Annotated in this window: 57 protein-coding genes and 2 pseudogenes (1 of these 59 running past the window's edge); 29 read left to right on the top strand and 30 right to left on the bottom strand. The window is 56.8% G+C overall.

The genetic code is table 11. The features are described 5' to 3' along the window. The 8 genes from KGB27_RS00290 to KGB27_RS00255 all read left to right on the top strand — a co-directional run. Positions 1–1463, top strand: the 3' portion of a protein-coding gene (locus tag KGB27_RS00290; protein WP_223552769.1) for an efflux RND transporter permease subunit. Its footprint begins 952 nt before the window's first position; the window shows 1463 of its 2415 coding nt (coding positions 953–2415); the start codon falls outside the window, past its left edge; the stop codon is at positions 1461–1463. Positions 1464–1603: 140 nt separating this feature from the next. Then, positions 1604–2785, top strand: coding sequence for an acetyl-CoA C-acyltransferase family protein (locus KGB27_RS00285; protein ID WP_223552388.1), 1182 nt, complete (start codon positions 1604–1606; stop codon positions 2783–2785). 161 nt (positions 2786–2946) lie between these two features. After that, positions 2947–4068 (top strand): Re/Si-specific NAD(P)(+) transhydrogenase subunit alpha, encoded by a 1122-nt coding sequence (locus KGB27_RS00280; protein WP_223552386.1) that lies wholly within the window; start codon positions 2947–2949, stop codon positions 4066–4068. A 15-nt stretch (positions 4069–4083) separates the two neighbouring features. Further along, positions 4084–4437 (top strand): NAD(P) transhydrogenase subunit alpha, encoded by a 354-nt coding sequence (locus tag KGB27_RS00275; RefSeq protein ID WP_223552381.1) that lies wholly within the window; start codon positions 4084–4086, stop codon positions 4435–4437. Then, the gene (locus KGB27_RS00270; protein ID WP_223552376.1) at positions 4434–5885 is read left to right on the top strand and encodes an NAD(P)(+) transhydrogenase (Re/Si-specific) subunit beta; all 1452 of its coding nucleotides are present in this window, start codon (positions 4434–4436) and stop codon (positions 5883–5885) included. Before KGB27_RS00275 ends, KGB27_RS00270 begins: the two co-directional genes overlap by 4 nt. Before the next feature lie 209 nt (positions 5886–6094). Continuing rightward, positions 6095–6631: a MarR family winged helix-turn-helix transcriptional regulator gene (locus tag KGB27_RS00265; protein WP_223552375.1), complete on the top strand. Its 537-nt coding sequence runs from the start codon at positions 6095–6097 to the stop codon at positions 6629–6631. Between the two features lie 1117 nt (positions 6632–7748). After that, entirely contained in the window at positions 7749–8624 is an 876-nt protein-coding gene (locus KGB27_RS00260) for an SDR family NAD(P)-dependent oxidoreductase (protein WP_223552374.1), read from the top strand. 302 nt (positions 8625–8926) lie between these two features. Next, positions 8927–10093: an acyl-CoA dehydrogenase family protein gene (locus KGB27_RS00255; RefSeq protein ID WP_223552373.1), complete on the top strand. Its 1167-nt coding sequence runs from the start codon at positions 8927–8929 to the stop codon at positions 10091–10093. Between the two features lie 152 nt (positions 10094–10245). On the opposite strand, the gene KGB27_RS00250 is transcribed toward KGB27_RS00255, so the two are convergent. Both KGB27_RS00250 and KGB27_RS00245 read right to left on the bottom strand, forming a co-directional pair. Further along, on the bottom strand, positions 10246–10962 hold the full coding sequence (locus tag KGB27_RS00250) for a nitroreductase (RefSeq protein ID WP_223552372.1): 717 nt from the start codon (positions 10960–10962) through the stop codon (positions 10246–10248). Positions 10963–11162: 200 nt separating this feature from the next. Then, positions 11163–11668: pseudogene (locus KGB27_RS00245) on the bottom strand (aldehyde dehydrogenase family protein). Positions 11669–11675: 7 nt separating this feature from the next. On the opposite strand from KGB27_RS00245, the gene KGB27_RS31465 reads away from it, so the two are divergent. Beyond that, complete coding sequence (locus KGB27_RS31465; RefSeq protein ID WP_411736685.1) at positions 11676–12089, top strand: hypothetical protein; 414 nt, start codon at positions 11676–11678, stop codon at positions 12087–12089. Positions 12090–12116: 27 nt separating this feature from the next. On the opposite strand, the gene KGB27_RS00240 is transcribed toward KGB27_RS31465, so the two are convergent. Continuing rightward, positions 12117–12992 carry a LysR family transcriptional regulator gene (locus KGB27_RS00240; protein WP_223552371.1) on the bottom strand — a complete coding sequence of 292 codons (876 nt, stop codon included), beginning with the start codon at positions 12990–12992 and terminating at the stop codon, positions 12117–12119. A 99-nt stretch (positions 12993–13091) separates the two neighbouring features. Here KGB27_RS00240 and KGB27_RS00235 point away from each other — a divergent pair, with 99 nt between their 5' ends. From KGB27_RS00235 to KGB27_RS00220, 4 genes are all read left to right on the top strand, one after another. Next, entirely contained in the window at positions 13092–14261 is a 1170-nt protein-coding gene (locus KGB27_RS00235; protein ID WP_223552370.1) for a mandelate racemase/muconate lactonizing enzyme family protein, read from the top strand. A gap of 103 nt (positions 14262–14364) precedes the next feature. Then, positions 14365–15672, top strand: a complete 1308-nt coding sequence (dctA, locus tag KGB27_RS00230; RefSeq protein WP_223552369.1) for a C4-dicarboxylate transporter DctA — start codon at positions 14365–14367, stop codon at positions 15670–15672. 124 nt (positions 15673–15796) lie between these two features. Then, positions 15797–16669 (top strand): oxaloacetate decarboxylase, encoded by an 873-nt coding sequence (locus KGB27_RS00225; RefSeq protein WP_223552368.1) that lies wholly within the window; start codon positions 15797–15799, stop codon positions 16667–16669. A 26-nt stretch (positions 16670–16695) separates the two neighbouring features. Continuing rightward, a complete protein-coding gene (locus KGB27_RS00220; RefSeq protein WP_223552367.1) occupies positions 16696–17682 on the top strand; it encodes a 2-hydroxyacid dehydrogenase in 987 nt (328 codons plus the stop codon). 155 nt (positions 17683–17837) lie between these two features. On the opposite strand, the gene KGB27_RS00215 is transcribed toward KGB27_RS00220, so the two are convergent. Beyond that, positions 17838–18425, bottom strand: coding sequence for a TetR/AcrR family transcriptional regulator (locus tag KGB27_RS00215; protein ID WP_223552366.1), 588 nt, complete (start codon positions 18423–18425; stop codon positions 17838–17840). A gap of 100 nt (positions 18426–18525) precedes the next feature. Between KGB27_RS00215 and KGB27_RS00210 the strand changes: the two genes are divergently transcribed. Then, positions 18526–19284 carry an SDR family oxidoreductase gene (locus KGB27_RS00210; protein ID WP_223552365.1) on the top strand — a complete coding sequence of 253 codons (759 nt, stop codon included), beginning with the start codon at positions 18526–18528 and terminating at the stop codon, positions 19282–19284. Positions 19285–20585: 1301 nt separating this feature from the next. Here KGB27_RS00210 and KGB27_RS00205 read toward each other — a convergent pair. Then, complete coding sequence (locus tag KGB27_RS00205; RefSeq protein ID WP_223552364.1) at positions 20586–21275, bottom strand: haloacid dehalogenase type II; 690 nt, start codon at positions 21273–21275, stop codon at positions 20586–20588. 303 nt (positions 21276–21578) lie between these two features. On the opposite strand from KGB27_RS00205, the pseudogene KGB27_RS00200 reads away from it, so the two are divergent. Both KGB27_RS00200 and KGB27_RS00195 read left to right on the top strand, forming a co-directional pair. Further along, a pseudogene (locus KGB27_RS00200) lies at positions 21579–22085 on the top strand (methyl-accepting chemotaxis protein); the annotation flags it as partial. A 362-nt stretch (positions 22086–22447) separates the two neighbouring features. Next, positions 22448–22798: a hypothetical protein gene (locus KGB27_RS00195; RefSeq protein ID WP_223552363.1), complete on the top strand. Its 351-nt coding sequence runs from the start codon at positions 22448–22450 to the stop codon at positions 22796–22798. 85 nt (positions 22799–22883) lie between these two features. Here the strand turns inward: KGB27_RS00195 and KGB27_RS00190 are convergent, their stop codons facing one another. Both KGB27_RS00190 and KGB27_RS00185 read right to left on the bottom strand, forming a co-directional pair. Then, entirely contained in the window at positions 22884–23093 is a 210-nt protein-coding gene (locus KGB27_RS00190; RefSeq protein WP_008031035.1) for a hypothetical protein, read from the bottom strand. Positions 23094–23240: 147 nt separating this feature from the next. Then, on the bottom strand, positions 23241–24068 hold the full coding sequence (locus KGB27_RS00185; RefSeq protein ID WP_223552763.1) for an NAD(P)H-binding protein: 828 nt from the start codon (positions 24066–24068) through the stop codon (positions 23241–23243). Between the two features lie 156 nt (positions 24069–24224). Here KGB27_RS00185 and KGB27_RS00180 point away from each other — a divergent pair, with 156 nt between their 5' ends. Beyond that, positions 24225–24911 carry a TetR family transcriptional regulator gene (locus tag KGB27_RS00180; protein WP_223435756.1) on the top strand — a complete coding sequence of 229 codons (687 nt, stop codon included), beginning with the start codon at positions 24225–24227 and terminating at the stop codon, positions 24909–24911. Here KGB27_RS00180 and KGB27_RS00175 read toward each other — a convergent pair. The 8 genes from KGB27_RS00175 to KGB27_RS00140 all read right to left on the bottom strand — a co-directional run bounded on the left by KGB27_RS00175 (position 24908) and on the right by KGB27_RS00140 (position 30981). Further along, positions 24908–25192 carry a hypothetical protein gene (locus tag KGB27_RS00175; protein WP_008036910.1) on the bottom strand — a complete coding sequence of 95 codons (285 nt, stop codon included), beginning with the start codon at positions 25190–25192 and terminating at the stop codon, positions 24908–24910. The two genes, KGB27_RS00180 and KGB27_RS00175, sit on opposite strands and share 4 nt — an antisense overlap. A 301-nt stretch (positions 25193–25493) precedes the next feature. Next, entirely contained in the window at positions 25494–25724 is a 231-nt protein-coding gene (locus KGB27_RS00170; RefSeq protein ID WP_008031039.1) for a hypothetical protein, read from the bottom strand. A 115-nt stretch (positions 25725–25839) separates the two neighbouring features. Next, positions 25840–26061: a hypothetical protein gene (locus tag KGB27_RS00165; protein WP_008036909.1), complete on the bottom strand. Its 222-nt coding sequence runs from the start codon at positions 26059–26061 to the stop codon at positions 25840–25842. A 72-nt stretch (positions 26062–26133) separates the two neighbouring features. Beyond that, complete coding sequence (locus KGB27_RS00160) at positions 26134–27174, bottom strand: DNA topoisomerase IB (protein WP_192227045.1); 1041 nt, start codon at positions 27172–27174, stop codon at positions 26134–26136. A gap of 75 nt (positions 27175–27249) precedes the next feature. Further along, the gene (modC, locus tag KGB27_RS00155; RefSeq protein WP_223552362.1) at positions 27250–28329 is read right to left on the bottom strand and encodes a molybdenum ABC transporter ATP-binding protein; all 1080 of its coding nucleotides are present in this window, start codon (positions 28327–28329) and stop codon (positions 27250–27252) included. 3 nt (positions 28330–28332) lie between these two features. Next, a complete protein-coding gene (modB, locus tag KGB27_RS00150; RefSeq protein WP_192227047.1) occupies positions 28333–29013 on the bottom strand; it encodes a molybdate ABC transporter permease subunit in 681 nt (226 codons plus the stop codon). Beyond that, the gene (gene modA, locus KGB27_RS00145; RefSeq protein WP_008031048.1) at positions 29014–29781 is read right to left on the bottom strand and encodes a molybdate ABC transporter substrate-binding protein; all 768 of its coding nucleotides are present in this window, start codon (positions 29779–29781) and stop codon (positions 29014–29016) included. It abuts the gene before it with no gap. A gap of 135 nt (positions 29782–29916) precedes the next feature. Next, on the bottom strand, positions 29917–30981 hold the full coding sequence (locus tag KGB27_RS00140; protein ID WP_223449922.1) for an NAD(P)H-dependent flavin oxidoreductase: 1065 nt from the start codon (positions 30979–30981) through the stop codon (positions 29917–29919). 187 nt (positions 30982–31168) lie between these two features. On the opposite strand from KGB27_RS00140, the gene KGB27_RS00135 reads away from it, so the two are divergent. Beyond that, positions 31169–32152, top strand: coding sequence for an MDR family oxidoreductase (locus tag KGB27_RS00135; protein WP_223552361.1), 984 nt, complete (start codon positions 31169–31171; stop codon positions 32150–32152). Between the two features lie 47 nt (positions 32153–32199). On the opposite strand, the gene ada is transcribed toward KGB27_RS00135, so the two are convergent. The 5 genes from ada to KGB27_RS00110 form a co-directional block, all read right to left on the bottom strand. Then, positions 32200–33264, bottom strand: a complete 1065-nt coding sequence (ada, locus tag KGB27_RS00130) for a bifunctional DNA-binding transcriptional regulator/O6-methylguanine-DNA methyltransferase Ada (RefSeq protein ID WP_008031054.1) — start codon at positions 33262–33264, stop codon at positions 32200–32202. Positions 33265–33350: 86 nt separating this feature from the next. Further along, positions 33351–34031, bottom strand: coding sequence for a DNA oxidative demethylase AlkB (gene alkB, locus KGB27_RS00125; protein ID WP_223552360.1), 681 nt, complete (start codon positions 34029–34031; stop codon positions 33351–33353). Continuing rightward, a complete protein-coding gene (locus KGB27_RS00120) occupies positions 34021–34728 on the bottom strand; it encodes a 2OG-Fe(II) oxygenase (protein ID WP_223552359.1) in 708 nt (235 codons plus the stop codon). The genes alkB and KGB27_RS00120 overlap by 11 nt, the downstream gene beginning before the upstream one ends. 125 nt (positions 34729–34853) lie before the next feature. Continuing rightward, positions 34854–35024, bottom strand: a complete 171-nt coding sequence (locus KGB27_RS00115) for a hypothetical protein (RefSeq protein WP_162130704.1) — start codon at positions 35022–35024, stop codon at positions 34854–34856. Between the two features lie 34 nt (positions 35025–35058). Further along, the gene (locus tag KGB27_RS00110) at positions 35059–35361 is read right to left on the bottom strand and encodes a DUF1883 domain-containing protein (protein ID WP_008031060.1); all 303 of its coding nucleotides are present in this window, start codon (positions 35359–35361) and stop codon (positions 35059–35061) included. A 212-nt stretch (positions 35362–35573) separates the two neighbouring features. On the opposite strand from KGB27_RS00110, the gene KGB27_RS00105 reads away from it, so the two are divergent. Both KGB27_RS00105 and KGB27_RS00100 read left to right on the top strand, forming a co-directional pair. Further along, positions 35574–35933, top strand: coding sequence for a hypothetical protein (locus tag KGB27_RS00105; protein WP_192227053.1), 360 nt, complete (start codon positions 35574–35576; stop codon positions 35931–35933). 72 nt (positions 35934–36005) lie between these two features. Then, on the top strand, positions 36006–36236 hold the full coding sequence (locus KGB27_RS00100; RefSeq protein ID WP_008031064.1) for a hypothetical protein: 231 nt from the start codon (positions 36006–36008) through the stop codon (positions 36234–36236). 11 nt (positions 36237–36247) lie between these two features. Here the strand turns inward: KGB27_RS00100 and KGB27_RS00095 are convergent, their stop codons facing one another. Together KGB27_RS00095 and KGB27_RS00090 are read right to left on the bottom strand one after the other, a co-directional pair. Next, a complete protein-coding gene (locus KGB27_RS00095; protein WP_008036896.1) occupies positions 36248–36529 on the bottom strand; it encodes a hypothetical protein in 282 nt (93 codons plus the stop codon). Between the two features lie 141 nt (positions 36530–36670). After that, on the bottom strand, positions 36671–36859 hold the full coding sequence (locus KGB27_RS00090) for a hypothetical protein (protein ID WP_223435790.1): 189 nt from the start codon (positions 36857–36859) through the stop codon (positions 36671–36673). Positions 36860–37138: 279 nt separating this feature from the next. On the opposite strand from KGB27_RS00090, the gene galU reads away from it, so the two are divergent. Together galU and gorA are read left to right on the top strand one after the other, a co-directional pair. Beyond that, on the top strand, positions 37139–37978 hold the full coding sequence (gene galU, locus KGB27_RS00085; RefSeq protein WP_008036893.1) for a UTP--glucose-1-phosphate uridylyltransferase GalU: 840 nt from the start codon (positions 37139–37141) through the stop codon (positions 37976–37978). Between the two features lie 131 nt (positions 37979–38109). Beyond that, positions 38110–39468: a glutathione-disulfide reductase gene (gene gorA, locus KGB27_RS00080; RefSeq protein WP_223552358.1), complete on the top strand. Its 1359-nt coding sequence runs from the start codon at positions 38110–38112 to the stop codon at positions 39466–39468. On the opposite strand, the gene KGB27_RS00075 is transcribed toward gorA, so the two are convergent. Next, on the bottom strand, positions 39465–40475 hold the full coding sequence (locus tag KGB27_RS00075; protein WP_223552357.1) for a DNA-binding protein: 1011 nt from the start codon (positions 40473–40475) through the stop codon (positions 39465–39467). The two genes, gorA and KGB27_RS00075, sit on opposite strands and share 4 nt — an antisense overlap. A gap of 178 nt (positions 40476–40653) precedes the next feature. Here KGB27_RS00075 and KGB27_RS00070 point away from each other — a divergent pair, with 178 nt between their 5' ends. The 3 genes from KGB27_RS00070 (at position 40654) to ahpF (ending at position 43988) form a co-directional block, all read left to right on the top strand. Further along, positions 40654–41592: a site-specific integrase gene (locus KGB27_RS00070; protein WP_192416223.1), complete on the top strand. Its 939-nt coding sequence runs from the start codon at positions 40654–40656 to the stop codon at positions 41590–41592. Between the two features lie 138 nt (positions 41593–41730). Beyond that, positions 41731–42294, top strand: a complete 564-nt coding sequence (gene ahpC, locus KGB27_RS00065; protein ID WP_007975937.1) for an alkyl hydroperoxide reductase subunit C — start codon at positions 41731–41733, stop codon at positions 42292–42294. 128 nt (positions 42295–42422) lie between these two features. Then, positions 42423–43988, top strand: a complete 1566-nt coding sequence (gene ahpF, locus KGB27_RS00060) for an alkyl hydroperoxide reductase subunit F (RefSeq protein WP_207284414.1) — start codon at positions 42423–42425, stop codon at positions 43986–43988. Positions 43989–44163: 175 nt separating this feature from the next. Here ahpF and gloA read toward each other — a convergent pair whose 3' ends face one another. Beyond that, complete coding sequence (gloA, locus tag KGB27_RS00055) at positions 44164–44685, bottom strand: lactoylglutathione lyase (RefSeq protein WP_008031081.1); 522 nt, start codon at positions 44683–44685, stop codon at positions 44164–44166. 145 nt (positions 44686–44830) lie between these two features. On the opposite strand from gloA, the gene KGB27_RS00050 reads away from it, so the two are divergent. Beyond that, a complete protein-coding gene (locus tag KGB27_RS00050) occupies positions 44831–45355 on the top strand; it encodes a DUF4946 domain-containing protein (protein ID WP_223552356.1) in 525 nt (174 codons plus the stop codon). Positions 45356–45521: 166 nt separating this feature from the next. On the opposite strand, the gene KGB27_RS00045 is transcribed toward KGB27_RS00050, so the two are convergent. The 3 genes from KGB27_RS00045 to KGB27_RS00035 all read right to left on the bottom strand — a co-directional run bounded on the left by KGB27_RS00045 (position 45522) and on the right by KGB27_RS00035 (position 48644). Then, positions 45522–45887 carry a histone-like nucleoid-structuring protein, MvaT/MvaU family gene (locus tag KGB27_RS00045; protein WP_008031084.1) on the bottom strand — a complete coding sequence of 122 codons (366 nt, stop codon included), beginning with the start codon at positions 45885–45887 and terminating at the stop codon, positions 45522–45524. 233 nt (positions 45888–46120) lie between these two features. Beyond that, positions 46121–47656, bottom strand: a complete 1536-nt coding sequence (locus KGB27_RS00040) for an EAL domain-containing protein (RefSeq protein ID WP_008036877.1) — start codon at positions 47654–47656, stop codon at positions 46121–46123. A gap of 115 nt (positions 47657–47771) precedes the next feature. Then, positions 47772–48644 carry a LysR family transcriptional regulator gene (locus KGB27_RS00035; protein ID WP_223552355.1) on the bottom strand — a complete coding sequence of 291 codons (873 nt, stop codon included), beginning with the start codon at positions 48642–48644 and terminating at the stop codon, positions 47772–47774. A 78-nt stretch (positions 48645–48722) separates the two neighbouring features. Between KGB27_RS00035 and KGB27_RS00030 the strand changes: the two genes are divergently transcribed. Next, on the top strand, positions 48723–49667 hold the full coding sequence (locus tag KGB27_RS00030; protein ID WP_223552354.1) for a DMT family transporter: 945 nt from the start codon (positions 48723–48725) through the stop codon (positions 49665–49667). 252 nt (positions 49668–49919) lie between these two features. Next, on the top strand, positions 49920–50996 hold the full coding sequence (gene hppD, locus KGB27_RS00025; protein WP_008031092.1) for a 4-hydroxyphenylpyruvate dioxygenase: 1077 nt from the start codon (positions 49920–49922) through the stop codon (positions 50994–50996). A 128-nt stretch (positions 50997–51124) separates the two neighbouring features. On the opposite strand, the gene rarD is transcribed toward hppD, so the two are convergent. The 3 genes from rarD to KGB27_RS00010 form a co-directional block, all read right to left on the bottom strand. Then, entirely contained in the window at positions 51125–52006 is an 882-nt protein-coding gene (gene rarD / locus KGB27_RS00020; protein ID WP_192416230.1) for an EamA family transporter RarD, read from the bottom strand. A 200-nt stretch (positions 52007–52206) separates the two neighbouring features. Continuing rightward, positions 52207–53220: an aldo/keto reductase gene (locus KGB27_RS00015; RefSeq protein ID WP_223552353.1), complete on the bottom strand. Its 1014-nt coding sequence runs from the start codon at positions 53218–53220 to the stop codon at positions 52207–52209. Positions 53221–53411: 191 nt separating this feature from the next. Continuing rightward, positions 53412–54722 carry an MFS transporter gene (locus KGB27_RS00010; protein WP_008031098.1) on the bottom strand — a complete coding sequence of 437 codons (1311 nt, stop codon included), beginning with the start codon at positions 54720–54722 and terminating at the stop codon, positions 53412–53414. A 161-nt stretch (positions 54723–54883) separates the two neighbouring features. Here KGB27_RS00010 and KGB27_RS00005 point away from each other — a divergent pair, with 161 nt between their 5' ends. Then, positions 54884–56005 (top strand): sugar diacid recognition domain-containing protein, encoded by a 1122-nt coding sequence (locus KGB27_RS00005; protein WP_008036866.1) that lies wholly within the window; start codon positions 54884–54886, stop codon positions 56003–56005. Positions 56006–56069 lie beyond the last annotated feature (64 nt).

Below are 56069 nucleotides of genomic sequence, written 5' to 3'. Positions count from 1 at the left end.
AAATGAACGGCATCATGCAGGATATCGGGCGGGGTACTCATAAGTGGGTTGCCGCTCGTTATACCTTCCGGCGACTGTTTCTTGCGGGGCTCACGGCACTGCTGGCCGACGCTGTGGGTTTCGGGGTGCTGATGATCATCGATATCCCAGTGATTCGCGAATTGGCGCTATCTGCCAGCTTGGGGGTTGGCGTATTGATTTTCACCAATCTGATTTTGTTGCCGGTTTTGCTTTCATATTCAGGTGTTACTGCGGCGGCGGCTCGGCGCAGCCTGAAGGAAGAGGGTGAGGAGGGTGCGGGTCTTGGCTTTGGCAGAGTATGGGAACTGCTTGATCGATTTACGGAGCGTCGTTGGGCAATTGGTGCGATTGCAGCGGCTGTGATTCTGGCGGTTCTGGGTTTGATAGGCAGCCTGAAACTGCAAGTGGGTGACCTGGATGCAGGGGCTTCCGAATTGCGAGCAGATTCGCGTTACAACCAGGACAACGCATTCATCACTGCTAACTACGGCATGTCCAGTGATGTCTTCGCAGTGATGATCAAAACTCCTTCTGATCAATGCAGTTCCTACGCCACGCTGACTGAAGCAGATCGTCTAGCATGGACTCTGGCGCAAGTGCCTGGAGTGCAACAGGCAGTATCCCTGGCGGACACTGTGCGTAGCTATACCTCTGGGGCATTCGAAGGTAATCCGAAGTGGATGACGGTGAGCGACAACGCAGGATTGATCGCGCCGCAGATCACCAACGCATTGACCTGGAACTCTGAATTACTCAACGCTGATTGTTCGCTGATCCCGGTTTTGGCGTATCTCTCCGACCATAAGGCTGCCACGCTCCAGCGAGTGGTCACGGCAGCCAGCAGCTTCGCTGCCGCACATGATTCAACTGATCGAAAATTCCTGCTGGCCGCTGGCAATGCGGGCGTCGCAGCGGCAACCAACATCGTTGTACACGAAGCCAACCGAACAATGTTGCTGTGTGTTTACGCAGCGGTTGCTTTGCTCTGCGCGATCACCTTTCGTAGTTGGCAGGCGGTAGTGGTGGCCATTTTACCATTGATGCTCACGTCCATTTTGGCTGAGGCCTTGATGGTCCAACTGAACATAGGCATGAAAGTCGCCACTTTACCGGTAATCGCCTTGGGAGTTGGTATCGGTGTCGATTACGCGCTTTACCTGCTCAGTGTCCAGTTGGCGCAGCAACGAGCGGGACTGCCTTTACGTGACGCCTACAAAAAAGCAGTGCAGTTCACTGGCAAGGTTGTAGGACTGGTCGGCGTGACACTTGCTGCTGGCGTAGTGACCTGGGCCTGGTCGCCGATCAAATTCCAGGCTGACATGGGCATCCTGCTGACCTTCATGTTCATCTGGAACATGTTGGGCGCTTTGATTTTGATTCCTGCTCTGTCGCACTTCCTGTTAAACGATCGCCATAACACCAAGGTTGCTATCGGCGAGTGAACTTACGAAAGCAAATTAATGTTTGAGCAGTCGATATTCCGATCTGTTCCCAGCCATTGTGTTCGCCGATGACGCGGGCAGACGGCGCCTTCAGTTAAACATTAAATAGTCCGGTGCGTGGCGTTGGGCAGGAGCGATATATGAGTCGTGAAGTCGTGGTGTTGAGTGCGGTCCGCACTGCAATAGGCAGCTTCGGTGGAAGTTTGAAAGATGTTCCTCTGAGGGCGCTGGCGACGACCGTAGTGCGAGAGGCATTGCAGCAGTCTGGCGTTGATGCAGAGCGAATAGGTCACGTAGTCATGGGTAACGTCATACCCACCGCGCCCGAAGATGCATACCTGAGTCGGATCGCTGGCGTCGATGCAGGTATTCCTTTTCATGTGCCGGCGTTCAACGTCAATCGCCTGTGCGGATCCGGGTTGCAGGCCATCGTGTCTGCTGCGCAATCAATTATGTTGGGCGATACCGAGTTTGCTGTTGCTGGTGGTGCCGAGTCTATGAGTCGTGGGCCCTACCTCCAGACGTCAGCACGTTGGGGCGCGCGGTTGGGAAATGTAGAGTTTATCGACTATACGCTGGGAGTTCTGCATGACCCGTGGAAGCACAATCATATGGGCATGACCGCTGAGAATGTCGCGCAGCGATTTGGAATTACTCGTGAAATGCAAGACGCGCTAGCGCTGGAAAGTCAGCGTCGAGCCGCTCGAGCGATTGAGGAGGGGCGTTTCACTGGGCAGATTGTGCCGGTGGAGATCAAGACGCGAAAAGGCGTATCGAGCTTTCGCGTAGACGAGCACGTACGCACTGACGTGACGAGCGAACAACTGGCGCGTATGGGGCCAGCCTTCAAACCTGAAGGGGTGGTCACCGCTGGCAATTCATCAGGAATCAATGATGGTGCCTGCGCTTTGGTACTTGCTTCAGCCCAAAGTGCTGAAGCCTTGGGTTTACAGCCTCTTGCGAGATTGGTCGGTTACGCTCATGCCGGCGTCGATCCTGACTACATGGGCATAGGCCCATTGGCCGCAACGCGGATACTGCTGCAGCGAACGGGACTGAAAATTTCTGATCTGGATGTGATTGAAGCCAATGAGGCATTTGCTGCGCAAGCGTGTGCCGTTATTCAGGAATTGGGACTTGACCCGAAAAAGGTCAATCCGAATGGTTCCGGCATATCTCTGGGGCACCCGATCGGCGCTACTGGGGCAATCATTGCAACCAAAGCTATTCATGAACTGCATCGAACCGGAGGGCGTTATGCGCTGGTGACCCTCTGCATCGGTGGTGGGCAAGGTATTGCAGCTATTTTTGAGCGTCTTTAATCAGAGGATAGTTTGGCCATTGGCGGGTCAGGAGGCAGAGGGAGAAGGTTGATACCTCAGTCGTTAGACATAGACGATTTTCGGATCAATTCTGGGTTGGACGTAACCGTTGTTCCAGGATTTTTTTGCGACCGATCCATTAATTAATTTTGGAGAAAAAAGTGCACATTGGTGTTCCTCTCGAAACCCAGACCGGTGAAACACGGGTTGCTGCAACCCCGGAAACCATCAAGAAGCTGATCGGCCAGGGTCATAAGGTCACTGTGCAAAGCGGCGCCGGCATTAACGCCAGCGTTGTCGACAGTGCCTATGAAGCGGCAGGCGCAATTATTGGCAGCGCCAACGATGCGTTTGGTGCCGAGCTGATTCTCAAGGTGGTCGCCCCCAGCGACAGCGAACTGACGCTGATTAAAAGCGGCACCGTTGTGGTGGGCATGCTCAACCCGTTCAGCAACGAAACCATTGCCAAGCTGGCTGAGTGCGGCATTACCGCTTTCGCACTGGAGGCCGCACCACGTACCTCCCGCGCTCAGAGCCTGGATGTGCTGTCCTCCCAGGCCAACATCGCCGGCTATAAAGCCGTGTTGCTGGCCGCTCACCACTATCCTCGTTTCATGCCGATGCTGATGACTGCTGCGGGTACCGTGAAAGCGGCACGCGTGCTGATTCTCGGCGCAGGCGTAGCCGGTTTGCAGGCGATCGCTACGGCGAAACGTCTGGGTGCAGTGATCGAAGCGTCTGACGTGCGTCCTGCGGTAAAAGAGCAGATCGAATCCCTCGGCGCCAAGTTCGTCGACGTGCCTTACGAGACCGATGAAGAGCGTGAATGCGCCGTCGGTGTCGGCGGTTACGCACGACCAATGCCAGCGAGCTGGATGCAGCGTCAGGCCCTGGCGGTGCATGAACGCGCCAAACAGGCTGACATTGTCATCACTACGGCACTGATCCCGGGCCGCAAGGCGCCGACGCTGTTGAGCGCGGAAACCGTGGCACAGATGAAACCGGGCTCGGTGGTCATCGACCTCGCGGCAGCCCAAGGCGGCAACTGCCCGCTGACCGTGGCTGACGAGGTGGTCGTCGAGAATGGCGTGACCATTTGCGGCCCGACCAATCTGGCCGGTGCAGTTGGCGCCGATGCCTCGGCCCTGTACGCACGCAACCTGCTGGACTTCCTGAAGCTGGTCTTCACCAACGAAGGCCAGTTTGAGATCAACCTCGAAGACGACATCGTCGCCGCGTGCCTGATGTGCCGCGACGGCCAAGTCATCCGCAAAAACGCCTAAACAAGGATTCAGACGATGGAAGAGCTTATCTCCCCCGGTATCTACAACCTAATCATCTTCGTGTTGGCGATTTATGTCGGTTATCACGTGGTGTGGAACGTGACACCTGCACTGCACACGCCCTTGATGGCGGTGACTAACGCCATCTCGGCGATCGTGATCGTCGGCGCCATGCTGGCGGCGGCGCTGACCGTGACACCACTGGGTAAAACCATGGGCACCCTGGCGGTGGCTCTGGCGGCAGTGAACGTGTTCGGTGGCTTCCTGGTCACCCGCCGGATGCTGGAAATGTTCAAGAAAAAGGCGGCTCCGGCAAAGGCATCGGCTGTCCAGCTTGTAGTGGTCAATGGAGAGGTGCAGCAAGCATGAGCATGAGCCTGGTCACGTCTCTGTACCTGATCGCCTCGGTCTGCTTCATCCAGGCGCTCAAGGGGCTGTCGCACCCAACCACGTCGCGTCGCGGCAACCTGTTCGGCATGCTCGGCATGGGCCTGGCGATCCTCACTACCATCGGCCTGATCTATAAACTGGGCGCGCTTACTTTTGAGCAGGGCGGGGCTACCGCGGGTATCGGTTATGTCATCGTCGGCCTGTTGGTCGGCGGTACTGCCGGTTCGATCATGGCCAAGCGCGTTGAAATGACCAAGATGCCGGAACTGGTCGCCTTCATGCACAGCATGATCGGTATGGCTGCCGTGTTCATTGCCATCGCGGCTGTGGCCGAGCCACAATCGCTGGGCATCGTTAAACACCTTGGTGATTCGATTCCGGAGGGCAACCGCCTGGAGCTGTTTCTGGGCGCGGCCATCGGTGCCATCACCTTCGCCGGATCGGTGATCGCGTTCGGCAAGCTCTCGGGCAAGTACAAGTTCCGCCTCTTCCAGGGCGCTCCGGTACAGTTCGGCGGCCAGCACAAGCTCAACCTGCTGCTGGGCCTGGCGACACTGGCGCTCGGAATCGTCTTTATGCTGACCGGCAATCTCGGCGCTTTCGCCCTGATGCTGGCCCTGGCCTTCGTGCTGGGTGTGCTGATCATCATCCCGATTGGCGGCGCGGACATGCCGGTCGTGGTGTCGATGCTTAACAGCTATTCCGGTTGGGCGGCGGCGGGGATTGGCTTCTCGCTGAATAACTCGATGCTGATCATCGCCGGCTCCCTGGTGGGCTCAAGTGGTGCGATCCTCTCGTACATCATGTGCAAGGCGATGAACCGTTCGTTCTTCAACGTGATCCTCGGCGGTTTCGGAGGTGCAGCCGACGTGGCCGGCCCTGCCGGTTCGAAGGAAGCCCGCCCGGTGAAGTCCGGCTCGTCGGACGACGCCGCGTTCCTGCTGAACAACGCCGATACCGTGATCATCGTGCCTGGCTATGGCCTGGCAGTGGCGCGTGCCCAGCACTCGCTGATGGAGCTGGCGGAGAAGTTGACACACCGTGGCGTCACCGTAAAGTTCGCCATTCACCCGGTTGCCGGGCGGATGCCGGGGCACATGAACGTCCTGCTGGCCGAGGCCGAAGTGCCTTACGAGCAAGTGTTCGAGATGGAAGACATCAACTCCGAATTCGGTCAGACCGATGTGGTGCTGGTGCTTGGCGCCAACGACGTGGTCAACCCGGCAGCGAAGAACGATCCGAAATCGCCGATTGCCGGCATGCCGATTCTCGAGGTCTATAAAGCCAAGACCGTCATCGTCAACAAGCGCTCGATGGCCAGCGGCTATGCCGGTCTGGACAACGAACTGTTCTACCTCGACAAAACCATGATGGTCTTCGGCGACGCCAAAAAAGTCATCGAAGATATGATCAAGGCTGTCGAGTAACACAAGCATTGTCGTACCGCTCGCCATTGCAAGCAGTAGCCTCCAGTCGTGAAAGCTCACGCCGGAGGCTAGTGATTAGCAATACTGCTAAGATACAGGATGTTAGCGTATAGTAATGGTCGGTGCGCGAATTTCCTGCCCAACACAATAGATATTGGGTCGAGCAGCTTTCTTTAGCGCATACATTTTTTTTTGAATGGAATTGTAAAATGCTAGAGATTGAATCTGCTCAACTCGAAACTCAACCCGTCAAACGCTCCCCGAAAAAAAGCAAAAAAAAACTGGTGAATATTGATGAAAACTGGGATCAGCGCGTCGGATTTCTGATGCACGATGTCTCGCGCCTGCGCCGAATTGTGTTCGATGCCATGATGAAACCTCTTGGCGTTACGCGTTCACAGTGGTGGGTCCTCGCGCATCTTTCGCGTCACGATGGGATGATTCAGAGTGATCTTGCCGATTTGCTGGTGCTGGGAAAGGCGGCATTGGGTGGGCTGGTTGATCGCCTTGAAGCCTCTGAGTTTATCGAACGACGTCCAGACAGTTCGGATCGTCGCGCCAAACGTGTTTATCTCACTCGCAAGGGCAACCAAATGATCAAGGAGATGCATGGGCTGAGCCATGAAATGAGTGAGCAGATACTTGATGGATTCGATCAGGAAGAACGACTGCAATTGGCCGACTTGTTGACGCGGGTTAAGAAAAATCTGCTATTGATCAAAAGCGAAAATGACATTTCGGATTGAACGGGATAGCAGGCCCTGTGGGCCGAGTGTAGCTAGCTGTTTTTGAAGATGTACTCCATCTCTAGATCGAACGGTGCGGGTCGATGAACATCTCGTGTGTAGCGAAAAAATCATCTACCGTGTCATCCTCAAGCATCGATATCAAGATATTCGAGTTGCAGGGGCATGACCGCCCCCATCGTTTCTGTTCAGGCAAAACCACGCTACGATGGGGCAATGTGGCGGGCTATCCGCGGGCGCGAACTTATATCCGTTTTGTGCCGAGTGGATTTCTATAAGAACAAAGTCGCTCCACGCGGCGTTCCTCCGATGGCGTCGTGATTGATACCTTCTCAGCAGTAAAAGCTGTTCTCTGCCAATGCTGGCGCCCCGTTTCTAGCGCCTGACGAAGCGGTCGTCATGGCGCAGTAGTCCACGCACCAAAATCCCGCTAAACCTTCGGCAATCCCCTGGACCGACTCAATCAACGCGAGTTGCGTCCAGCGAGAAGGTGAATTCCATGGGGAAGAGCCTGATGCATTCTGAAGTGAGCTTCACTCTCTCATAAATAATGGGGCTTTTCAGACTAGCTCGGGATAAGTGTTTCCGCCAAAAAGCTGACTGCGGCACTTTTTTTTTAATGGCAGTGCGTAGTAGGAATTCGAAACAAGCGGCAGGCGGCGCAATACGGGGGTATGTATGGAGCGCATCCATTGCTACTGTGATGCTCACGGTTCGTTTCCGGGCTGTCGATCCTTGTAGGTTCAAGTGCGCGCGAGACTCAAACATCTCTAGCATATGGTATTCTACCATTTAAATTTCTTGCGCAGGTTGGCATTGGCCTCGGGTCGGAGGGAAATTGCCAGTCATCCACTAAGGCGCTTCCGTTCAGGGCCGTCGTAGCTGGCTAGCCCATGAACGTCCGAAACTTGAATTCACAACACTCTTCCGGTCTTGATCACTGCACGTCGGTCGACGAGGGGTCATCCTTCTCTCGATTGTTCCACATCAGATGGAGGTGATGGGCAATGGCATCAGCAACGGCACCTAGACGCACTTGGACTCCGGCTGGGAGATTTCTATACACACGGGATGAGCCCTACAGCATGCGCCGAAAGTGGTGCAAGGACATGACAGCATGAAAAGAGTACTACTCATCGGCGCCTCCGGCGGCGTCGGACAAGCCGTCGCCAAGCGGCTGCTGGATAGCGGCTATGAGGTTTGGGGGTCGGCGCACGATGCGCTTGATCTCGAACGGACTCAGCGCGAGGTTCCGAGTCTTCGGCACGGATTTGTCGCCGATTTTTCAAACGCCAATACCGGACGGGCTCAGCTAGCAGTCGCTCTTTCGCAAAGCAGTGCACCGCTTGTTGCGGTGATCGGGTGCGCCGGGATCAGTTCGTTGGGGCCGCTGGAGACCGCCCCATTGGATGATTTGCGTCGAATGATGGAAGTCAATGCGCTGGGCAATCTCGCGGCCTATCAGGTTGCGATCCCGTATCTGCGCGAGACGACAGGGCGGTTCATCTTCCTCAGTTCATTTTTAGGTAAGGTTGGGTCGCCGCTTATGGGTCTCTATGTTGCATCCAAGCACGCGCTTGAAGGACTGGCCGATGTAATGCGGCTAGAGGCTGGTCAGTGGGGTATCCCGGTGTCGCTGATCGAGCCTGGCGGCATCAAGACACCGATGCTCTCGGCATTCAACGATAGTCTCGCCGTCAGGCTGCAGAACATGGGGGAAGAAGAGCGGCGGAACTATGGCCCCTATTTCGAGCAGTTCAAGCAGTTTTCCGCCAATTCGGAAGATGAGCTCCTGACGCCCGATGACGCGGCTAACACGATACTGCAGGTCCTGGAGGCCGTACATCCAAAACCTCGCTACGTCCTCGGCAACGCCGTGGATCTGCTTGAGCAGCGCAGAGTCTCTTCCGACGAGGACATGGATGCCCTATGGAGGAGCCTGATGCCGGGCAATGGCAATCACGCGTCGAATGGAAAGAAGGATATCGTATGAGATAGCCGGCGGCTTTCGCGGCAGGCCATCGCCTGCTCGATGTCGGCCTGAGGGTCCTCAACACTTTGCTGTTATTGACAAGGCGCCTGCTGCTTGCGCTCGGTGTCGATCCCCGCTTTATCACGCGTCAACGCGGCTTTAGCGACTCACGATAAGTTAGGTCCCTGGTCGGCCATCTTTGCTATATTGTATGCAACAATACATTATGCTAGTGTTTGCGTGGTGTGGGTCGTGATTGCAATCGCATTCACCGATGACCTGGCGTGCGTTGCAATCGATGGCCAATGTGTTGAGGAGAGAACATGAATTTCGAGCTCACAGAAGATCAGGTCGCTATTCGCGCCGCGGTAGAGAGCGTTTGCTCGTCGTTTGATGATGAATATTGGCTACGTAAAGATCGGGAGGGTGGTTTTCCCGAGGACTTCTACTCAGCGTTAGCGCGCGAAGGGTGGCTGGGTATTGCAATGCCTTCGGAGTATGGAGGGGCTGGGTTAGGAATTAGCGAAGCGGCTCTGATGATGGAAACCATTTCCGCTACGGGTGCCGGATTGTCAGGTGCTTCTGCAGTTCACATGAACGTCTTTGGGCTGCATCCGGTGGTCGTGCATGGCAATGCTGAACAAAAGGCACGTTGGTTGCCACCCATTATCAGCGGCGAAAATAAAGCCTGCTTTGGTGTCACCGAACCTAACACCGGGCTCAACACGCTAAAGCTCAAGACGATGGCGGTGCGCCAAGGTGACCGGTATGTAGTGAACGGACAGAAGGTGTGGATATCCACAGCGCAAGTGGCGGACAAGATCATGCTTTTGGCAAGGACTACGCCAATCGAGGATGTCAAGACTCCAGGCCAGGGCCTCAGTCTGTTCTATACCAACCTGGATCGTAGCAAGATCGAGGTGCGTGAAATCGAAAAGCTCGGCCGTAAATCGGTGGACTCCAACCAGCTCTTTATCGATGGTCTGGAGATTCCAGTCGAGGATCGCATTGGCGAGGAGGGGCGTGGTTTTGAATATATTCTCCACGGCTTGAACCCTGAGCGTATATTGCTGGCGGCTGAAGCCACGGGCCTGGGCAGAGCGGCGTTGCGTCGAGCTGCGCGATATGCCGGTGAACGTATAGTGTTTGATCGTCCCATCGGAAAGAACCAAGGGATCCAGCACCCTTTGGCCGAGCGCTGGGTTGACTTGGAAGCAGGCACGCTTTTGTACCAGCGCGCGGCCTGGCTATACGATAATGGTAAGTCCTGTGGTGCTGAGGCCAATGCGGCGAAATTCTTTTGCGCCGAAGCGGGATTCCGCGCCTGCGAGACCGCCGTACTCACCCACGGGGGCATGGGGTACGCGAAGGAGTACCACGTAGAGCGTTATTTCCGAGAGGCAATGTTGCCGCGCATTGCCCCGATTTCTCCGCAACTCATCCTGTCGTTCATCGCTGAAAAAGTACTCGGGCTGCCAAAGTCTTACTGATCACTCCTGCCCATGGCGCAAAAACAAGAAAGTGGCAGAGCGATAAAGCGCGTGGACTCGAGATGTCCAGCCTTGTTAATAGGCCCCCTACCGCCTTTATCGCTTTTAAAACTGGGGGAAAGATGAATGTTGTAGCTCCCCCAGCATTGTATTTAGTAATGGAACGTCACGGAATCTCCAATCGCGACGCGATCCATCTTCATGCGATTGCCTGGTGCATGTTCGTCGGGATATCCAAATGAAATTCCAAACAGCATTTTTTGGTCCTCAGAAATACCAAGAATTTCTCTGATAGTTTCGGCAAAGAAGCCGAGCGAGGTTTGAGGGATACCACCAAGGCCGCGCGCAGCCAAGGCAAGGAGAAACGTCTGGGCGTACATGCCGATATCACTAGCCACGCGAACATTGTCACCAAAAGATGGCATAAACAGTAGGGCTACATGCGGCGCATTGAAGAACGAGTAGTTGTGGGCTGCCGCACGGTGGCGGGCTGCTTTATCGTCCCGCGCAACCTCCATGGCCTCATAATAGGCCTTACCTTGAGCGTCCTTGCGGATTCCGTAGACACCATAAAAATGGTTCATGTCGAAAGTGAAGTCTGGGGTGTAGTGTCCTGTATCGTTTTTCGTGAGTATTGCTTTTGATAGCTCGGCGAGTTTCGAGCCTGAAACTATATGCACGTTCCATGGCTGAGTATTACAGTTTGACGGGGCACGCTGGGCGTCCTCGAGGACGCTGATAAGCGTTGACTTCGGGATGGGTGTCGAGAGAAACCCACGATAGGAGCGCCGTGTGCGGACTGTTTCGCTGAATGACAGCGTTTCATCTGTCTGAAGGTTTGGGCTGGATAAAGACGTGGTGCCGATCATGTATTTTGCCTTCCTGAAAGTTAAAAACTGCAATCTTTAAAAGGACCAATCCAGTAACTTCAAAATGGAGTGGCACGGGTCGCTCAGCTGAAAAATCCTCGCCAACATTCCGGGCTCGAATCGTTTGTACGCTGTAATCAAGCGAATATTTCCATAGCATGCTATTACGTAGCGCACTAGATAGTAGCATGCTAGCTTTATCATCTGTCAATGAACCTGCTTGGACGCCGTCCGGGGCAAGAGGATTTGGTGTAGGCCACGCACGTGACGTGTAGTGAGTTGGCGAGAATCACGGTGGGTACGACGTAGCAATCCGGCCCGTCGATCAGCTTGCCGCCGTGCACGATGGTGTTGCCCTGCGCGTGTACGAGGTCGAAAAAACCTGCCAGCTTCTGCTGGGGCTGTTTGTTGGCAACGGGGCCAAATTGAGTCGCTTCGTCGAGCGGCGAACCGATGGTCAATTGCGCCAGACGGCGGGACAGCTTCTCCAGCAGCGGTTCAATGTGTGAGCGATGGGCGAAGAAGCGCTCGGCGGCGGCACAGATTTGTCCGGATGTAGGAAACCGGCCTCGATGATGCCGTTCACGGCCTTGTCCAGTTCCACGTCGCGCAGGAATCCTGCCGAGTTTTTACCGCCCAATTCCAGGGTCGCGCGGGTCAAGCCTGCGCCGATGGCGCTGCGGCCGACCGCAATGCCGGTGGGCACTAAACCGGTGAACGAGACTTTGTCGGTGCCGGGGTGCTCGAAAGCCTTTGCCCACCTGACCTACACCGGTCAACACGTTCAGCGCGTCAGCCGGCAGGCCGGCGTCAATCGCCGGTTATGGCCTGCGGGCAATCTGATCAATCCAAACGCGGAACCTCTGGATCAGAAATGGCTGAAGGAATTCAGCAAAATCCCTGCTGCGGCTCTCAGTGATTGCCTTGGACGCAATGTCGGTGGATTAGGGCTACGTCCGTTTCACGGAAACGCGCCAATGCTTGGCAGTGCGCTGACGGTAATAGTCAAACCTAGCGATAATCTGATGAATCAGGTTACTGGCTTCAAACAATGGCGATTCAGTGATCAAACACTTCACGAATACGTGACGTATATGGTTTGTTCGGCCCCAGAACGCCATTGGTGAATGAAAACTGGAGGCAGCCAAATGGATCTAGTCACCCACCCTGGCCCAGAATTCTTCGGCAGATGAACTGAGTGGCGCTGTTGGACGGGTCAGATGAATTTCCAGGGGTATATCCCAGCTTTCGTCGAGTGCTCTGACTAAGCGCCCATCCAGTATTTCTTGCTCGGTGAGGCTTTTGGGCAACCACGCTACTCCTTTGCTTTCCAGTGCCATGGACATCAGGACCGCCGCGAGGTGGCTGCTGAAAAGTGGCTTAAGGTGAAGGTAATCTTCCTTGCCACGCAGTCGGTGGGCGACGATACGCCCTAGTCCAGACTCATGGGTGTAAGCGAGGTATGGCAATGCCGCAGGGGAAGTGCCGAAGTCGGCGGAAGCACTCGCCAGAGGAACGAGAACGTCCTCACCAACCTTCTTGCTGATGAACTGATCAGGGGCTAGTAGAGGCGGAACGTCGGGATGGCGGTGACAGAGCAGAAACTGAACCTGTCCATGTATTAGCATCTGCTCACAGACCGCCATGCTATCTGAGTGCAATTGCACAGCCTCGATTGGGGCGCCGTTTTCTGCGCTTCGAAGCCACCTTGGAAAAAATGTAAACGACAGGGAGTGGGTTGCAGCGAAGTGCAGCGATTTAGCGGCAATTCCCGCCACCTCTTGAGCTTCGTTGCGCATCCTGTACAAGCGCCTGGCGGCTTCCTGAGCACTTGGCAAAATTTGCCTCCCAGCTTCGGTCAAGGTCGCACCTTGAGGGGTGCGAACGAACAGCTGTACTCCCATCCAATTCTCTAATGAGCGCACTCTGCGACTGAATGCTGGCTGAGTAACATGCCGCGCTTCAGCCGCCCGAACAAAGCTGCCGTATTCCGCAAGCGCTGAAAAATCCTCAAGCCAAACGAGTTCCAAGGGCCATGCCTCCTGTGCATAGGGCGCGGCATTAATAGCATTGGGCGGGTGTCATCGCAAAGCATAACGTGAGGCCACCAACAACAAGAGGAACCCGTCATGCGTATCGTAGACATCCGTGAAAAAACTGTCTCTATCGCTTCCCCAATTGCCAATGCCTACATCGACTTTTCGAAAATGACCTGCTCGGTTGTCGCTGTCGTCACGGATGTGATTCGCGATGGTAAACCTGTCATTGGTTACGGTTTCAACTCTAATGGTCGCTATGGCCAAGGTGCTTTGATGCGTGATCGCTTCCTGGCGCGTATCACCGAAGCTGATCCAGACACTCTCGTCGACCATGAAAACAACAACCTGGATCCGTTCGCCATCTGGAAAGCCCTGATGACTAACGAAAAACCAGGTGGTCACGGTGAGCGCTCAGTTGCGGTTGGCACCATCGACATGGCTGTGTGGGATGCGGTTGCCAAGATTGAAGGCAAGCCGCTGTATCGCCTGCTGGCCGACCGCTACCGTAACGGCGTCGCAGATGACAAGGTTTGGGTCTACGCAGCGGGCGGCTATTACTACCCTGGCAAAGATCAGACCAAGCTCAAAGCAGAAATGCAGAGTTATCTGGATCGTGGCTACGACGTCGTCAAGATGAAGATTGGTGCGGTTCCTCTGGACGAAGATATCCGTCGCATCGAAGCGGTACTTGAAGTGGTCGGTGATGGTCGTCGACTGGCGGTTGATGCCAATGGTCGCTTCGATCTGAAGACAGGTATTGCGTACGCGGAGGCCATCAAAAAGTACAACCTCTTCTGGTACGAAGAAGTTGGCGATCCGCTGGACTATGAACTGCAGGCTGAGCTTGCAAACCACTATGAGCTGCCCATGGCTACTGGTGAAAACCTGTTCTCCCATCAGGATGCCCGTAACCTGCTACGCCACGGTGGTATGCGCCCTGATCGCGATTACCTCCAGTTCGACTGCGCCCTGTCTTACGGACTCGTGGAGTACATGCGCACCCTGAAAGTGATGGAAGACATGGGTTGGTCTTCCCGCCGCGTAGTTCCGCATGGTGGTCACCAGATGTCCCTGAATATCGCAGCGGGTCTACACCTGGGCGGTAACGAATCGTACCCAGACGTGTTCCAGCCTTTCGGCGGGTTCGCTGACGGGATTCGTGTGGAAAACGGCTATGTCGGTCTGCCGGATATTCCAGGTGTCGGCTTCGAAGCCAAGTCCGCCTTGTACGCCGTCATGCGCGAACTGGGCGAGGGCTGATAGCCCCCGAACTGTGGCCTCTTCGCTTGAGGCCACAGTTATTAGGCGTCACGCACTGACGCCACGCCACACGCCCATCACAAAAATAAAATGAGGTGCTTCCGTGGAAATCTCCAAGTCCCGCTGGTACAGCCAGCTGTATGTGCAGGTGCTGATCGGTATCGTAGTCGGTGCAGCAATCGGTCACTTTGAACCGCAATTCGGAGCCAAGCTTCAACCTTTTGCAGACGGCTTTATCAGACTCATCAAAATGCTGTTGGCCCCTATTATTTTTGGCACCGTGGTTGTCGGTATCGCCAAGATGGGCAGCATCAAAGAGGTAGGGAGAATTGGCGTTAAATCGCTGCTCTACTTCGAGATTCTTTCAACCATCGCCCTGGTCATCGGCCTTATCGTGGTCAACGTCGTAAAGCCAGGCGTCGGGATGAACATCAATGTTGACACACTGGATGGCAGTGCTATCGCCAAGTACAGCCAAGCTGCCACTGAGCAGGGTGGCACCGTCGATTTTTTCATGAACATCATCCCGCAAACTTTTATCGGTGCGTTCTCGAATGGCGTCATGCTTCAGGTCATCCTGCTTTCGGTCTTGATGGGGGTTGCCCTGGTTCAAATGGGTGAAACCAGCAAGCCGCTGATCAATACAATTGATCTGTTCCTGCAAGGCCTATTCAAGATCGTCGCAATGGTCATGCGTCTGGCTCCAATTGGTGCTGGTGCCGGTATGGCTTTCACTATCGGCAAGTACGGGATCGGTACGTTGCTGTCACTCGGCCAGTTGTTGATAGCACTCTACGCCACCACCCTGATATTCATTGTGATAGTGCTCGGCACTGTTGCTCGATGGTCAGGAATGCCCTTGTTTCAGTTTCTCCGTTACTTCAAGGACGAGATTCTGATCACGCTCGGAACCTGCTCGACTGAGGCTGTGCTTCCGCGAATGATGGTCAAGCTTGAAAAGCTGGGCTGCAAGAAGTCAGTCGTGGGGATGGTGCTGCCGACTGGCTATACCTTCAACGCGGATGGCACCTGCATTTACCTCACCATGGCGGCGATTTTCATCGCGCAGGCAACCAACACGCCGCTGACGTTTATGGATCAGATGATTCTGTTGGGTGTCTTCCTGCTGACCTCGAAAGGCTCGGCTGGTGTGGCGGGTGCCGGGTTCATCACCCTTGCGGCAACACTCACAACCATCCACTCCATTCCGTTGGTAGGCCTTGTCCTGCTCTTGGGCATCGACAGGTTTCTCAATGAAGCGCGAGCTGTTACCAACCTGATTGGCAACGGTATCGGCACCATCGCCATTGCCAAGTGGGACAACTCGTTCGATGTAGAAGCCTGTGAGCGTGAAATTGCCGCGATGAAAAACGCAAAAGCGGAGCGTAGAGCGTTAGCAACGCAAAAGTAATCAACATCGCTTACCCGGTCATTCCTCTTCGGATAGGGCGCAATGACCGGTAGCTATTCGATGCCTCGTTCACATAGAACCATTCAAGCGAAGTTCTCAGTTGAATTGCGATGGAGCCGAAAAAATGATTGAGCGATCTCATCATGAACTACGTAGGGCGTTCGGTGATTTGCTTCATGGGACAGTCTGTAAGTTTGCCGCATCCGTATTTGATCCGATCTCCGTTCGAATGGCTTCTGACCTTGGATTTGAGGTCGCTATCCAGGGTGGATCCGTCGCCTCGCTTCAAGTGCTTGGTGCCCCTGATATCTCGTTGCTCACCCTCGATGAATATGCTGAGCAAGTTTCCAGGGTGGGTCGCGCCAGCCAAATCCCGATCATTGGGGACGCTGACCATGGATTCGGAAACGCGCTCAATGTGATGCGAACAGTCACAGAACTACAAAAGGCTGGTGTTGCTGCCCTGACACTGGAAGACACGCATCTGCCCGCCAAGTACGACGATCAATCGAACGTGCTCATCAATATGGAGGAGGCTGCGAGCAAGATTTACGCTGCACGATTTGCTCGGTCAGATGATGCCCTCAGCATCATCGCGAGGACGAATGTGGCCGTTACCACTTTGGAAGATTCGATTGCTCGGACTATGGTCTATCAGAAGGCTGGAGCAGATGCTATTTGCCTGGTTGGCGTTAACGACTTCCAGCACTTGGAAGCACTCACAGCGCATCTCTCCGTCCCAATCATGCTCATCAACTATGGTAATCCCGCACTGAGCGATGTTGAGAAACTGAGTGCAGCCAATGTGCGGATTGTGGTCAATGGGCATGCCCCCTATTTGTCCGCAATCAAAGCGACCTACGAGGCGTTGCGCGAACAAAGCGCCACGGAAGGGCGCGAGCTTTCCCTCCCTGAGTTGCTTTCAAAATACACCCTCTCGGACAATTACCGCGAGTGGGCAAAGACCTATTTGAAGTTAGATAACGGTTTTAAGTGAGCTTGAGACAGGTGAAATAAATCGTCATGAAAAAGACAATCTTGGCATTCAGCCGCGTCTCACCCAGCCTGCTTGAACCTTATAAAGATAAGTACAACGTCATCATCATGAGTCCTGAGATGGGTGACATGGATGCTCAGTTTGAAGCTGCCATCCCCCGCGCTCATGGACTGATTGGCGGTAATCGTCGTCTAGGTGAAGCTGAGCTGGCTTCGGCTAAAAACCTTGAGATCATCTCGAGCATATCGGTTGGCTACGACAACTATGACCTCAGCTATCTCAATGGCCGAGGGATCATGTTGACCAACACTCCGGATGTGCTAAACGAGACAACAGCCGATCTGGCTTTTGCCCTGATCCTCGCCACAGCGAGACGTATTCCTGAGCTTGATGCTTGGACGAAAGAGGGGAGCTGGACGAAAACCATCGACGCATCCCATTTTGGGTGCGACGTGCATGGAAAGACCTTGGGCATTATCGGCCTGGGCAAAATCGGAGAAGCCATAGCACGCAGAGGGCGTTTCGGTTTTGGCATGAACATTTTGTACAGCGGCAACAGTCGTAAACCGCAGCTGGATCAAGAGCTCGGGGCAAGATTCGTCCCGCAAGAAGAGCTTTTAAGCGAGGCTGATTTCGTCTGTCCGGTCGTGCCATTGACGGACGGAACGAGAAACCTCATCGGACGCAAAGAGCTAGCGTTGATGGGCTCGGAGAGTATTTTGATCAACGTTTCTCGCGGCCCTGTGGTTGATCAAGACGCCCTCATTCAAGTACTTGAAGAAAAGACGATACGAGCAGCAGGTTTAGATGTTTATGGGAAGGAGCCGCTCACGAACTCGAAGCTCTTCAAATTAAAGAACGTCGTCACCGTACCTCATATCGGCTCTGCGACAACCGATACGCGCAATGCAATGGCACAGCGTGCTCTGGTAAATTTGCTTATGGGTCTCGAAGGACGGCGACCGAGAGACCTCGTGAATGTCCACGAGCTAGGACACAGGTGGACGGAGTGACCACAAGGTCGCTGGCAATATGGCCGCCCAACTGGATGGAGCGCAGCTTCTCGGTGGGCACCTATTCAAGCCGCATCAAGCTAAAACGGCCTTTAGCTAAAGGGCACTGAGCTCCGATTCCTTTAGCCGTACGCCGCGGTATCCGGTTTTTAAGGCTACACGTTTTTCTTTAGGCTTTCGGGGCTGCCAGCGCACAGACCATCCATCACCAAGTTCATTAATCTGGCGAGACGCGAGCGCCATTCACTCTGGGAATCCATTTGCCATATTCCAGCGATGGCTAGAAAAAAGTCGTCGTTAGTAATCCCGCTACGAATCGTTCCGGCCTTTTCATTTGCCCTCAAAAGCAACTCGGCAGCTGCCTGGACTGGAGCGTATCCCGACTTCCCTGGGAACTCGTAAATAGACGCAGCTTGCTGTATCGCAGTAGCGAGTCCTGCCTTTGTCATTGCATATTCAGCGAGGCAGTCCATCCATTCTCGGAGGGCCTCCTTAGGTGGTTTTGTCGCGAGGAGCTGTTCCGCCAACGATGCCACCTGCTGCATCTCGAATTGATAAACCTCGAATACCAGCTTCTCTCTGGTGGCGAAGTGGCGATAGAACGTGCCCTGTCCCACCCCAGCCTTCTTTGCAATCGTGCTCAACGGAACCGCAGGATCGCTAGTCAGCTCCACCACCGCGACCTCCAGTATCCGTTCACGGTTTTTCTTGGCGTCAGAACGCATCACCAACTCGTCAGTCATGAGCAAAGTTTTCCTTCATTGTGTTGCTAAGCGGACAATTGTCCGGTACTTTTCTGCAAGTGGACATCTGTCCGCTTAAGCATCGTTTCGGGAGTTTACTATGAACAGCACTGGCAACACGATTCTGGTTACTGGCGGCACCTCGGGCATCGGCCTCGGTCTGGCGCTTAGGCTTCACAAGGCGGGCAACAAAGTCATTATCGCGGGACGTCGCAAGGCTCTGCTCGACAAGATCGCGTCGGAGCATCCAGGTATTGAATCAGTTTTACTGGACGTCTCCGATCCACAATCCATCCAGCGCAGCAGCGAAGCGCTTGCGATCAGCCACCCAAATCTGAACGTTCTCATAAACAATGCTGGCATCATGCACTGGGAGGATCTGACTGATCCGGAATACCTGAGCACAGCCGAAGATATCGTGACAACGAACTTACTTGGTACGATTCGCATGGTGTATGCATTCACTCCCCAACTGATCAAGCAGCCCAGTGCAACGATTGTGAATGTCAGCTCGGCTCTGGCATTCGTACCGCTTCCAGCCACACCGACTTACAGCGCAACTAAAGCGGCAGTTCATTCGTTCACTCAAAGTCTTCGAATTCAGCTAGAAGCCTCATCAATCGAGGTTATCGAGCTTGCGCCGCCGGGTGTACGTACCACGTTGCTTGGGCAGGAAAACGACGAACACGCGATGCCCTTGGAAGAGTTTTTGGATGAAATCTTCGAACTGCTCGAGATCTCTCCGACCCCAAGCGAACTTGTCGTCGAGCGCGCCAAGCCATTAAGGTTTGCTGAAGCGAGCGGTGCACATGATGAGGTGTTGAAAATGCTTGCGGGATACAAACCACCGGCAGAATGATGTAAACCGTGTGGGTAGCCCCTGATGCCATCGCGGTAGGCGGATGGAATCTGCCTGCCTGGAGGCGCAGTCGAGTCTCGCTCAGCGTGCTTGAACGCTAAAAGGTACGTACTGGGAAATTGGGGCAAAGCTGATCACCTAATTACGTCAGGACTGACCACTGCTTTGCATCCGATGGAACGGTGTGCATGCAGGGTATCAGCACTCACAGCTTACTGAGCCCAAGCAGCTTGATGCCAACTACCGCGCAGATCCCTGGACGCAATCGAGAATGGTCAGCCCGACAGTGTGTGGGCAGCCGAACAACTTGGCCGTCCCATCGCAAAAGCCTGGAACACGATTTACTCCGCTTCGCTAAAAGAAGCGGGCAGGCCTGTTGGCGATCCGGAGCGCATCGCCGCCCCTGTCGCCGCGGATCGTGATCGCGACCGTGTTGTGACAATGTCTCTCGTCGAGGACTCCGGATTCGACGCCTACTATGCTGGCTCCCTAGCGGAATCCTGGAGACAGCAGTGCGGCACGCCCTGTTATTGCACTGAGGTAACGCTTGAGTCGCTGCCGCAGGCGCTGGCAGATGCGGATCTGGCGCGTTCTCGAAAGCGCCAAGATCTTTGCTTCGCAGTATATGAGGAGAGGTTTGGCACCCTCGGAACAAATCCAAGCCGCGACTACATCGTTCAGCTTTCCAAGTTACTTTTTTCTTAAATCCGCCTTTAGGGCACTTGGATGAAGCTCTATCAGAACGCAGAAGCATTTGAAACGCATTAGCTGAAACGCTGAGTGTTAATAGCCCAGCGCAACTTGCTGGGTTTTCGATCGCTCAAAAACAGGCACCTGGTGGTTTGCAAGTCTTTAGGTCCGCGTTATTTCTGTCGCGTTGAAATGACGTCACGGTGTGCGGTTTGCAGATCGCATGTATTAACTTCCGTTAGCTCAGGGCCCATTCGCGTCATGAAAGAGAACTCCTGTTACGGCCGTTAGAGCGGGATCAAACAGTCGCCGCATGATCGATGGATGTGGTGCAGGTTTGGTGCATGGTCATGGCCTAGCCTGATCTACCTGATGTAATGAACGATGCTTACTTCTAATGGGTGAACGTGGCGGGTTATCCGAAATCTAACGCCTGCCAAGAAACAGACAGTGTTAGCTCTGATCAGCCCCAATAGCTCATCATCGAGGTCCTGCGTTACGGCGTTGAGCGTGCTGAGTCAGTCGAATGACTGAGTTATTGCACTGCCTTCCAGGGCAACCCGTGCACAACAATCACCGACAGATTCCTCCGAGTCCTGCCTTCGTGCCAGTTAGCAGATCTGTGCAGTCACACGTGAAGCTATGCCGCTCAGCGATTCGAGCTTCGTTGCCTTTTCGTACAACCCATATTCTTCGGGCTGCCTAGATCGATTAAGCCAAAACGCGTGAAAACCGAACGCATGAGCCCCAATGGCATCCCAAGCGTTGGATGAGAAAAAAGCGATTTCTTTAGTCGACGACACATTCAGTGCTGCTACTGCAATCTCATAGGCCGCCGGATCTGGCTTGTAGATTTGTACCTGCTCAATGGAAAGGCACTCATCAAGAAAAATATCCAAACCCGCAGACCGAACCGCGCTTTCCAGCATCCGGGGAGATCCATTCGAAAGGATCGCTGTTCGTACGCCTGCTTCGCGAAGGCTGTGCAATGCTGCTGGGACTTCAGCGTAGGCGTCCAGCGTCAGGTAGCTTGTTAGTAACGTCTGTTTTAGCCGCTCATTCTTCACATTGTAAAAAGCCAGGGCGTAGTCGAGTGCTGCCTCGGTTAACGTCCAGAAATCTGTATGGCGCCGTATCAGGGTGTGAACCCACGAATACTCCAGTTGCTTGGTGCGCCATAGGATCGATATTTCGCGAGCGTGCTTACCCAGCTCATCGGCATGTCTTGCAACCGCCGAATGTACGTCGAAAAGAGTCCCGTAGGCATCAAACACGCAAGCGGAGATTCGTGGTGTGGTCATGATTGCCCCTAAACATTCTTAACTGGTTAACAGGGTTTGGCGCTCGCGCATTTGCTTATCGTGCAGCTCTCTCTGTAGCGCTAAAGCGCTTAATCGATGCATCAAAGCCTTGGGCTGATTCTGAAAACTCGCTGGCGTCGTTGCTCTACTGTGCCCTAGATGAGCTGTTATGTGGACGTCAGGAGCCAGCTTTTCGCCAAAATGCAGGACCGAGTTGACGATACGCTCGTCAAAGTCGAGTAGTGTGATAGAGGACGGCCCATAATCGACGAGTTGGCAATCCAGTCAAACGACATCAGCCAGATTGTCGGTGTGATTCGCGGCATTGCCGAGCAGACCAACCTGCTGGCACTCAACGCCGCCATTGAAGCGGCACGGGCGGGTGAACAAGGTCGTGGCTTTGCCGTCGTGGCCGATGAAGTACGCAACTTGGCAAGTCGCACGGCACAGTCGACGAAGGAGATCGTTGCCCTGGTCGATGGCATACAAAACGGTATGCTCAAGGCTAAAGGAAGCATGGCCGCCGGCTGCGAGCGAGTGACCAATGGGCTTCAACTTGTGGAAAGTGCTGGCGCTTCCATGGTCACTATAAAAAAGGCGTTGGATGAATCAATGGAGGCTGTCAGTTTCATTTCCCTGTCGCTGCAGGAGCAGCGTGCCGCCAGTGATCAGGTGGCCTATAACGTGGAGCAAGTAGCGCAGATCGTTGAACAGAATTCCGCTGCTCAGGGGGGGACTGTGCAAGCGACTCAGGCACTGAAGGCAATGTCCGATGGGTTGGAGGTCAGCTTGAGTCGCTTTAGTTTGTAAGAGCGGCAACGCGTACGCACGTTTCCCGTTCCAATTATTGCGCTGCAGAGTTCTATTGAATTCCAAGAAGAACGAGAAAAACACCCGGGATATTTTTCGTCTACGCGGTGCCTCACTGCGTTCCAGTCGTACCATTGGAAAAGCCCAATGAGGGTACGCATAGAGATAGAGAAATTTTCGAACTTAAAATTTTCCTTTATTTTCAGCGACAAAGAGGCAGGTTCGATTCCGGCTTCGGCACCATGAATATCAAAGGCTTGCGTGAGATACCTCACGCAGGCCTTTTTCATTTTTACTCGGCTATTTCTCGAAGTGTTCTGCGAAGATCACTTTGCCGACTTCATCTTCTTGCGAGGCCCAGGATGGCATGGAAGACACTTAAGTACCTGATGGTATCGGGCATCATTCTGGCGAGCGTGGCCTACGCGTCAAGGTATGCGTACTTCAATTACTACATGGAGTACCAGGCTAAAAACCTTGTCAGGGACTATCTGAAAGACCCTCAATCCGCGGTGTTCAGGAACATTGGCTCCAGGCACCAGGTATTTTGCGGCGAGGTGAACAGTAGAAACAGCTTCGGGGGAATGGTGGGTTTTTCAAGGTTCATCGCACTTCCTCGCGATAGCAGAGTTTTTCTGGAGGAAGAGTTTGAAAGCCGAAACGCTGGGGAGTTGTTTGAGCAGTCGTGGAGGCTGACCTGCGAACCGGCTTGAGTGGGACTCTTACCGTAATTTATAAAATCAAGGGTTTGCGAGCGAAAGCTGATGCAAACCCTTGTTTGTTTCCGGTCAACTATTTTCACTTGCCGCTTTTGTCAGCAGGCTGATTCGCCTTGCGTCGATCAGCGCCGGAAGGGTTGCCGGTGTCAACGAGCCTTCTTTCTCGCAATATATTTTGCAATGCCTGACGAGCTGCCGGATCAAGCTGATGTTCTCTTGCTTTGAGCTCCAGCAAGATCGGGCTGGACCAGCGGCAGTATTCTTCTTCCGCCTCACGGATCGTCGTCATTTACTCCTCCTTGATCGGGCGCCTGCCCACATCGTCGGGGCAGAATCGATGCGATAGAAACCCTAGCTGAGGAAAACGCTTATCGCCAAAAATGAAATGGCATACAGCGCTATTGAACTGATCGTCGAATAATCTATTCGGCTGATCTCAACCCCAGACACCCGTAGCCACCGTGCGGCGAACATAGTCGCTGAAGTCCCGCGCTGGGCGACCCAGTGCACGCTGTACGCCGTCAGTCACCGGTGTATTGCGGCCATCGAGTACGGTGGTGAAGAGGTACAGCACGAGTTCAATCAGCTCTGTTGGTAGTTGGGCCTGTTCCAGCGCCTGGCGATAGGCGTCGGGTGGCACGGCGACGAAACCGACATCGCGTTTGGACGCGTGGGCAATTTCGGCAGTGGCCTCTGCAAAGGTCAGCGCGCGCGGGCCCGTCAGCTCATAGAGTTGGCCTGAATGCCCTGGTTTGGTCAGCGCCTCAACCGCAATCTCGGCGATGTCTTCCACGTCGACAAAGGGCTCGGTGATGTTGCCGACGGGGAGGGCGAGTTCGCCTTGCAGGATTGGCTCAAGAAAGTGCGCTTCGCTGAAGTTCTGAAAGAACCAGCTGGCCCGCAGGATGGTCCAGTCCACGCCGCTGTTTTGAACGACGCGTTCTGCCTGTTCAGCTTCAACTTCGCCGCGCCCTGACAACAGCACCAGTTTGCGGACGCCGCTTTTAACGGCCTGATCGGTGAATGCCTGCACAGTTTCAACCGCACCGGGGACCGCGAGGTCTGGCTGGAACGAAATGTACACCGCGTGAATTCCCTCAAGCACCGCTTCCCAGGTGGAGCGATCCTCCCAGTCGAACGCCGGATCCGCCCCGCGAGAGCCTAAACGAACAGGCACATCGGCCGCTTTCAGCCGTTGAGTGATCCGTCGCCCGGTTTTGCCTGTTGCGCCGAGAATTAGAATTGTCTCTTGGGTGGTTTTCATCGCGTTCATCTCCATCGGTTTAATGTGAGTGATGCTCATGTTTAAAAAAGATGATAAACGCTCATGTTTTATCGTCAACCGGAAGAACCGGTGAAACCGACGTACGGGCGGTGCTAAGGTGAGGCTATGTCATGTTATTGATCGGGAAGCACGCCAGTGCCGAAGAAAACCACCGAAGCCCACGAGCAAGCCGTTTCAGAACCTGTCCGGCGCAATCCCACGCAGCAGCGCAGCCGCGAACGCCAGGAGCGAATCCTGGCGGCGGGGACGCAATTGATTGCGAGCAAGGGCAGCGATCAAGTGAAAATGAGTGAAATCGCCGAAATGTGCGGGATTTCGATCGGCTCGCTTTATCAGTATTTTCCAGACAAGAGTTCGGTGATTCGCACCTTGGCCGAGCGCTATAACGCCGAAAGCCGTCGTTGTATCGAAGTCGCCATGGCTGCGGTCGAGGACGCGCAAGGGCTGCGCGAGGCCTTTTCAGAGCTGTTGGACGAGTATTACGAGATCTTCCTGGCGACACCGGCGATGCGTGACATCTGGTCAGGCATGCAGGCAGACAAGCAACTCATGGCGCTGGAACTGCAGGAGTGTCGGATTGCCGGCGGGTTATTGGCGGATGCGATGCTGCGGGTAAACCCCAGCAGCGATATACAACAGGTTCAGGCGTCTGCCTTTCTGATCTGGAGTCTGGGCGAGGCGACAATGCGCCTGGCCATCTCATGCGCTCCCGAGGAGGGACGCGCGCTGGTCGAAGCGTTCAAGCGGATGTCTTTGCGAGAAATCATGGGGCCGGCGGCCGGGCCGAGTGAACGTGCTTCAACCGCCGAACCTGTCCGTTAAACGAATGGTTGACCGCTAAAGCCACGGGGCAACCGTTGCAGCCCGGCCATGGCGGTAAGCCGCTCGACCCATGCTGCGCGCCAGTCATTGGCAGTGTGAGTGGCTTTGGCTTTGCGTGCGGCGCGGCGTGCCGCGTTGCGTTGGTCTTTGCGTGCATCCTTGTATGCATCGGTGTTTCGGCAACTTCTGCATTTCACTCGGTTCAGTTCAGTGGTTGAGGTGAGCTTGCTGCCTTTGTGGCCGCAAGCCAGATGCCCGGCAACTTTGAAGTGAGTAACCATCAGACGCCTCCTTCGTGACGTGTGACTGTTTGACCTCCCGCGAGTGATGACGTTCGTTGAATGCAGGCGAGCAAAAAGAAGGCCCGCATGCGGGCGGGCCAAGGGATATTTCAAAAGGAGTAGGGCTACAGTAAGGCGTGAGTTGTGAAGGCTGTGTGAAATGACCGGGCAAAAAAAATCCCGGTACAGGGCCGGGTTTGGGATTCAGCAGCAGGTGATCAGGCAAGGACGCACCCGGTGACGATCATCGTCGCCGTTCATGCGTCCTGGCCGTGCGCTCGTGTCCGGAGTCCAGATCGAATCATCTGAACCGCGGCAGCGGCGGCTCGACAGGTTTGAGCGAAGACAGCGTGTTACGAATCAGCGGCGTGTCCTTCTCGATGTCGTTCAGGCGATCACGAATCCTGAGGGCGGTCGGGTGCCCGCCTTGATGATCGACCCAGTCGGCGATTTCCTTGCACGCTGCGGCCAAGCGAACCTGGCGCGAGTCGAGCAGGGTGAGCAGGGTGGTGATGGACTCTTTTTCGGACATGGCAAACACCTCCGTTCAAGAAACCTGGCAGTGGCAGCAAAAAGCCCGCAAGGAGCGAGCTTTCTGCCGATGGGGTCGCTGTTCCCTCAGCCATTTTTCAGTATAGACCCGGACTTCAGCCTTGTCGGGCCACCACTTGCGATCGGGCATTGAGTTGATCGCACGCGCGTTGGGCTTTTTCTTCAAGATCGTAGCCGTCGCCGATGTAGCCGTTAGTCCGCGTATCGGTGATGCGATACCAGAAGGTGGCTTCAGGTGGCTGATGTTGGTCATCCCCGGCTCGGCGGCCATAAACGATGATCTTGTTGCAGCGCTTAACAACGTAAATGTCTTCCATGGCTTCACTCGAAGCTAATTTGTGTCACAACAACTATAGAAGTCATTTGTAATCGTGCAAAAAATGGACAGGTCAGTTCGTCGGTTGAGTCGCCTCGATCATCTTCTCCAAATACATCGCCAGCCCGACTTCCTCGGCCTTCAAGCCTTTACGTGTTCTCGGGCGCGGTAACTCGGCCAATGCCCCCATCAGGAAACCCTCGAGCACCGCCGGGTGGATGTAGCACTTGCGACAAACTGCCGGGGTGTTGCCAAGTTGCCTGGCGACGTTCTTGACCATCTCCACCACATGCCGCCTGGCGTCTGATTCCGGTTCCCACTGCAAACCGCGCAACACCGACAACGCCAGCGCGCTACCAGCCCAGGTGCGGTAATCCTTGGCGGTGAAGTCGGTACCGGTGAGGGTTTGCAGGTAGGCGTTGACGTCGGAGGAACTGACGGTGTGCCGCTCACCGCTTTCATCCAGATACTGAAACAGGTTCTGCCCGGGAATCTCCTGGCAGCGTTTGATGATGCGTGCCAGGCGCCGGTCTTTCACGGTGATCTGGTGCTCGACGCCGCTCTTGCCCCGGAACTGGAACCGGATCGCACTGCCGTTGATCTCGACGTGCCGGTTGCGCAGCGTGGTCAGCCCATACGAGCGGTTGTCCCGGGCGTACTGCGTGTTGCCGACCCGAATCAATGTCGCGTCGAGCAAGGTAATGACCGTGGCCATGACCTTGTCGCGGCTGAAGCCCGGGGCGGCCAACAGCGTTTCAAGCTGTTTGCGCAGTTTCGGCAGGGCGAGCCCGAAATCCCGCAGGCGCGAATATTTGTCGGCATCGCGCACTTCGCGCCAGCGCGGGTGATAACGGTATTGCTTGCGCCCCCGCGCATCACGGCCAGTGGCTTGCAGATGCCCACTCGGGTCGGCGCAAATCCAAACGTCGGTGTAGGCCGGGGGGACGGCGAGGGCATTGATACGTTTGATTTGCTTCGGGTCGGTGATGCGTTTTCCGTCCGGGTCGAAGTAGCAGAACTTGCCACGCAGTTTCTTGCGGGCGATGCCGGGCTGGGTGTCATCGACATAATGCAGGTCAGGTGGCAGCGCATCAGTCAGCGCGGAATCGGGCATGGCGGTAGTCCTTGGCGACGAATCAGGGGCCGTTACAGCCATTGACCGCGTGCCAGTGCAGTCGTGCCAGCGGGTTTACGCCAGCACCGCCACCGCTTTGATTTGCGCCCAGAGCTGTTGGCCGGGATGCACCTGCAATTGATCCCGGGAGTAGCGGGTGATCCGCGCCAGCAGTGGTGTGCCGGCCGCGTCCAGGCGAATCAGCACGTGGGCGGCGTTGTCTGCGCCCATTTCACTGATCACGGTCACCGGCAGACGGTTGAGGATGCTGCTTTGCTCGGCGCTGTGCAGGCTCAGGCTGACATCGCGCGCCTGGACCTTGCAACGCAACGCCTGGCCGGGGTCCATCGGCGTGTGCGTCACGCGGATGTTCAGAGCGGTGCCTGGCAGTTGCAAGGTCAGCAACTGATAATCGGCGTCATAGGCACTGACGTGGCCCTCGATCACCACGCCGGCGTCATCGCCCAACGCCAAAGGCAAATCGAGCCGGGCCAGCGTTTCGCCGATAGGGCCGCTGGCCAGGGCTTTGCCGTTGCTGAGCAGGACGATGTGGTCGGCCAGTCGCGCCACTTCATCCTGGGAATGGCTGACGTACAGCACCGGGATGTCCAGCTCATCGTGCAGCCTTTGCAGGTAGGGCAGGATTTCGCTTTTGCGTTGCGAATCCAGCGCCGCCAGCGGTTCGTCCATCAGCAACAGTTTTGGGCTGGTGAGTAGCGCCCGGGCAATGCCGACACGCTGTCGCTCGCCACCCGACAAGTGCTGCGGATGGCGGTCCAGCAGATGACCGATGCCCAACAGTTCCGTCGCGTGCGCCATGTCGACCCGGCGTTGGTGTCTGGGGATTCGCTTGAGGCCGAACTGCAGGTTCGCCAACACCGACAGGTGCGTAAACAGACTGGCTTCCTGGAAGACATAGCCGATCGCGCGTTTGTGCGGCGCTACGAAAATCTTCTTGTCGCTGTCCTGCCAGACTTCATCGTTGACCTGGATAAAGCCTTGTTCGGCCCGCTCCAGGCCTGCGATGCAGCGTAAACAGGTGGTCTTGCCCGAGCCGGAATGGCCGTAAAGCGCGGTGACGCCACGGCCGGGCAGTTGCAAGTCCACATTCAGGGCGAACCCCGAATACCTCAGTTTCAGACGTGTTTGAATCATCGATCAGCTCCAGCCCGCTTTGGTTTTACGGCTGGAGTACAGCGCCAGCAACACGGCAAACGAGAACACCAGCATCGCCCCGGCCAGCCAGTGGGCCTGGGCGTATTCCATGGCTTCGACGTGATCGTAGATCTGCACCGAGACCACGCGGGTCTTGTCGGGGATGTTGCCGCCGATCATCAGCACCACGCCAAATTCACCGACGGTGTGGGCGAAACCGAGAATCGCGGCGGTGATGAACCCCGGTCGGGCCAGAGGCAGGATCACGCTGAAAAAAGTGTCCCAGGGATTGGCGCGCAAGGTCGCAGCCACTTCCAGTGGGCGGGTGCCAATGGCAGAAAAAGCGTTTTGCAACGGCTGGACCACGAACGGCATCGAATAGAGCACCGAGCCGATCACCAATCCAGCAAAACTGAACGTCAGGGTTCCGAGCCCCAGCGATTGAGTGAAGTGGCCGATAAAACCGTTAGGGCCCAGCGCCAGCAACAGATAAAAACCGATCACCGTGGGCGGCAGCACCAGGGGCAGGGCGACAATCGCCCCGACCGGGCCGCGCAGCCAGGATTGGGTGCGCGACAGCCATAACGCAATCGGAGTGCCGATCACCAGCAGGATAACTGTCGTCAGGGACGCCAGTTTCAGGGTCAGCCAGATGGCGGAAAAATCGGCACTCGACAGGGTCATTTAGAGTTGATAACCGTAGGATTTGATGACAGCAGCGGCTTTCGGACCTTTGAGGTAGTCAACCAGCGCCTTGGCAGCCGGGTTGTCCTTGCCTTTGTTGAGGATCACCGCGTCTTGTTTGATCGGGTCGTGCAGGCTGGCTGGAACGATCCACGCCGAACCGCTGGTGACTTTGCCGTCTTTGTAGATCTGCGACAAGGCAACAAAGCCCAGTTCTGCGTTACCGGTTGAGACAAACTGATAAGCCTGGGTGATGTTCTGGCCTTCAACGATCTTGTCTTTGACCTTGTCGGTCAGGCCCTGCTTGGCCAAAACCTGGGTGGCAGCCAGGCCGTAAGGGGCGGCTTTCGGGTTGGCGATGGACAGATGCTGATATTCGTTCTTTTTCAGCACGTCCCCTTTGGCATCGACGTAACCTTCTTTAGCCGACCACAACGCCAGGGTGCCAACGGCGTAGGTGAAGCGCGAGCCCTTGACGATGTCGCCTTCGGCTTCGAGTTTTTGCGGGGTGGTGTCGTCCGCCGACAGAAACACTTCAAACGGCGCGCCATTCTTGATCTGCGTATAGAACTGGCCGGTTGCACCAAAGGAGGTGACCAGTTTGTGCCCGGTGTCTTTCTCGAAATCAGCAGCGATAGCCTGGATCGGCGCGGTGAAGTTGGCCGCGACGGCGACCTGGACTTCGTCCGCCTGGGCTGCGCCAATGGCGAACACAGCAAGCAGGCTCGCCAGGCAAGTAGGGGCAAAACGTGAGGCACGAATGGTCATGAAACGGCTCCGTTGTAGGCAGGGACAGCGAGGGGTTAAAACGCTATATAGCGGAATATATAGCGAATTGCCTGCAAACGGAATGTGTTGATCTCGATTGCATTGCGGCGAAACGCCTCGCCCCAGGTCTTGTGCCTAGCGGTGCAACAGTTTCGCCAAGCCATCTTGGGCCAGACGCTGCGTCAATTCTGCTGTCGTCATCTCAACCCCCAACCTGAATGCCTGCCCGGCCCAGAGGTTGCTGAAATCCGCTTCGCCCTTTGCCCGCAACGGCATCAACGCCCCACCTGCCAACGGGAAGGCCGGTGCTTTATCGCAGATCGGTCCGAGTTCGCGCATCACGCGATTGAGAATCCCGCGTGCCGGGCGGCCGGTGAAAATGTTGGTGACGGCAGTCTCGCTTTCTTTGGCCGTGCGCAACGCCTTGTGGTGAGAGGCGCTGACCTTGGCTTCCGGTGTAAACAAATACGCCGTGCCCACCTGCACCGCGGACGCGCCCAACAGAAACGCCGCCGCCACGCCCCGTGCATCGGCAATGCCGCCAGCGGCAATCACCGGCACTTTCACCGCGTCGACAATTTGCGGCAGCAGCGCGAAGAGGCCCACCTGGCTGCTCAAATCGTCGCTGAGAAACATGCCCCGATGGCCGCCAGCTTCGTAACCCATGGCGATGATCGCGTCACAGCCATGCTGCTCAAGCCAGACGGCTTCTTCGACTGTCGTCGCCGAAGACAACACTTTCGCCCCGGTTGCCTTGACGCGATCCAGCAGGGATTTTTCCGGTAGGCCGAAGTGAAAGCTCACCACTTCGGGACGACATTCTTCGATCACTTCACAGGTCGCGTTATCGAACGGCGCACGATTGGACACGGGCGTCGGTGCGTCGAAATCCACGCCGAGTTCGCGGTAGTAGGGTTCCAGCAGATTCTTCCAGTCCCGGGCACGTTGCTCGTCGGCAGGGGGCGGCTGATGGCAAAAGAAGTTGACGTTGATCGGGCGTTGAGTGTGTTGGCGAATGGTCTTCAATTCTTCGCGCAACTGCTCGGTGGTCAGCATGGCCGCGGGCATCGAGCCCAGGCCGCCGGCATTGCTCGCGGCGATGACCATGGCCGAACCGGTTGCGCCAGCCATCGGAGCCTGGATGATCGGCAGTTCGATCCCCAGCAAATCGATAATTCGGGTATCTGGCCATTGGCTCATTTCAAGGTTCTCCGGGTCATAACGGGGCAGGGCTGCAGGACGGGACTTGTATCAGCAAAGGCAGGCGCAAGACCCATCGGGTTTCAGGATGGGGCATTCCTGGATTGGCTTAAAGTCGGGTACGGCAAAAGGTTGCAGTGTGATATTCCAGTAGCACGACAACTGAATGATCTGACAGGAGACGACAATGTTCCAAGGCATTTTGATCGACAAAGACGACAGCGGTTACCGGGCCACACTGCAAGAGATCAATGACGATCAACTGCCCGAGGGCGATGTGACAGTGCGTGTGGCGTACAGCACGCTGAACTTCAAGGACGGTCTGGCGATCACCGGCAGCAGCCCGGTGGTGCGAAAATTCCCGATGGTGCCGGGCATTGATCTGGCGGGGACTGTCGAAGTCAGTGGGCATCCGGACTACAAGGTCGGTGATCAAGTCGTACTCAATGGCTGGGGAGTCGGTGAAGGGCATTGGGGCGGATTGGCGCAGAAGGCGCGCCTGAATGGCGACTGGCTGATTCCGCTGCCTCGGGAATTCACCGCTGCCCAGGCAATGGCGATCGGCACGGCCGGTTACACGGCGATGCTGAGCATCCTGGCTTTGGAACATAACGGTGTGACGCCTGAGCAGGGTGACGTTCTGGTCACGGGTGCCAACGGTGGTGTAGGCAGTTTCGCCATCGCGCTGCTGAACAAGCTCGGCTACCGGGTGGTCGCGTCCACTGGCCGCACCTCTGAGCACGACTACCTCAAGCAATTGGGTGCCAGCGAAATCATCGACCGCGCGACATTGTCCGAGCCGGGAAAACCACTGGCCAAGGAGCGTTGGGCGGCCGTGATTGACTCGGTCGGCAGTTACACCCTGGCCAACGCCTGTGCCAGCACGAAAGCCAACGGCACTGTCGCCGCGTGTGGTCTGGCGCAAGGCATGGACTTTCCGGCGTCTGTCGCCCCGTTCATTTTGCGCGGCGTGACCCTGGCCGGAATCAACAGCGTGACCCAACCCAAAGCCAAGCGGGTATTGGCATGGAACCGTCTGGCCAAGGATCTGGACTTTGCCTTGCTGCCGCTGATCAGCCACGAAATCGGTTTGAGTGAGGCGATCGATGCGGCACCGCGATTGCTCGCCGGTCAGCTGCGTGGCCGTGTGGTGGTGGATGTGAATCGCTAAAAGCAAAAATCGCAGCCTGCGACTGCCGCAGGCTGCGATCTTTTTATTTATTGGCTTTCGCGCTCCAACAACTGCCGCTTGCGCTCCACGCCCCAACGATACCCCGACAAGTTGCCGTCACTGCGCACCACGCGGTGGCACGGGATCGCCACCGCCAGGCTGTTCGCGCCGCAGGCCTGGGCCACGGCGCGCACCGCTTTCGGCGAGCCGATACGCTGCGCGATGTCGGCGTAGCTGGCGGTGCTGCCGACAGGAATCTCCCGCAGGGCTTGCCAGACGCGCTCCTGAAACGCCGTACCGCGCACATCCAGAGGCAAGTCCAGGCCAATGGCCGGCGCTTCAATAAACCCGACAACCTGGGCGATCAATTGCTCGAACCCGTGGTCGGCGCCGATCAGGTTGGCCCGCCGAAACTTGTCCTGCAGGTCGCACACCAGTTGGTGCGGATCATCACCCAGCAGAATCGCGCACACACCGCGTTCGCTTTGCGCCACCAGAATCGCCCCTAAAGAACACTGGCCGACGGCAAACCGAATGTCGTTGTTCTGGCCTTCGGCGCGGTAGTCGCCAGGTTTCATCCCCAACAATTGATCCGCCGCCTCATAAAATCGGCTATTGGAATTGAAACCGGCGTCATACAAGGCATCGGTCACCGAGCCTCCATCGATCAAGCGTTGGCGAACCTTGCGTGAGCGGTGGGCCGTGGCGTAGCCCTTGGGCGTCAATCCGGTCACGGCTTTAAACACTCGGTGAAAGTGGAAGCTGCTCAGGCCCGCCACGTCGGCCAACTCACTCAGTGCCGGCAGATGCTCTGCGGTCTCGATCTGACGGCACGCGGCAGCCACCGTTGCGGCATGTTGCGCGGCGACGTCACTTTGATCCTTCGCCGCGCGTTTGCTCGGGCGGTAGCCGGCCGCCTGGGCTTGCTCGGCGGTGTCGAAGAATTCGACGTTCTGCGGCTTGGGCAAACGCGCCAGACTGCTGGGGCTGCAATAGATGCCGGTGGTTTTCACTGCATACACAAACTGCCCGTCTGCGCGGGGATCGCGTGCGACGACGGCGGCCCAGCGCGGATCGTTTTCGGTGGCGATTCTTGTCGATTGGCGTGTCATGGCTTCTTGTCCGTTGACCTGTTTGATTCAGATTAACCAGCCGGCGCAGTCGTCGCACTCCGGGGCTTGCGGTCAAATTCGGGGATTCATTTTGCGGTACGAAATGTGAAGTTGATCCGTTGCTCGCCCATTCGCGGGTGCTGACCGTCCTTGATCGGCAAGACACCGTGATAACGCAAGCGATCAACGCCGCCCCAGACCACGATATCGCCATGCAACAGTGGTACTCGCTGGCTTTTATCGCTGCGTTCAAACCCGCCGAACAGGAACATCGCCGGCAAACCCAGGGATACCGAAACGATCGGCGCCGCGTAGGACGCTTCATCCTTGTCTTGATGCAAAGACATTTTGGCGCCGGGGACATAACGGTTGATCAGGCACGAATCGGGTACGAAACCAGCAAAACCGGCTTCGCGCGCCGCCGCTTGTGCGAGCGCCAAAAACACCGCGGGCATGGCCGGCCAGGGCGCGTCGGTTTGCGGATCATTGCGGGTGTAGCGATAACCGCTGCGGTCGGTGGTCCAGCCCCAGGTGCCGCAACTGCTCATGGCTGCCGACATGATGAAGCCGCCGGGCGTGACCATCTGCCGAAGCGGCGCGGCGGCCAGAACCGCTTCCAGTGCAGGCAGCAAACGATCCAGCCAGGGCAGGGCAAAGCCTCTCAGTACGCAAGACTGTTCGCCGATCTGCTCGCGCCGAGGTAGCTGCTCGGGCTCGGCGTCGGCAAACAGGTCGAATGTGCTCGGGGTCATGGGGTCATGTCGCATCGTGAAAGATGATTCCAAGGGTATGCCGTTTTCCGCTGTGCAGGCGACTGACCCCGTGGCGCAACGTGACCCGGTAGAAACCGCGAACGCCTTTGACCGGCCGTTGGTTGACGGCAAAGATCAGCCCGTCACCTTTCTTCAGGCCAATCACCTGGGGGCGAGACTGCATCCGTGGCCGTTGCTCGGTCAGTACAAACTCGCCGCCGGTGAAATCTTCGCCTGGCTCTGACAGAAGAACCGCCACTTGCAGTGGAAAAACGTGTTCACCGTACAGATCCTGATGAAGGCAGTTGTAGTCCTGTGGCCCATATTGCAGCAACAACGGCGTTGGGCGCTCCTGACCGGCGGCATGACAGCGCTCAAGGAACGCCTCGTGCCCGGGAGGGAAACGGATCGGCAAGTCCATCTGCTCGTACCAGCGATTGGCAATCGGCACCAGTCGCGGGTAGAGCGCATTGCGCATTCGGCAGACGAGATCCGGTAGCGGATAGCGGAAATATTTGTACTCGCCGCGGCCAAAGCCGTGGCGGGCCATCATGACCTGTGAGCGGAAAGGCTCTGGTTTCGCATAGAGCGCGCTGATGTCGTCACACTCTTCGGCACTCAGCAATGACCGGATGATGGCGCAGCCATCCTGATCGAGTTGCTGGTACAGGCTGTTCCAATCGAGTGCATCGAGCGTACGCTCGTTAAACATGTGCTGACTCCTTAACCCAGGGTTGAGGTGGCCAGTCTAGGGAACGCTGCCGTCGTGAACACTCCGGCGCTTGCGGTCGAATTCAACGGACGGAGCAGACATCCCGGTTGTCGCTCCGAATCCCGTTACAGCGCTTTGCTGACGCTGATCTCGCTGATGACGTCTTCGCCCTGGCCATGAATGGCGTCCAGCGCGGCTTTGGCTTCTGCTTCGGTGCCGTTTTCAAGCTGGGCAAATTCGAAGCGGCGTTCGCCGTTGAGTTTGTATTTGATGACGTACTTGGTTGTTTGGGTCACGGTCATATCTGCCTGTGTTCGAGTCGGGCGGTGCTCAGCTCAGTTTCGTGGTGGAGCGGCGGATGATCTTGATCGAGTGGGACAAGGTCGGTTTGCGGGTCACGCTGATCGCCCGACGGTTGACGGTGTCGATGGTGATGTTCCAGAAACCGGTGCTTGGTGCAGTAATTCGGGCTGGGAAGGTGTCGAATGCACCACCATGGTAAGTGTGACGGCCACCATTCTTGAAGCTGCGGAAATTGGCGTCGTTCATCAAGCGGATGTTGCACATTTGCGAGCACTGGATGACGACGATGTCGTCTTCATTGAGGTGCTCGCGCTGGTGGATAAATTTCATGAGGCGCCTCCAGAAGGGCTTTTTCTACAAAATCAAAACGATAGCATGGGCGATGGGCGCAGTTTATCAGCCCGAACGGGTTATTATCCGGTCGTCGGGCTCCGCTTTGACAATTAAAAACAGTTATTCGGAATTCTATGAGCGATAAAAGCAGTGGGCCTCGGAGAAAACCAGCGTTTGTGCTGTCGGAGGGGCTTTATCGGAGGTTTTTTATGAAGTGGGGTGCGTGGGTTTTGCCATTGGCGTTGGCGATGAGTGGTTGTGCGAGTGTCTCGGAAATCAACGAGACGCTGCCCACCATGAACGTGATTTCAGGCAAGAAGCCCCATGAGTACGCGCAATGCCTGACCGAGAAACTGGCCGGCAGCCGCGGTGCCCTGCAAGTCGAGCCCCAGGGCAAAGACGGTGTGCGGGTCATCGTGCCGCAGAAGTTTTCCTCAGGTCCGGCCGCTGTATTTGATATCGAAGAACGCTCCAGTGGCAGCAGCATCAAGCTGCATGAGCGCATCTCCAATGTGCCGTTACGCCCCATGGATGTGCGCGATGCCGCCACGGCGTGCATTTCCGGCTGATAGACTGGCGACAGTCAGCATCGATGCCGTCAAAGCAACGCTTTGGCGGCATTGTCATTTCTGGAGTCGAGCATGAAGCGAGAGCAGGTACGGGAACGGCACGCAGAGGGTCACATCTCTGCTACCCATGTGATTCAAAATCCGGCTGATCCGGGGGAATGGATCGTGTTTTTCAAGAAAAGCGCCGGACGCAGCTATTTTCTGGTGGACGATAACGATGAAGTCGAATCCTTCAGTCGTCTCGACGATCTGATCGAGACCGTGCGCGGTCTCGGGATCAAGTTCGCCGAAATTCACATGTAGGGCAGGGCGCCTTACTTGCAGACCACCACGACGCTGCGGTTTTTGTAGTTGCCTACGTCGACGCCGAGGGTCTTGTCGCTTTCCTTGGTCGACGGGGTTCCGTCGGTGCCAACGATTCGATAGCCGGTGCCGGCGCAGGAGGCATCGGCTTTTTCATAGCAGGAGGCCCAGGAGTTGGCTTCGCCGGAGCAGTCGATGGACAGGCCTGTTTCGCCATTGCCCAGGTAAGTCTTTTCAGAGGTGGCGCAGCCACTCAGGGCCAATATCGCAATCAAAGGCAAAAATCTATTCATGTCGTTGTCGTCGTCAGGGTGATGGGCTAAGCCTGTGACAGCGCCGGAATCAAAAGGTTATAGCGAAAGGCCACTTCGTTTCATCCAATCACAAAAAAGCCCTGCGCGAGGCAGGGCTTGGTCATGCAAATCGGCTCCGGATCAGGACTTGTCCTTGCCGCGACGCTTGGGCTCCGGGTGTTCGAGTTCCAATACAGACGCCACTTCAATCGCCAACGCTTCAGTCGGGAATGGCCCGGCGATATTCTCGCCGCTGACGCTGGCTACCCACCACTGGCCGTCTTTCTCTTGATTGATCAGGAACCCGTTGACACTTTTTGCTACCGACATCTATCTGCCTCGTTGGCTGGTTCAATTGCGCAATGATAACGCCAAACGCACGCAACCGGTGTTGATGGGTGTAGGGTGGGTGCGATTGCATGCTCGGTTGTCACCTGTGCAGCCCCGAAAATCTGCTATCTATAAGAGGCATCGCGACGTTCTGCGGAACTATCCGCAAGAATATTTCTCTATGTTGGCATCGGTTAGCCAGTGCGGGGCATTGTAAGGTGCACGCCGCCTGATTAGACTGCGCCGAAACTCGTACACACAGCCCTTTCAAGGACTTTTATGATCAAGAAATGCTTGTTCCCAGCAGCCGGTTACGGTACTCGCTTCCTGCCAGCGACTAAAGCCATGCCCAAAGAAATGCTGCCGGTGGTAAACAAGCCACTGATCCAGTACGGCGTCGAAGAAGCTCTGGATGCCGGTTTGACCGAAATCTCCATCGTTACCGGTCGTGGCAAGCGCGCCCTGGAAGACCACTTCGACATCAGCTACGAGCTGGAAAACCAGATCAAGGGCACCGACAAAGAGAAATACCTGGTCGGTATCCGCAAACTGCTCGACGAGTGCTCTTTCTCCTACACTCGCCAGACCGAAATGAAAGGCCTGGGTCATGCCATCCTGACCGGTCGTCCGCTGATCGGCGACGAACCTTTCGCCGTGGTGTTGGCGGATGACTTGTGCGTCAACCTCGACGGTGACGGCGTACTGACGCAGATGGTCAAGCTGTACAAACAGTACCGCTGCTCGATCATTGCGATCCAGGAAGTCGATCCGCAGGAAACCAACAAGTACGGTGTAATTGCCGGTGACCTGATCGGTGATGACCTCTACCGCGTTCGCAACATGGTCGAGAAACCAGCCCCGGAAGACGCTCCGTCGAACCTGGCGATCATCGGTCGTTATATCCTGACCCCGGACATCTTCGACCTGATCAAGCAAACCGAGCCAGGCAAGGGCGGCGAGATCCAGATCACCGACGCCCTGATGAAGCAGGCGCAAAACGGTTGCGTCATTGCCTACAAGTTCAAAGGCAAGCGTTTCGACTGCGGTGGCGCTGAAGGCTACATCGAAGCAACCAACTTCTGCTTCGAGAACTTCTACAAAACTGGCAAGGCTTACTGATAGCGTTTGACCTGCTTGTTTCTTAAAAGCCACCTTCGGGTGGCTTTTTCATTTTCCGGCCCCATATCGTTTGCAGCGCTTGCCCAACGGACGTCTGCGGGTATGCTGTTTGCCTGCCGAGGAGATTGAAAATGGCCTACGATTTTGACCTTTATGTGATTGGTGCCGGTTCCGGCGGTGTGCGGGCTGCGCGATTCGCGGCCGGGTTTGGCGCGAAAGTGGCCGTGGCCGAGAGTCGCTATCTGGGCGGTACGTGCGTGAACGTCGGCTGCGTGCCGAAGAAGTTGCTGGTCTACGGAGCGCACTTCGCCGAAGACTTCGAGCAGTCTTCGGGCTTTGGCTGGACGCCGGGCGAAGCACAGTTTGATTGGGCGACGCTGATTGCCAACAAGGATCGCGAGATCAATCGCCTGAACGGTATCTATCGCAACCTGCTGGTCAACAGCGGTGTGACCTTGCATGAAGGCCACGCGAAGATCGTCGATCCTAATACGGTCGAGATTAATGGCGAGCGCTTCACTGCAAAGAACATCCTGATCGCCACGGGCGGTTGGCCGCAGATTCCGGAGATTCCGGGGCATGAACATGCGATCAGCTCCAACCAGGCATTCTTCCTCAAAGAGCTGCCTAAGCGCGTTCTGGTTGTGGGTGGCGGTTACATTGCCGTTGAATTCGCCGGTATTTTCCACGGCCTGGGCGCCGAAACCACGTTGCTGTATCGCGGGGATCTGTTCCTGCGCGGTTTCGACGGTGCGGTGCGCAAGCACTTGCAGGAAGAGCTGACCAAGCGTGGCATGAACCTGCAATTCAATGCCGACATCGAGCGCATTGAAAAGCTCGCCGACGGCAGCTTGAAGGCTACGCTCAAGGACGGTCGCGAACTGGAGGCGGATTGCGTGTTCTACGCCACTGGCCGACGTCCGATGCTGGACAACCTGGGGCTGGAAAACACCGGGGTCAAACTCGACAAGAAAGGCTTCGTCGAGGTCGATGAGCAATACCAGACCGCCGAACCGTCGATCCTCGCGCTGGGCGATGTGATCGGCCGGGTTCAGCTCACGCCGGTTGCGCTGGCTGAAGGCATGGCCATTGCGCGTCGCTTGTTCAAGCCTGAGCAGTATCGCCCGGTGGATTACAAGATGATCCCGACGGCCGTGTTCAGCTTGCCGAACATCGGCACAGTCGGCCTCACGGAAGAAGAGGCTCGCGAGGCCGGCCATGACGTGGTGATTTTCGAAAGCCGTTTCCGCCCGATGAAGCTGACCCTGACCGAATGTCAGGAGCGCACGCTGATGAAGCTCGTGGTGGACGGCAAAACCGACAAGGTGTTGGGTTGCCACATGGTCGGGCCGGATGCCGGCGAGATCGTGCAAGGTCTGGCGATTGCCTTGAAGGCGGGCGCTACCAAGCGCGACTTCGACGAAACCATCGGCGTGCACCCGACGGCTGCCGAAGAGTTCGTCACCATGCGTACACCGGTCGCGGGTTAATCGGCCTTGGCTGCGTCTGGCGCTGTCGCAATGACCGCTGCCAGGCGCACGCTTTCATCGAGGCTCGCCTGAGTCTTCAGTAATTCAATTTCCAGCGCTTTGTTTATCTGCGACTGCTCCTCGACGTTCTGCTTCAGCGACTGGCTCTCCAGCAGAGCTGCGCGCAGGCGTTCCTGGAGGAGAGTGCGTTCGCTGTCGATCCGGTTGACCTGTTCCAGCAGTTGATCCTGGCGGGTATGGGTGTGCTTGAGTTGGTCCTGCAACAGGCTCAGCTCGCGCAATGTGCCGCGGTTTTCGGTCAGCAGGCGTTCGTTGTCGCGGTGCAACTGGGTGATTTCATCCTGGCGCACCAGGGCGCTTTGCTGGGCCTGGCGCAATTCCATCTGAATCTGCTGCACCTGGCCTTCATGGCGGCTTTGTTCCTGCTCGCGCTGCTCTTTGACGGCGTTGCGATAGTGCTCAAGTGCGTCACGGGCGTGCAGGTGTTTTTCCTCAAGGGAGCGGATCTGCTCGTCCTTGTCCTGCAAGCGCAACTCGAAATCAGCGAGCGCCTGGTTCATTCCGGCGTTGCGGGTTTGCTCGGTCTGCAGCATCGACAGGGTGTTTTGCAGGGTTTCGGACTCCTGCGTCAGTGCCAGGGTTTGAATCTCGTACTGTTGCTGCAATTCGCTGTTGGCTTCCTGGGCGTCTGTCAGTTGGCTTTCCAGGTCTTTTCGTTGCTGTTCGAACTGCGCGCGTGCCTGATCGATGGGTTCCTGCGCCTGCTCTTTGAGCCGTTGCGCAAGGCGCGAGACCAGTCCTGCCAGCTCGTCATCGATGGGTTCGGAGGAGGGCGCTACCGGCTCGGCGCCGTCATCCAGCTCCTTCAAGTACCGGTGAATAGTGGTTTTCGAGCCGGTATTGCCCATTTCGATCCGTACTGCATCGATGCTGGGGTTTTCACCGCGAGCCAGAATTGCCAAGCGTGCCGCTTGCACCACTGCTTTGTTAACACCACCGCGTGCCATGAACTCTCCTACGATTTCGTACTGTGGTACGTACCACTAAAGTACACAATGTACCACGCCAATAAATAACATTAAATACGCAAAGTATTCACACGGGATATACTGGTATTACCCAATGTGATGCGCTTTGGCGCGGCTTTTCAGCCAAGAAATCAGTACGCCGTCGAGAAGTAAGCCCATGAGCGATCTGGATCGTTACCTGCAAGCCGCCACGCGCGACAACACTCGCCGAAGCTACCGGGCGGCCATCGAACATTTCGAAGTCGATTGGGGCGGGTTTCTACCGGCCACGGCTGACAGCGTTGCGCGTTATCTGGTGGCGTATGCGGGTGAGTTATCGATCAATACGTTAAAGCTGCGGTTGTCGGCGCTGGCGCAGTGGCACAACAGCCAGGGGTTTGCCGATCCGACCAAGGCGCCCGTGGTGCGCAAAGTCTTCAAAGGCATTCGTGCGCTGCACCCGGCACAGGAGAAGCAGGCTGAGCCATTGCAGCTTCAGCATCTGGAGCAAGTGGTGGCCTGGCTTGAGCAGGAGGCACAAACCGCGAAATCAAAAGACGATCGACCGGCGCTGTTAAGAGCCCGGCGCGATAGGGCGCTGATCTTGCTGGGCTTCTGGCGCGGTTTCCGCAGCGACGAGTTATGCCGCCTACAGATTGAGCACGTACAGGCCAGTGCCGGTTCAGGCATCACCCTGTATCTGCCTCGCAGCAAGAGCGACCGCGAAAACCTTGGCAAGACTTACCAGACACCGGCGTTGCAGCGATTGTGTCCGGTGCAGGCATACATCGACTGGATGACCGAGGCCGCATTGGTGCGCGGGCCGGTGTTCCGTGGCATCGACCGCTGGGGCCATTTGAGCGAAGAGGGCTTGCACGCCAACAGCATCATCCCGTTATTGCGCCAGGCGCTGGAGCGCGCCGGCATTGCGGCCGAGCACTACACCAGCCATTCGTTGCGACGGGGTTTTGCCACGTGGGCCCATCAAAGCGGTTGGGATTTGAAATCGCTGATGAGTTACGTCGGCTGGAAGGATATGAAATCGGCCATGCGTTACGTAGAAGCCAGTCCGTTTCTGGGGATGACGCGGATTTCGGAAAAGCCGTTGGCGCCCTAGATACCTTTTCCTTCTATTAATACTGTCTGCTAATAGCGAAAACCAATCAGCAGCATGAGGTTTGCCAATGAGCCATCCGTCCGTCGAGTGGGTAGAGTTCACTCCATCAACTTCTTAACCCCTGACGGAGAGTCAACGATGCCTATCATCAACAGCCAAGTTAAACCATTCAAAGCTGACGCATTCAAAAACGGCGACTTCGTAAAAGTCTCGGACGCTGACCTGAAAGGCAAGTGGTCGGTTGTGTTCTTCTACCCAGCAGACTTCACCTTCGTTTGCCCGACTGAACTGGAAGACCTGGCTGACAACTACGACGCGTTCCAGAAACTGGGCGTCGAGATCTACAGCGTTTCCACTGACACCCATTTTGCCCACGCTGCCTGGCACAACACTTCGCCAGCCATCGGCAAAATCCAGTACACCATGATCGGCGACCCGACCCACGCTATCTCCCGCAACTTCGACGTACTGATCGAAGAAGCTGGTCTGGCTGACCGTGGCACCTTCGTGATCAACCCTGAAGGCCAGATCAAGATCGTTGAATTGAACGATGGCGGCGTTGGCCGTGACGCTTCCGAGCTGCTGCGCAAAATCAAGGCTGCCCAGTACGTCGCTGCTCACCCAGGCCAGGTTTGCCCAGCCAAGTGGAAAGAAGGCGAGGCCACTCTGGCTCCGTCCCTGGACCTGGTCGGCAAGATCTAAGTCTGTGACACGCTTCAAAGGGCGGAACTCCGCACCTACTCAGTAAGCTGCACCGCCCAATAGAAAAGCCCGGGCGAGATTCGCTCGGGCTTTTTTTCGCCTCAAGAAAAGCAAAGGAAATCGCCCGTATGTTGGACGCCAATCTTAAAGCCCAGTTGAAATCGTACCTGGAACGGGTCACCCAGCCGATCGAGATCGTTGCATCCCTCGACGACGGTGCGAAATCCCGGGAAATGCTCGAACTGCTGAAAGACGTTACCAGTCTTTCCAGCCAAATTACTTTGCTCGACAACGGTGACGACACGCGTAAACCATCGTTCTCGATCAATCGCCCCGGTGCCGACATAAGCCTGCGTTTCGCCGGCATCCCGATGGGCCACGAATTTACCTCGCTGGTGCTGGCCCTGCTGCAAGTCGGTGGCCACCCTTCGAAAGCCAGTGCGGAAGTGATCGAACAGATCCGCTCGCTCAAAGGCCAGTTCAGCTTCGAGACTTACTTCTCGCTGTCCTGCCAGAACTGCCCGGACGTCGTTCAAGCGCTGAACCTGATGGCCGTGCTCAACCCGAACATCCGTCACGTCGCTATCGACGGCGCGTTGTTCCAGGCCGAAGTCGATGATCGCAAGATCATGGCCGTGCCAAGCATTTACCTGAACGGCGAGATTTTCGGCCAGGGCCGCATGGGCCTGGAAGAAATCCTCGCCAAGATCGACACCAGCGGTGCCGAGCGTCAGGCCGAGAAAATCAGCGCCAAAGAAGCCTTTGATGTGCTGGTGGTCGGCGGTGGTCCGGCTGGTGCTTCGGCAGCGATCTACGCCGCCCGTAAAGGCATTCGCACCGGTGTGGCGGCTGAGCGTTTTGGTGGGCAGGTGCTGGACACTATGGCCATCGAGAACTTCATCTCCGTGCAGGAGACCGAAGGGCCGAAACTGGCGAGCGCGCTCGAAGAGCACGTCAAGCAATACGACGTCGATATCATGAACCTGCAACGGGCCACCGCGCTGATCCCGGCGAAGAATCCCGGCGAGTTGCACGAGGTTCGCTTCGAAAGTGGCGCGACCCTCAAGACCAAGGCACTGATCCTCGCCACCGGCGCCCGCTGGCGTGAAATGGGTGTGCCGGGCGAGCAGGAATACAAAGCCAAAGGCGTGTGCTTCTGCCCGCACTGCGATGGTCCGCTGTTCAAAGGCAAGCGCGTAGCGGTGATCGGCGGCGGTAACTCCGGCGTTGAAGCGGCGATCGATCTGGCCGGTATTGTCAGCCACGTCACGCTGCTGGAATTCGACAGCAAGCTGCGCGCCGATGCGGTGTTGCAACGCAAGTTGTTCAGCCTGCCCAACGTCGATGTCATCACCAGCGCACTGACCAGTGAAGTGAAGGGTGACGGCCAGAAGGTGACCGGGCTGGTCTACAAGGATCGCGATTCGGGTGAGTTCAACACGGTGAACCTTGAAGGTATCTTCGTGCAGATCGGTCTGCTGCCTAACACTGACTGGCTCAAAGGCACCATCGAGTTGTCGCCTCGCGGCGAGATCATCGTCGATGCCCGTGGTGAAACCTCGATGCCGGGCGTGTTCGCCGCCGGTGACGTGACGACCGTGCCGTACAAGCAGATCGTGATTGCAGTAGGCGAGGGCGCCAAGGCTTCCCTGAGTGCATTCGATCACTTGATCCGGACATCGGCCCCGGCATAAACCGGACGCTGAAAACACAAAACCCCATGAGTGATCATGGGGTTTTTTGTGTCTTGCACAGTCCAGAATGTGGGAGCGAGCCTGCTCGCGATAGCGGTGTGTCAGACGACTCAAGTGTTGAAGTTGAGTCCGCATCGCGAGCAGGCTCGCTCCCACAGGGAGACGGTGTCGTACATTACAACGGCGCTGGCTGGATGATCTCGACCCAGTAAGCATCCGGGTCCTTGATGAATGCCAGGCTCTTCATGCGGCCGTCGTTCAGGCGCTTCTGGAAATCGCAGCCCAGCGCTTCGAAGCGTTCGCACGCAGCGACGATGTCCGGGACCGAGATGCAGATGTGGCCGAAACCGCGCGGGTCGGTGTTGCCGTTGTGGTAGGCGAAATCAGCATCGTTTTCGGTGCCGTGGTTGTGGGTCAGCTCAAGGATGCCGGGGATCGACTTCATCCATTGGGTGCGGGCTGCGGCATCGGCCGGGATCTGGTTCTTGTCGACCAGCGCCAGGAAATACAGGCTGAACTCGGCTTCCGGGAAGTCGCGCTTTTCCACCAGCGAGAAACCGAGGACCCGCGTGTAGAAATCCAGGGACTTGGTGATGTCTTTGACCCGCAGCATTGTGTGGTTGAACACGAAGTTCTGCGTTGCGGTGTCAGGTTGGGCGGTGACGCCTGGGAAGGTGTTCAATTCGTGCAGGCTCATGGGCCCTCCGGAAAATAAGTGGGGCTAACGAATGACGCCAATGATACGCAAGGGCGCAGGCATCACCAAACCCAAACCACCCGCTATTGCCTGACAGGCGGACGAGGCTCAGACTTTATCGCTCAATCCGTGAGTATTCATTGCAATGACCCGATCCTGTAAATCGCTGTTCGTTCTGATTTTCCTGTTGTCAGGCGCTACCTGTGCTCATGCGGATGCGCCGATCGTGACCTGGCCAGATGGCTGGGAAGTCGAAGCGACCCCGCCAGATCAGGCCACGCCTCAAGTGTCCCGGCAGCGCGCGGTGAAAAACGATCAGGGCGGTGCGCCGTTGATGGTCATGGAGTTGACCATGACGACAGTGGAAAGCGGTCATCAGGTCAATCTGCAAGGTGTGCTGCTGGAAATGCGCAAGTCCGTGCAGAAGGACTTCTTTCAGGGCGGCTATCAAAGCGTGTGCAACAAAATCCATCCGGCAACGTTGAGTCGTCTGGCGGCACTGGAAACTACCTGCACCATTACGCAGAACGGACGCCACGTGCTTTCGCAAACATTGGTCGCGGCGGTGGATGCCGATAAGGCTTATGTTCTTTCGTACGCAGGGCAGGCAGAGGCTTACAAGGCAAGCCTGGGTGAAATAGAGGCTGCTCGTAACAGCTTGAAACTTTAGATAACGGTTTGCACGGTCGTGCATTTCGCAATGTTTAGATACCCAAAGGGATTAAGCACAAAGTTAGTCGATATGTAGCGAATTGATCGATTTCAATCGTTGCATTTAACAGGTATCCATAAAAAAGCCCTGCTTGATGCAGGGCTTTTTTTGTCACCGCGAGTGCTTAGCCGCGAAGCCAGGAGTCAACGGTGGAAGCACCGTATTGTTCCTTCCAGGCTTTCAGGCCGCGGTGGTTGCCGCCCTTGGTTTCAATCAGTTCACCGGTGTGCGGATTCTGATAAACCTTGACCACGCGAGCGCGGCGGGTTTTCGGCGCGGCGGCCTGCTGCAGACCGGATTTTGCCGGGTTCGGATCGAGAATGGCGATGATGTCGCGCAAGCTCTTGCCGTAGGTTTTCATCAGCCCCTGGAGCTTTTCTTCGAATTCGATTTCTTTCTTGAGCCCGGCATCGTTCTTCAGGGATTCCAGCTGCTTGAGCTGCTCTTGAAGGGCCTTTTCAGCTGCACGAAATTCAGCGAGTCTGGACAATATCTTTACTCCAATAGTGTGTTTGGCTGATACCAACCGCAAACAAAGCTATAAGCCAAGAGCCTTGTAGCGACTCGGTGATAGTGGCTCACCTGCCAATTTATAGCAGGCATGAAAAATTGTAGTAGTTAATGAGCAAAGAGTAAATCCTGACTTTTTCTTCATGTAACGAGAGTAGTCTTTTGATTCAATTTGGTGCGCATCGCCGTTGTCTCGTCGCTTAATGCCATTAGTTAATGGTGACTTAATGCCTTAATGAAGTCTTCACCGGGCATCGGCCTGCCGAACAGATATCCTTGCAGAAAGTTCACGCCATGGGCGGTGAGGTAGTCACTTTGCTCTTCGGTTTCCACGCCTTCGGCGACGATGCCCAGATCGAGCTTGGCGGAGAGTTCGATGATGGTGTCCAGAATGTGCCGGGAGAGGGCGTCGGCGCCGATCAGGGCGACAAAGCTCTGGTCGATTTTCAGGAAGTCGACATTGAACTGGCGCAGATAACCCAGGCTTGAATGACCGGTGCCGAAGTCGTCGATGGCGATCATCACGCCCAGCGCATGAAGTTGCTCGAACAACTGCAGCGTGATGGCGGTGGGCTCGATCAGTTCACGCTCGGTCAGCTCCAGTACCAGGTGAATGGAGCCCGGCGCAAAGTTGCCCAGAAATGTCCGGCAATCTTCGACCAGTTCCAGGTTCTTGCAATGGCTGGCAGTGATGTTGATGCCCACGTGAAACGGGCTTTCGAATGAGGTCGACAAGGGCGCCAGCAATGCGGCGGTTTGCTGCATTAAAGAACGGGTCATGGGCACGATAAGCCCGGAGTGCTCGGCGAACGGAATAAACAGATCGGGACGAACCAGCCCTTCCTTCGGGTGCTTCCAGCGCATCAGCACCTCGGTGCCTGACCATTTCTTGCTGTCGCCATGAACCACCGGCTGAAAGTAAGGAATGAACTCCGCCGCTTCCAGCGCACGCTGTAGCTCATGACTCGGCGATGAAGAGCGCTTCTGCAGAATGTGCCCGATGGAACCTGACACCACGCCGAAGAAGATCAACAAACTGAACAGCGGCGGATACTCGCTACTCATGTAGCGCCACGTTTCGCCTTCGGGAAATCCGGCTGTTACAGAGAACGCGTAGCGCGAGGAACCGAGTCTGGTTTGCGCCACGGGCAAAGTGGGGAGGGGGTCTTGATGGAACTGGCCATCGGCCGTCAGCCAATGGGGGCCGACTTGCAGCATCAGTATTGTCGAGCGGCCGATCATGCGCAGTACGTTGCTCAAGTGATAACCGTCCAGCGTGCTCAGCGCGCCTTTTTTTCCTTCGCCGATGCGGTACACCAACACCGCGGAATCGGGCGTGACCAGATTGCCTTTCATCAGTTGCAACGTGCCGTTGCTGTAGTCGCCCACCTCGATTTTTTCGCGAAAGTCGCCGAACAAAGAACTGCAGTAATTGGTGTCGTCCCACACCAGATTGGTCGAGCGCACAAACGGGCGGCGGGTGACTTGCTCGCGTAAGGCCAGATTGACGTCAATACAACTTTTCCCGGCCAGCGGCAGCAATTCGCGTGCGGCCTGCGCGGTGTTGTCGAGCATCAGTTCGAATTGGCGGATGGCTTCTTCGGCGGTCAGTCGGGTGCTTTGCTCAAGCGCGCGCTCAGCTTGCAGGTAAAGAATGGCGAACCCGAGCAACATCGGGAGCAAACCACTCAATACGGTGACAATAATCCGTCTGCCGCGTTGGCGGCGGGTTTTTACAGTCAGTGGCATTTGCGAAACCTGTAGCGATGAAATAGGGCTCTCAAATGCAGGCAGGACAACGGCACGCCTCCCCAAAAGAGTTCGGTCAGAGGCCATGATAGTTGGCCTTTGTGGCTTATGCCGCTCAACGGTAGGCCAGACTTGTGGCCAGTTTGATAAAGGCCAATGCCGCCGGTGAGCTCTGGCGTTGGTCGAGCACGGCCAGGCCGACCTGGCGTGCGATCGCTGGCGACAGTGGTTTTTTCAGGTAGCGGTCGTCGTGATGCGTGGGCAGCGAGCCTTCGGCGACCACGGTCAAGGCATCGCCCCGGCCAACGGTATCCAGCGTGCTGAGCAACTGCGAGCAGCGATAACGAATGTTCGGCGTCAACCGCGCGGCACTGAACAAACGGGACACCAGCTCCGAAGAGCCGGCCTCGGTCAGCACGAAAGGGTCGTGACACAAATCGCCCAAGGTCAGGCTGGCATGAGCCGCCAGCGGATGATGGGCGGGCAGCAACGCGACCATCTGGTCCTCGAACAACGCAAAGGTGTCGAAGCGTTCTTCGGGCAACACCACGAAGCCGATGTCGATGCGTCGCTCCTCCAGCCACTGGATCACCTGGCGGTCGGGGCCTTCATCAATGTGCACCTCGATGCCGGGGTGAGCGGCGCGGTAGTGCTGCAGGATCGTCGGCAACAACTTGATCGATGAGGTCGGGCCGAACGAGCCGATGCGCAATGTGCCGCGTTTCATGCCGCGGGCATCCGCTGCTTCCTGGCGCAAGGTGTTGGCCAACCCGAGCATTGCCCGGGCGCGCAACAGCAGCTGTTGGCCGATGTCACTGAGTTCGACCTGAGACTGATGCCGCCGCAGCAGTTCGACGCCCAGTTCCTGTTCCAGCGACTTGAGGGCGTGAGACACAGCAGATTGAGAAATGCCCAGACGATTGGCCGCCGCCGTAAAGCCGTGGAGTTCGGCAACGAGCGAGAAGATCTCCAGCTGAGTGAGGGTCATGAGCTTTTACTCATTTTACGATGATCGAATATTAGCGAAATGATACGCCATCGAATCGATCTGTCGTTCTGGAGACTTATGACTGCATGTGAGCAAAGCCTGTCGGAGCCTTCCGATGTCGCGGTTTATTTCAAACTCGCGGCGGTCACCATGATTTGGGGCGGCACCTTCGTCGCGGGACGGTTTCTGGCGGACAGCCTCAGCCCGTTGTTCGCTGCCAGCCTGCGTTTTTTGCTGGCCAGCGCGGCGCTGCTCCTGTTTTTGCTGCTCGCGCGCATTCCACTGGCCCGGCCGAGTCCTCGGCAATGGTTGCAACTGGCGTTGTTGGGCTTTTTCGGGATTTTTTTCTACAACCTGTGCTTCTTCTATGGCCTGCACTACATCAATGCTTCGCGGGCGTCATTGATCGTGGCGCTGAACCCGGCCGTGATCGGACTGGCCTCGTGGCTGTTGTTCAAGGAGCGCTTGAGTCGAGCGAAAGTCATCGGCATCGCGATCTGCATTGCCGGGGCAAGCCTGGTGATTGTCAGTCGTCATCCGCAGTTGCTGACCGGTCAGGCGGATGCCTGGATTGGCGATCTGTTGATTTTCGGCTGCGTGCTCGGCTGGGGCATTTACTCACTGTTCTCCAAAGATCTGAATCAAACCCTGGGGCCGGTGCAAACGGTGACGTATTCGATTTTGCTGGGCACGGTGATGCTCTGGGTGGCCAGTGCCGTCAGGGGCGAGGTGAGTGTCGTGGCACTGGTCAGCCTTGGCCCGTCGCAATGGTTGAGCCTGATGTATCTGGGCGTGTTGGGCTCGGCGCTGGCGTATATTGGCTATTACGACGGCCTGCGCAAAATCGGCGCGACCCGTTCCGGGGTGTTCATCGCCTTGAATCCGCTGACCGCTGTCATCCTGGGTGCGTTGCTGCTCGGAGAGCAATTGACCCTGACGATGTGTCTGGGCGGCGGGCTGATTCTGGCGGGGATTTTCCTCTGCAACAAACCCCTTGCGCGAGCAGGGAAAAAGGGGATTTGATACAGAAGGCGGACAAATCTATTTACGCTGTGTAGAATCCGGTTACGCATATAAGAATAAATAGCTTCTGGCAGCAGAAGCCTCGCCCGTAATAGCCTTGGGTCGACAATGAAGAGTTTTGGGTTTCAATTGATCTACGGTGACTTCCTCGCGCGCAGCGTGCGGGGCATCTCCTGCGCGCCACCCGCCGGTCTCAGCATTGCCAGCAACTAACGATTCGTTAATTGACCAGAAAATGATGAGGCGCCGACCATGGCAGATTTATACGAAAACCCGATGGGCCTGATGGGCTTTGAATTCATTGAATTCGCATCGCCAACCCCGAACACGCTGGAGCCGATCTTCAAGATCATGGGCTTCACCAAAGTCGCGACCCACCGTTCCAAAGACGTGCACCTGTATCGCCAGGGCGCGATCAACCTGATCCTCAACAACGAACCTCACAGCGTCGCTTCGTACTTCGCGGCCGAGCACGGCCCGTCGGTGTGCGGCATGGCGTTCCGCGTCAAGGATTCGCAAAAGGCCTACAAGCGTGCACTGGAACTCGGCGCTCAGCCGATCCACATCGAAACCGGCCCGATGGAACTGCACCTGCCGGCGATCAAAGGCATCGGCGGCGCGCCGCTGTACCTGATCGACCGTTTCGGTGAAGGCAGCTCGATCTACGACATCGACTTCGTGTTCATCGAAGGCGTTGACCGCAACCCGGTCGGTGCCGGCCTGAAGATCATCGATCACCTGACTCACAACGTGTATCGCGGCCGCATGGCGTACTGGGCGAACTTCTACGAGAAGCTGTTCAACTTCCGTGAAATCCGCTACTTCGACATCAAGGGCGAATACACCGGCCTGACCTCCAAGGCGATGACCGCACCGGATGGCATGATCCGCATCCCGTTGAACGAAGAGTCCTCCAAGGGCGCCGGGCAGATCGAAGAGTTCCTGATGCAGTTCAACGGCGAGGGCATCCAGCACGTGGCGTTCCTCAGCGACGATCTGATCAAGACCTGGGATCACCTGAAAAGCATCGGCATGCGCTTCATGACGGCGCCACCGGAAACCTATTACGAAATGCTTGAAGGCCGCTTGCCGAACCACGGCGAACCGGTTGATCAACTGCAAGCGCGAGGCATCCTGCTGGACGGTTCGTCCGAGTCGGGCGACAAGCGTCTGCTGTTGCAGATCTTCTCGGAAACCCTGATGGGCCCGGTATTCTTCGAATTCATCCAGCGTAAAGGCGACGACGGGTTCGGCGAGGGCAACTTCAAGGCGTTGTTCGAATCGATCGAGCGCGACCAGGTTCGTCGTGGCGTGCTCTCCACCGACTAAGTTGATCCACCGATAAAAACTGTGGGAGTGAGCCTGCTCGCGATAGCGGTGTGTCATACGACTTAAATGTTGTCTGACACACCGCTATCGCGAGCAGGCTCACTCCCACATTTGTTTTTGCACAGGCCTTAAGGGCGGCGTTGTCGCATCATGTGCTTGAACCCTTCGAACATCAGCACCAGCACCGCCATCCAGATTGGAATGTAGGTTAGCCATTCCCCGGTCTTGATGCTTTCCCCGAGCAGCAACGCAACGCCAAGCAACAGCACCGGCTCGACGTAGCTCAACAGCCCGAACAGGCTGAAGGGCAACAGCCGGCTGGCGATGATGTAGATCACCAGCGCCGACGCACTGATCACGCCGAGAAGCGGGATCAACAGTGACAGCCACGGATGCTGATCAAACACATTGAAACCTTGCTCGCCGGTCTGTACGAACCAGAAGGCCACCGGCAGCGTCAACGCCATGTCCAGCCACAAGCCGCCGAGGTTGTCCGTCGCCAGTCGCTTGCGCAGGATGAAATACGTTGGATAGCCGATGCATACCAGCAACGTCGCCCAGGAAAAACCACCGACCTGATACACCTCGTTGATCACACCGAGGCAGGCAAAAAACACGGCAATTTTCTGTAGATAGGAGAGGCGCTCACCGTAGGCGAGCCGTCCGGTCAGGACCATGGTCAGTGGCAACAGGAAATAGCCCAGCGACACATCAAGGCTGTAGCCGTTGAGCGGCGCCCACATGAACAGCCAGAGTTGCACGCCCAGCAGGGCCGAAGAGGCGATCAGGGCGGCAATCAGTTTCGGCTGGGCGATGGCTCGGCGAACGAGCTCGACCACACGCTTCCATTCGCTGGAGACCACCATGAACACGGTCATGCACGGCACTGTCAGCAGCATGCGCCAGCCAAAAATTTCCACACCGCTCAACGGGTTGAGCAGTGAGGTGTAGTAATACATGACGGCAAACAGCACAGAGGCCGAAACCGATAGAGCGATACCTTTAGACAAACTGTCCTCGCGAAGTTGAACGTGAAACGGGGTGCGGAGGATACGTGGTTTTTGTGCTGAATATTGTTCGGATGATCAATATTTACAACACGGCAATACCCTGTGGGAGCGAGCCTGCTCGCGATGGTGTATCAGCCACATCGGTATCAACTGACAGATCATCGCGAGCAGGCTCGCTCCTACAGTGGTTATGTGTTTCTTCAGGCGTTGCGCGGTTTACGGCCCGACACGAAATGGCTCACGTCATTGAACCCTGGCGTGGACGCATGCCCCGGTGTCACCAGCGAGTCGATAAACGCTTCATCCTGCGCCGTGATCTTCACCGCCTGCGCCTTAGTGTAGGCATCCCATTGCTCTTCGGTACGCGGCCCGACAATGGCCGAGGTGACGGCACTGTTGTTCAGCACCCAGGCAATCGCGAACTCGACGATACCGATACCACGATCTTGCGTGTATTGCTGGATCTGCTGGGCGATACGCAGGGATTCGACGCGCCATTCGGTTTCCAGAATACGTTTGTCGGCGCGCCCGGCGCGGCTGTTGGCATCCGGTTTTACATCCGGCGCATATTTGCCGCTGAGCACGCCGCGCGCCAGCGGGCTGTAAGGCACAACGCCCAAGCCGTAATTCTGCGCGGCGGTGATCTGTTCGGTTTCGGCCTGGCGATTGACGATGTTGTACAGCGGCTGGCTGATGACAGGGCGGTCGACACCCAGTTGGTCGGCCACGCGAATGACCTCGGCGATGCGCCAGCCACGGTAGTTCGACAACCCCCAGTTGCGGATTTTGCCCTGGCGAATCAGGTCGCCGATGGCCGACACCGTCACTTCCAGCGGCGTGTTGTGGTCTTCGCGGTGCAGGTAATAGAGGTCGACGTAGTCGGTGCCCAGGCGCGTGAGGCTGGCATCGATGCCATTGAAAATGTGCTTGCGGCTCAGGCCGCTGCGGTTCGGCACACCGTCCACCGGGCCGAAACCGACTTTGGTGGCGAGCACCCATTCGTGGCGGTTGCCGGCGATCGCTTCGCCGACGATCTCTTCAGAGCGACCGTTGGTGTAGACGTCGGCGGTGTCGATGAAATTGATGCCCTGGTCCCAGGCCTTGTCGATGATCCGCAGGGAATCTTCGGTGCTGGTCTGTTCGCCGAACATCATGGTCCCCAGGGTCAGGGTGGACACCTGCAATCCCGAGTGACCCAGCGTGCGGTAGCTCATGACGAAATCCTTTTACCAGTGGGAAAGGCTCAATCAAATACCAGAACAACCGCATGGGGCAAACACAATTATTGCCCCCCCACAATCAAATGTGGGAGCGAGCCTGCTCGCGATTGCGGTTCAACATTCAACAGCTATGTTGACTGACACTCCGCTATCGCGAGCAGGCTCGCTCCCACAGGGGACAGGTGTCAGACGCGCAGGGTGCGGGTCATGCGCAACGCCAGCAGGCTGCCGCAGACAATCACGCCCGCCAGCAAGTACAACGCGGCATCGGTCGAGCCAGTAGTGTCCTTGACCCAACCGACCAGGTACGGGCTGAGGAAGCCGGCCATCTGGCCCATCGAGTTGATCAACGCCAGACCACCGGCAGCCGCGCCGGCGCTCAGCAGTGCGGTCGGCACCGGCCAGAACATCGGCAGGCCGGTGAGGGCGCCCATGGTGGCGATCGTCAGGCCAAGGATGGCGATGGCAGGCGTGGTGGCGAAGTTCACGGCGATCAGCAGGCCCACTGCGCCCATCAACATAGGCACCACCAAATGCCAGCGACGTTCTTTGCGCAAGTCCGCCGAGCGGCCGACCATCAACATGAACACAGCCGCCAGCAGGTACGGGATCGCACTCAGCCAGCCGATCACCAGGTTATCGTTGAAACCCAGGTTCTTGATGATCGACGGCAGCCAGAAGTTGATCGCGTAGACCCCGCTCTGGATGCAGAAGTAGATCAAACCGAACGCCCAGATCGCCGGGTTCTTGAACACCGCCAGCAGCGAGTCGGTGGTGGTTTTCGGTTTGTTGGCCAGGTCTTCAGCGTGGTCGGCTTCCAGCACTGAGCGCTCGAACGGCGTGAGCCATTTGGCGTTGGCGTAACTGTCGCTCAGCAGGAAGTAGGCGAGGGCGCCGAGGATCACGGTCGGGATGCCTTGCAGCAGGAACATCCACTGCCAGCCGGCCAGACCACCCTGGCCCGCAGCGAAGTGGTTGAGGATCCAGCCAGAGAACGGGCTGCCGAGCAGGCCGGACACCGGGATCGCCGACATGAACAGTGCCATGATTCGGCCACGGCGGAAGGTCGGGAACCACTGCGAGAGGTACAACACCACGCCCGGGAAGAACCCGGCTTCGGCCGCGCCGGTGAACAGGCGCAAGGTGTAGAACTCGGTCGGGGTGGTGACGAACAGCAGGCAGGTCGACAGCGTGCCCCAGGTGATCATCATCAGCGCGATCCAGCGGCGCGGGCCGAATTTGGTCAGCGCCAGGTTGCTCGGTACGCCGCACAGCACGTAGCCGATAAAGAAGATCCCGGCGCCGAGGCCGTACACGGTTTCACTGAATTTCAGCGCGTCGAGCATCTGCAGCTTGGCAAATCCAACGTTCACCCGGTCGAGGTAGTTGAACAGGTAGCAGATGAAGATGAAGGGGATCAAACGCAGGGTAATGCGTTTGTAGACGGCATTTTTTTCGTCAACGATGGCCTGGGTAGCGGCGGCGCTCTGTGACATGGCGGGCTCTCTCTTTATTATGATTTTTTGCGATGCAAAGGGTAACGTTGATCGCCCTGAGAGTCTCGACCACCCTCAGGGCTGCTGTCTTTGTGCCTGAGCACAGGGTTTGCAACCAAGCCCTGTGCGGGTGAACAACCGCGCTTTGAAGGACCACCACAATGTTCGAACTTGATCACGACCTGGCCCAGGACATCGTCGACCGGGCGATGGCCATCCTGCCTTACAACGTCAACGTCATGGACAGCCAGGGGTTGATTCTCGGCAGTGGTGAACCGGAGCGGGTCAACACCCGGCACGAAGGCGCGCAACTGGTGCTGGCCAACGGGCGGGTGGTGGAAATCGATGCTCAAACCGCTATCCACCTCAAGGGCGTACAACCGGGTATCAACCTGCCGCTGTTGCTCGATCAACGGCTGATTGGTGTGCTCGGCATCACCGGCGAACCCGAGCAATTGCGCACCTACGCCGAACTGGTGCGCATGACCGCCGAGATGCTGGTGGGCCAGCGCAATCAGCAGGCCGAACAGCAATGGCGGCGCCAGCGTTGCGATGACTTGCTGGCGTTGCTGCTCAGCGAGGCAGGGGATTCGCCGCGCTTGATCGATGAGGCGCAACAGCTCGGGCTCAAACCGCAACTGACGCGGGTGCCGTATTTGTTCGAGCTGGGAATGGAGCACGGTCCGGGGCAAACCGTCGACGCACTCAGCGCCTGGCTGACCTCGCGCTACCCGGACAGTTGGTGCGTGAGTTCGGCCAAGTCGTCGTTGCTGTGGTGCCGGCCGGCCAACCAGGCGATCGAGAACGACCGCTTGCTGGAAAAGCTCGACGGCCTCGGCTGGAATATCTTGCGCATCGCCGTGGGCGGGCAGGCCGATGGCTTGTCGGGTTTGCGCCGTTGCTATCGGCGGGTCGGCGACTTGCTGGCCTATGGGCGCGATGTACTGCCGCATTCGCGTCTGTTGACGCTGACCCGCTATCGATTGCCGGTGATGCTCTGGCGCCATCGCAACGACGATGCGCTGGACGAATTGCTCAAACCCTTGCGCAAAGTCATCGCCAAGGACGGCAACGGCCAATTGCTGGCGACGTTGCGCAGTTGGTGCGATCACGACGGCCAGAGCCAGGCCTGCGCCGATGCGCTGGGCATTCACCGCAACAGCCTGCGTTACCGGATGGAGCGGATTGCCGAGCTCAGCGGCGTCGACCCGTTGCGCCTCGATGGCATGCTGGCGCTGTACCTCGGCGTGCAGCTACTCCCACAAACCGACGCAAATCCATGACGTTGTGAACACGTCCTTGTAGGAGCCGGCTTGCCGGCGATGGCGTCCTCGAAATCGCCATCGC

Source organism: Pseudomonas sp. BF-R-01 (assembly GCF_019946615.1).
GTDB lineage: Bacteria > Pseudomonadota > Gammaproteobacteria > Pseudomonadales > Pseudomonadaceae > Aquipseudomonas > Aquipseudomonas migulae.
Note: the sequence above shows the minus strand (reverse complement) of the source record. Positions and strands in the feature narration are given on the sequence as shown.

What these genes read in the sequence shown, in the direction of transcription:
- KGB27_RS00005 (WP_008036866.1), top strand. Translation starts at nt 54,884, where the DNA reads ATGTTCGAACTTGATCACGACCTGGCCCAGGACATCGTCGACCGGGCG.
- KGB27_RS00140 (WP_223449922.1), bottom strand. Translation starts at nt 30,981, where the DNA reads ATGAGCCAATGGCCAGATACCCGAATTATCGATTTGCTGGGGATCGAA.
- KGB27_RS00110 (WP_008031060.1), bottom strand. Translation starts at nt 35,361, where the DNA reads ATGAAATTTATCCACCAGCGCGAGCACCTCAATGAAGACGACATCGTC.
- KGB27_RS00205 (WP_223552364.1), bottom strand. Translation starts at nt 21,275, where the DNA reads ATGACCACACCACGAATCTCCGCTTGCGTGTTTGATGCCTACGGGACT.
- hppD (WP_008031092.1), top strand. Translation starts at nt 49,920, where the DNA reads ATGGCAGATTTATACGAAAACCCGATGGGCCTGATGGGCTTTGAATTC.
- KGB27_RS00070 (WP_192416223.1), top strand. Translation starts at nt 40,654, where the DNA reads ATGAGCGATCTGGATCGTTACCTGCAAGCCGCCACGCGCGACAACACT.
- KGB27_RS00255 (WP_223552373.1), top strand. Translation starts at nt 8,927, where the DNA reads ATGAATTTCGAGCTCACAGAAGATCAGGTCGCTATTCGCGCCGCGGTA.
- KGB27_RS00050 (WP_223552356.1), top strand. Translation starts at nt 44,831, where the DNA reads ATGACCCGATCCTGTAAATCGCTGTTCGTTCTGATTTTCCTGTTGTCA.
- modB (WP_192227047.1), bottom strand. Translation starts at nt 29,013, where the DNA reads ATGACCCTGTCGAGTGCCGATTTTTCCGCCATCTGGCTGACCCTGAAA.
- KGB27_RS00210 (WP_223552365.1), top strand. Translation starts at nt 18,526, where the DNA reads ATGAACAGCACTGGCAACACGATTCTGGTTACTGGCGGCACCTCGGGC.
- KGB27_RS00170 (WP_008031039.1), bottom strand. Translation starts at nt 25,724, where the DNA reads ATGTCCGAAAAAGAGTCCATCACCACCCTGCTCACCCTGCTCGACTCG.
- modC (WP_223552362.1), bottom strand. Translation starts at nt 28,329, where the DNA reads ATGATTCAAACACGTCTGAAACTGAGGTATTCGGGGTTCGCCCTGAAT.
- ada (WP_008031054.1), bottom strand. Translation starts at nt 33,264, where the DNA reads ATGACACGCCAATCGACAAGAATCGCCACCGAAAACGATCCGCGCTGG.
- KGB27_RS00100 (WP_008031064.1), top strand. Translation starts at nt 36,006, where the DNA reads ATGAAGCGAGAGCAGGTACGGGAACGGCACGCAGAGGGTCACATCTCT.
- KGB27_RS00265 (WP_223552375.1), top strand. Translation starts at nt 6,095, where the DNA reads ATGCTAGAGATTGAATCTGCTCAACTCGAAACTCAACCCGTCAAACGC.
- KGB27_RS00235 (WP_223552370.1), top strand. Translation starts at nt 13,092, where the DNA reads ATGCGTATCGTAGACATCCGTGAAAAAACTGTCTCTATCGCTTCCCCA.
- KGB27_RS00185 (WP_223552763.1), bottom strand. Translation starts at nt 24,068, where the DNA reads ATGAAAACCACCCAAGAGACAATTCTAATTCTCGGCGCAACAGGCAAA.
- galU (WP_008036893.1), top strand. Translation starts at nt 37,139, where the DNA reads ATGATCAAGAAATGCTTGTTCCCAGCAGCCGGTTACGGTACTCGCTTC.
- KGB27_RS00030 (WP_223552354.1), top strand. Translation starts at nt 48,723, where the DNA reads ATGACTGCATGTGAGCAAAGCCTGTCGGAGCCTTCCGATGTCGCGGTT.
- gloA (WP_008031081.1), bottom strand. Translation starts at nt 44,685, where the DNA reads ATGAGCCTGCACGAATTGAACACCTTCCCAGGCGTCACCGCCCAACCT.
- KGB27_RS00250 (WP_223552372.1), bottom strand. Translation starts at nt 10,962, where the DNA reads ATGATCGGCACCACGTCTTTATCCAGCCCAAACCTTCAGACAGATGAA.
- KGB27_RS00175 (WP_008036910.1), bottom strand. Translation starts at nt 25,192, where the DNA reads ATGGTTACTCACTTCAAAGTTGCCGGGCATCTGGCTTGCGGCCACAAA.
- KGB27_RS00190 (WP_008031035.1), bottom strand. Translation starts at nt 23,093, where the DNA reads ATGACGACGATCCGTGAGGCGGAAGAAGAATACTGCCGCTGGTCCAGC.
- KGB27_RS00075 (WP_223552357.1), bottom strand. Translation starts at nt 40,475, where the DNA reads ATGGCACGCGGTGGTGTTAACAAAGCAGTGGTGCAAGCGGCACGCTTG.
- ahpF (WP_207284414.1), top strand. Translation starts at nt 42,423, where the DNA reads ATGTTGGACGCCAATCTTAAAGCCCAGTTGAAATCGTACCTGGAACGG.
- KGB27_RS00010 (WP_008031098.1), bottom strand. Translation starts at nt 54,722, where the DNA reads ATGTCACAGAGCGCCGCCGCTACCCAGGCCATCGTTGACGAAAAAAAT.
- KGB27_RS00275 (WP_223552381.1), top strand. Translation starts at nt 4,084, where the DNA reads ATGGAAGAGCTTATCTCCCCCGGTATCTACAACCTAATCATCTTCGTG.
- KGB27_RS00160 (WP_192227045.1), bottom strand. Translation starts at nt 27,174, where the DNA reads ATGCCCGATTCCGCGCTGACTGATGCGCTGCCACCTGACCTGCATTAT.
- KGB27_RS00090 (WP_223435790.1), bottom strand. Translation starts at nt 36,859, where the DNA reads ATGTCGGTAGCAAAAAGTGTCAACGGGTTCCTGATCAATCAAGAGAAA.
- KGB27_RS00285 (WP_223552388.1), top strand. Translation starts at nt 1,604, where the DNA reads ATGAGTCGTGAAGTCGTGGTGTTGAGTGCGGTCCGCACTGCAATAGGC.
- KGB27_RS00120 (WP_223552359.1), bottom strand. Translation starts at nt 34,728, where the DNA reads ATGTTTAACGAGCGTACGCTCGATGCACTCGATTGGAACAGCCTGTAC.
- KGB27_RS00215 (WP_223552366.1), bottom strand. Translation starts at nt 18,425, where the DNA reads ATGACTGACGAGTTGGTGATGCGTTCTGACGCCAAGAAAAACCGTGAA.
- KGB27_RS00225 (WP_223552368.1), top strand. Translation starts at nt 15,797, where the DNA reads ATGATTGAGCGATCTCATCATGAACTACGTAGGGCGTTCGGTGATTTG.
- KGB27_RS00270 (WP_223552376.1), top strand. Translation starts at nt 4,434, where the DNA reads ATGAGCATGAGCCTGGTCACGTCTCTGTACCTGATCGCCTCGGTCTGC.
- gorA (WP_223552358.1), top strand. Translation starts at nt 38,110, where the DNA reads ATGGCCTACGATTTTGACCTTTATGTGATTGGTGCCGGTTCCGGCGGT.
- KGB27_RS00095 (WP_008036896.1), bottom strand. Translation starts at nt 36,529, where the DNA reads ATGAATAGATTTTTGCCTTTGATTGCGATATTGGCCCTGAGTGGCTGC.
- modA (WP_008031048.1), bottom strand. Translation starts at nt 29,781, where the DNA reads ATGACCATTCGTGCCTCACGTTTTGCCCCTACTTGCCTGGCGAGCCTG.
- KGB27_RS00105 (WP_192227053.1), top strand. Translation starts at nt 35,574, where the DNA reads ATGAAGTGGGGTGCGTGGGTTTTGCCATTGGCGTTGGCGATGAGTGGT.
- KGB27_RS00015 (WP_223552353.1), bottom strand. Translation starts at nt 53,220, where the DNA reads ATGAGCTACCGCACGCTGGGTCACTCGGGATTGCAGGTGTCCACCCTG.
- KGB27_RS00135 (WP_223552361.1), top strand. Translation starts at nt 31,169, where the DNA reads ATGTTCCAAGGCATTTTGATCGACAAAGACGACAGCGGTTACCGGGCC.
- KGB27_RS00195 (WP_223552363.1), top strand. Translation starts at nt 22,448, where the DNA reads ATGGCATGGAAGACACTTAAGTACCTGATGGTATCGGGCATCATTCTG.
- KGB27_RS00165 (WP_008036909.1), bottom strand. Translation starts at nt 26,061, where the DNA reads ATGGAAGACATTTACGTTGTTAAGCGCTGCAACAAGATCATCGTTTAT.
- KGB27_RS00220 (WP_223552367.1), top strand. Translation starts at nt 16,696, where the DNA reads ATGAAAAAGACAATCTTGGCATTCAGCCGCGTCTCACCCAGCCTGCTT.
- KGB27_RS00035 (WP_223552355.1), bottom strand. Translation starts at nt 48,644, where the DNA reads ATGACCCTCACTCAGCTGGAGATCTTCTCGCTCGTTGCCGAACTCCAC.
- KGB27_RS00260 (WP_223552374.1), top strand. Translation starts at nt 7,749, where the DNA reads ATGAAAAGAGTACTACTCATCGGCGCCTCCGGCGGCGTCGGACAAGCC.
- alkB (WP_223552360.1), bottom strand. Translation starts at nt 34,031, where the DNA reads ATGCGACATGACCCCATGACCCCGAGCACATTCGACCTGTTTGCCGAC.
- KGB27_RS00040 (WP_008036877.1), bottom strand. Translation starts at nt 47,656, where the DNA reads ATGCCACTGACTGTAAAAACCCGCCGCCAACGCGGCAGACGGATTATT.
- ahpC (WP_007975937.1), top strand. Translation starts at nt 41,731, where the DNA reads ATGCCTATCATCAACAGCCAAGTTAAACCATTCAAAGCTGACGCATTC.